Annotated in this window: 50 protein-coding genes, 2 tRNA genes and 2 riboswitches (2 of these 54 cut by a window edge); of the genes, 27 read left to right on the top strand and 25 right to left on the bottom strand. The window is 42.1% G+C overall.

Annotated features, from left to right (window positions below; all coding sequences use genetic code 11):
• Positions 1-575: the 3' portion of a LytR/AlgR family response regulator transcription factor gene (locus ACYVBM_RS16135; protein WP_460686719.1), read on the top strand. 178 nt of this gene lie to the left of the window's left edge; 575 of the gene's 753 nt are visible here — the last part of the coding sequence; its start codon lies beyond the left edge, outside the window; its stop codon occupies positions 573-575.
• 59 nt (positions 576-634) lie between these two features.
• Here ACYVBM_RS16135 and tig read toward each other — a convergent pair whose 3' ends face one another.
• The gene (tig, locus tag ACYVBM_RS16130) at positions 635-2,035 is read right to left on the bottom strand and encodes a trigger factor (protein ID WP_460686718.1); all 1,401 of its coding nucleotides are present in this window, start codon (positions 2,033-2,035) and stop codon (positions 635-637) included.
• Between the two features lie 104 nt (positions 2,036-2,139).
• A tRNA-Leu gene (locus tag ACYVBM_RS16125) sits at positions 2,140-2,221 on the bottom strand.
• A gap of 205 nt (positions 2,222-2,426) precedes the next feature.
• Between ACYVBM_RS16125 and ACYVBM_RS16120 the strand changes: the two genes are divergently transcribed.
• The 4 genes from ACYVBM_RS16120 to ACYVBM_RS16105 all read left to right on the top strand — a co-directional run bounded on the left by ACYVBM_RS16120 (position 2,427) and on the right by ACYVBM_RS16105 (position 7,794).
• Positions 2,427-4,679, top strand: coding sequence for a RelA/SpoT family protein (locus ACYVBM_RS16120; protein ID WP_460686717.1), 2,253 nt, complete (start codon positions 2,427-2,429; stop codon positions 4,677-4,679).
• A 151-nt stretch (positions 4,680-4,830) separates the two neighbouring features.
• Entirely contained in the window at positions 4,831-6,093 is a 1,263-nt protein-coding gene (locus tag ACYVBM_RS16115) for an adenylosuccinate synthase (protein WP_460686716.1), read from the top strand.
• An 81-nt stretch (positions 6,094-6,174) separates the two neighbouring features.
• Complete coding sequence (locus tag ACYVBM_RS16110; RefSeq protein WP_460686715.1) at positions 6,175-6,507, top strand: hypothetical protein; 333 nt, start codon at positions 6,175-6,177, stop codon at positions 6,505-6,507.
• A gap of 69 nt (positions 6,508-6,576) precedes the next feature.
• Positions 6,577-7,794 carry an anthranilate synthase component I family protein gene (locus ACYVBM_RS16105; protein WP_460686764.1) on the top strand — a complete coding sequence of 406 codons (1,218 nt, stop codon included), beginning with the start codon at positions 6,577-6,579 and terminating at the stop codon, positions 7,792-7,794.
• Positions 7,795-7,890: 96 nt separating this feature from the next.
• Here ACYVBM_RS16105 and ACYVBM_RS16100 read toward each other — a convergent pair whose 3' ends face one another.
• Entirely contained in the window at positions 7,891-8,670 is a 780-nt protein-coding gene (locus tag ACYVBM_RS16100) for a class I SAM-dependent methyltransferase (protein WP_460686714.1), read from the bottom strand.
• A 157-nt stretch (positions 8,671-8,827) separates the two neighbouring features.
• On the opposite strand from ACYVBM_RS16100, the gene ACYVBM_RS16095 reads away from it, so the two are divergent.
• A complete protein-coding gene (locus tag ACYVBM_RS16095) occupies positions 8,828-9,559 on the top strand; it encodes an esterase family protein (protein WP_460686713.1) in 732 nt (243 codons plus the stop codon).
• Positions 9,560-9,680: 121 nt separating this feature from the next.
• On the opposite strand, the gene aat is transcribed toward ACYVBM_RS16095, so the two are convergent.
• Together aat and ACYVBM_RS16085 are read right to left on the bottom strand one after the other, a co-directional pair.
• Positions 9,681-10,325 (bottom strand): leucyl/phenylalanyl-tRNA--protein transferase, encoded by a 645-nt coding sequence (aat, locus tag ACYVBM_RS16090; protein ID WP_460686712.1) that lies wholly within the window; start codon positions 10,323-10,325, stop codon positions 9,681-9,683.
• 48 nt (positions 10,326-10,373) lie between these two features.
• Positions 10,374-10,667: an ATP-dependent Clp protease adaptor ClpS gene (locus ACYVBM_RS16085; protein ID WP_460686711.1), complete on the bottom strand. Its 294-nt coding sequence runs from the start codon at positions 10,665-10,667 to the stop codon at positions 10,374-10,376.
• Between the two features lie 302 nt (positions 10,668-10,969).
• On the opposite strand from ACYVBM_RS16085, the gene ACYVBM_RS16080 reads away from it, so the two are divergent.
• From ACYVBM_RS16080 to ACYVBM_RS16070, 3 genes are all read left to right on the top strand, one after another.
• The gene (locus tag ACYVBM_RS16080) at positions 10,970-11,392 is read left to right on the top strand and encodes a hypothetical protein (RefSeq protein WP_460686710.1); all 423 of its coding nucleotides are present in this window, start codon (positions 10,970-10,972) and stop codon (positions 11,390-11,392) included.
• A gap of 193 nt (positions 11,393-11,585) precedes the next feature.
• The gene (locus tag ACYVBM_RS16075; RefSeq protein ID WP_460686709.1) at positions 11,586-13,265 is read left to right on the top strand and encodes a GMC oxidoreductase; all 1,680 of its coding nucleotides are present in this window, start codon (positions 11,586-11,588) and stop codon (positions 13,263-13,265) included.
• Positions 13,266-13,445: 180 nt separating this feature from the next.
• Positions 13,446-14,114 carry a gluconate 2-dehydrogenase subunit 3 family protein gene (locus ACYVBM_RS16070; protein WP_460686708.1) on the top strand — a complete coding sequence of 223 codons (669 nt, stop codon included), beginning with the start codon at positions 13,446-13,448 and terminating at the stop codon, positions 14,112-14,114.
• Positions 14,115-14,238: 124 nt separating this feature from the next.
• Here ACYVBM_RS16070 and ACYVBM_RS16065 read toward each other — a convergent pair whose 3' ends face one another.
• The 5 genes from ACYVBM_RS16065 to metG all read right to left on the bottom strand — a co-directional run bounded on the left by ACYVBM_RS16065 (position 14,239) and on the right by metG (position 25,641).
• Positions 14,239-17,565: a vitamin B12-dependent ribonucleotide reductase gene (locus ACYVBM_RS16065; protein ID WP_460686707.1), complete on the bottom strand. Its 3,327-nt coding sequence runs from the start codon at positions 17,563-17,565 to the stop codon at positions 14,239-14,241.
• A gap of 169 nt (positions 17,566-17,734) precedes the next feature.
• A complete protein-coding gene (locus ACYVBM_RS16060) occupies positions 17,735-18,862 on the bottom strand; it encodes a cysteine desulfurase family protein (protein ID WP_460686706.1) in 1,128 nt (375 codons plus the stop codon).
• Positions 18,863-19,024: 162 nt separating this feature from the next.
• Positions 19,025-19,477: a GNAT family N-acetyltransferase gene (locus ACYVBM_RS16055; RefSeq protein ID WP_460686705.1), complete on the bottom strand. Its 453-nt coding sequence runs from the start codon at positions 19,475-19,477 to the stop codon at positions 19,025-19,027.
• A 41-nt stretch (positions 19,478-19,518) separates the two neighbouring features.
• Complete coding sequence (locus ACYVBM_RS16050; protein WP_460686704.1) at positions 19,519-23,445, bottom strand: AsmA family protein; 3,927 nt, start codon at positions 23,443-23,445, stop codon at positions 19,519-19,521.
• A 105-nt stretch (positions 23,446-23,550) separates the two neighbouring features.
• Positions 23,551-25,641: a methionine--tRNA ligase gene (gene metG / locus ACYVBM_RS16045; protein ID WP_460686703.1), complete on the bottom strand. Its 2,091-nt coding sequence runs from the start codon at positions 25,639-25,641 to the stop codon at positions 23,551-23,553.
• A 191-nt stretch (positions 25,642-25,832) separates the two neighbouring features.
• Here metG and glmM point away from each other — a divergent pair, with 191 nt between their 5' ends.
• Entirely contained in the window at positions 25,833-27,224 is a 1,392-nt protein-coding gene (glmM, locus tag ACYVBM_RS16040) for a phosphoglucosamine mutase (protein WP_460686702.1), read from the top strand.
• Between the two features lie 66 nt (positions 27,225-27,290).
• Positions 27,291-28,802, top strand: a complete 1,512-nt coding sequence (locus ACYVBM_RS16035) for a lipopolysaccharide biosynthesis protein (protein WP_460686701.1) — start codon at positions 27,291-27,293, stop codon at positions 28,800-28,802.
• Between the two features lie 188 nt (positions 28,803-28,990).
• Here ACYVBM_RS16035 and ACYVBM_RS16030 read toward each other — a convergent pair whose 3' ends face one another.
• The 6 genes from ACYVBM_RS16030 to ACYVBM_RS16005 form a co-directional block, all read right to left on the bottom strand.
• Positions 28,991-29,644, bottom strand: coding sequence for a DUF6089 family protein (locus ACYVBM_RS16030; RefSeq protein WP_460686700.1), 654 nt, complete (start codon positions 29,642-29,644; stop codon positions 28,991-28,993).
• A gap of 35 nt (positions 29,645-29,679) precedes the next feature.
• Positions 29,680-30,717 carry a type IX secretion system ring subunit PorN/GldN gene (porN, locus tag ACYVBM_RS16025; protein ID WP_460686699.1) on the bottom strand — a complete coding sequence of 346 codons (1,038 nt, stop codon included), beginning with the start codon at positions 30,715-30,717 and terminating at the stop codon, positions 29,680-29,682.
• Between the two features lie 162 nt (positions 30,718-30,879).
• On the bottom strand, positions 30,880-32,391 hold the full coding sequence (gene porM / locus ACYVBM_RS16020) for a type IX secretion system motor protein PorM/GldM (protein WP_460686698.1): 1,512 nt from the start codon (positions 32,389-32,391) through the stop codon (positions 30,880-30,882).
• A 192-nt stretch (positions 32,392-32,583) separates the two neighbouring features.
• A complete protein-coding gene (locus ACYVBM_RS16015; RefSeq protein WP_460686697.1) occupies positions 32,584-33,213 on the bottom strand; it encodes a GldL-related protein in 630 nt (209 codons plus the stop codon).
• Positions 33,214-33,244: 31 nt separating this feature from the next.
• Complete coding sequence (gene porK / locus ACYVBM_RS16010; protein WP_460686696.1) at positions 33,245-34,456, bottom strand: T9SS ring complex lipoprotein PorK/GldK; 1,212 nt, start codon at positions 34,454-34,456, stop codon at positions 33,245-33,247.
• Between the two features lie 186 nt (positions 34,457-34,642).
• Positions 34,643-35,824 carry a trans-sulfuration enzyme family protein gene (locus ACYVBM_RS16005; protein WP_460686695.1) on the bottom strand — a complete coding sequence of 394 codons (1,182 nt, stop codon included), beginning with the start codon at positions 35,822-35,824 and terminating at the stop codon, positions 34,643-34,645.
• Between the two features lie 229 nt (positions 35,825-36,053).
• Between ACYVBM_RS16005 and ACYVBM_RS16000 the strand changes: the two genes are divergently transcribed.
• Complete coding sequence (locus ACYVBM_RS16000; protein WP_460686694.1) at positions 36,054-36,389, top strand: hypothetical protein; 336 nt, start codon at positions 36,054-36,056, stop codon at positions 36,387-36,389.
• A 32-nt stretch (positions 36,390-36,421) separates the two neighbouring features.
• On the opposite strand, the gene ACYVBM_RS15995 is transcribed toward ACYVBM_RS16000, so the two are convergent.
• Positions 36,422-37,762, bottom strand: coding sequence for an APC family permease (locus ACYVBM_RS15995; RefSeq protein ID WP_460686693.1), 1,341 nt, complete (start codon positions 37,760-37,762; stop codon positions 36,422-36,424).
• Between the two features lie 129 nt (positions 37,763-37,891).
• On the opposite strand from ACYVBM_RS15995, the gene ACYVBM_RS15990 reads away from it, so the two are divergent.
• The 7 genes from ACYVBM_RS15990 (at position 37,892) to ACYVBM_RS15960 (ending at position 43,815) form a co-directional block, all read left to right on the top strand.
• Positions 37,892-38,527 carry a Crp/Fnr family transcriptional regulator gene (locus ACYVBM_RS15990; protein WP_460686692.1) on the top strand — a complete coding sequence of 212 codons (636 nt, stop codon included), beginning with the start codon at positions 37,892-37,894 and terminating at the stop codon, positions 38,525-38,527.
• Between the two features lie 49 nt (positions 38,528-38,576).
• The gene (locus ACYVBM_RS15985; protein WP_460686691.1) at positions 38,577-39,374 is read left to right on the top strand and encodes a sulfite exporter TauE/SafE family protein; all 798 of its coding nucleotides are present in this window, start codon (positions 38,577-38,579) and stop codon (positions 39,372-39,374) included.
• 49 nt (positions 39,375-39,423) lie between these two features.
• A complete protein-coding gene (locus tag ACYVBM_RS15980) occupies positions 39,424-39,975 on the top strand; it encodes a YeeE/YedE family protein (RefSeq protein ID WP_460686690.1) in 552 nt (183 codons plus the stop codon).
• Positions 39,976-39,982: 7 nt separating this feature from the next.
• Entirely contained in the window at positions 39,983-40,480 is a 498-nt protein-coding gene (locus ACYVBM_RS15975) for a YeeE/YedE family protein (protein ID WP_460686689.1), read from the top strand.
• An 82-nt stretch (positions 40,481-40,562) separates the two neighbouring features.
• Positions 40,563-40,814: riboswitch (cobalamin riboswitch) on the top strand.
• Positions 40,815-40,907: 93 nt separating this feature from the next.
• Entirely contained in the window at positions 40,908-42,875 is a 1,968-nt protein-coding gene (locus ACYVBM_RS15970) for a TonB-dependent receptor plug domain-containing protein (protein ID WP_460686688.1), read from the top strand.
• Between the two features lie 52 nt (positions 42,876-42,927).
• Positions 42,928-43,113 carry a cysteine-rich CWC family protein gene (locus tag ACYVBM_RS15965; protein ID WP_460686687.1) on the top strand — a complete coding sequence of 62 codons (186 nt, stop codon included), beginning with the start codon at positions 42,928-42,930 and terminating at the stop codon, positions 43,111-43,113.
• 120 nt (positions 43,114-43,233) lie between these two features.
• Positions 43,234-43,815: a MarC family protein gene (locus ACYVBM_RS15960; protein ID WP_460686686.1), complete on the top strand. Its 582-nt coding sequence runs from the start codon at positions 43,234-43,236 to the stop codon at positions 43,813-43,815.
• On the opposite strand, the gene ACYVBM_RS15955 is transcribed toward ACYVBM_RS15960, so the two are convergent.
• Entirely contained in the window at positions 43,812-44,111 is a 300-nt protein-coding gene (locus ACYVBM_RS15955) for a hypothetical protein (RefSeq protein ID WP_460686685.1), read from the bottom strand. The two genes, ACYVBM_RS15960 and ACYVBM_RS15955, sit on opposite strands and share 4 nt — an antisense overlap.
• 84 nt (positions 44,112-44,195) lie before the next feature.
• Positions 44,196-44,267, top strand: a riboswitch (Fluoride riboswitch).
• A 28-nt stretch (positions 44,268-44,295) separates the two neighbouring features.
• On the opposite strand from ACYVBM_RS15955, the gene ACYVBM_RS15950 reads away from it, so the two are divergent.
• The gene (locus tag ACYVBM_RS15950) at positions 44,296-45,600 is read left to right on the top strand and encodes a voltage-gated chloride channel family protein (protein WP_460686684.1); all 1,305 of its coding nucleotides are present in this window, start codon (positions 44,296-44,298) and stop codon (positions 45,598-45,600) included.
• Between the two features lie 122 nt (positions 45,601-45,722).
• On the opposite strand, the gene ACYVBM_RS15945 is transcribed toward ACYVBM_RS15950, so the two are convergent.
• Positions 45,723-46,388 carry a DUF6496 domain-containing protein gene (locus tag ACYVBM_RS15945; protein ID WP_460686683.1) on the bottom strand — a complete coding sequence of 222 codons (666 nt, stop codon included), beginning with the start codon at positions 46,386-46,388 and terminating at the stop codon, positions 45,723-45,725.
• Positions 46,389-46,548: 160 nt separating this feature from the next.
• On the opposite strand from ACYVBM_RS15945, the gene ACYVBM_RS15940 reads away from it, so the two are divergent.
• Positions 46,549-46,620 (top strand) — tRNA-Arg (locus tag ACYVBM_RS15940).
• 58 nt (positions 46,621-46,678) lie between these two features.
• Here ACYVBM_RS15940 and tpx read toward each other — a convergent pair.
• On the bottom strand, positions 46,679-47,176 hold the full coding sequence (gene tpx, locus ACYVBM_RS15935) for a thiol peroxidase (protein WP_460686682.1): 498 nt from the start codon (positions 47,174-47,176) through the stop codon (positions 46,679-46,681).
• 331 nt (positions 47,177-47,507) lie between these two features.
• Here tpx and ACYVBM_RS15930 point away from each other — a divergent pair, with 331 nt between their 5' ends.
• The 4 genes from ACYVBM_RS15930 (at position 47,508) to ACYVBM_RS15915 (ending at position 50,691) form a co-directional block, all read left to right on the top strand.
• Positions 47,508-48,365 (top strand): MotA/TolQ/ExbB proton channel family protein, encoded by an 858-nt coding sequence (locus tag ACYVBM_RS15930; protein ID WP_460686681.1) that lies wholly within the window; start codon positions 47,508-47,510, stop codon positions 48,363-48,365.
• A 71-nt stretch (positions 48,366-48,436) separates the two neighbouring features.
• Positions 48,437-49,102 carry an ExbD/TolR family protein gene (locus ACYVBM_RS15925; protein WP_460686680.1) on the top strand — a complete coding sequence of 222 codons (666 nt, stop codon included), beginning with the start codon at positions 48,437-48,439 and terminating at the stop codon, positions 49,100-49,102.
• Positions 49,103-49,142: 40 nt separating this feature from the next.
• On the top strand, positions 49,143-49,784 hold the full coding sequence (locus ACYVBM_RS15920) for an ExbD/TolR family protein (protein WP_460686679.1): 642 nt from the start codon (positions 49,143-49,145) through the stop codon (positions 49,782-49,784).
• A 67-nt stretch (positions 49,785-49,851) separates the two neighbouring features.
• The gene (locus tag ACYVBM_RS15915; protein ID WP_460686678.1) at positions 49,852-50,691 is read left to right on the top strand and encodes an energy transducer TonB; all 840 of its coding nucleotides are present in this window, start codon (positions 49,852-49,854) and stop codon (positions 50,689-50,691) included.
• A 497-nt stretch (positions 50,692-51,188) separates the two neighbouring features.
• Here ACYVBM_RS15915 and ACYVBM_RS15910 read toward each other — a convergent pair whose 3' ends face one another.
• The 5 genes from ACYVBM_RS15910 to ACYVBM_RS15890 all read right to left on the bottom strand — a co-directional run bounded on the left by ACYVBM_RS15910 (position 51,189) and on the right by ACYVBM_RS15890 (position 55,898).
• On the bottom strand, positions 51,189-52,241 hold the full coding sequence (locus ACYVBM_RS15910) for a lytic transglycosylase domain-containing protein (protein WP_460686677.1): 1,053 nt from the start codon (positions 52,239-52,241) through the stop codon (positions 51,189-51,191).
• Positions 52,242-52,320: 79 nt separating this feature from the next.
• Positions 52,321-53,742 (bottom strand): Asp-tRNA(Asn)/Glu-tRNA(Gln) amidotransferase subunit GatA, encoded by a 1,422-nt coding sequence (gene gatA, locus ACYVBM_RS15905; RefSeq protein ID WP_460686676.1) that lies wholly within the window; start codon positions 53,740-53,742, stop codon positions 52,321-52,323.
• A 44-nt stretch (positions 53,743-53,786) separates the two neighbouring features.
• Positions 53,787-54,002 carry a Sec-independent protein translocase subunit TatA/TatB gene (locus tag ACYVBM_RS15900; RefSeq protein WP_460686675.1) on the bottom strand — a complete coding sequence of 72 codons (216 nt, stop codon included), beginning with the start codon at positions 54,000-54,002 and terminating at the stop codon, positions 53,787-53,789.
• Positions 54,003-54,156: 154 nt separating this feature from the next.
• A complete protein-coding gene (gene rplS / locus ACYVBM_RS15895; RefSeq protein ID WP_460686674.1) occupies positions 54,157-54,540 on the bottom strand; it encodes a 50S ribosomal protein L19 in 384 nt (127 codons plus the stop codon).
• A 116-nt stretch (positions 54,541-54,656) separates the two neighbouring features.
• Positions 54,657-55,898 carry a multidrug effflux MFS transporter gene (locus ACYVBM_RS15890; protein ID WP_460686673.1) on the bottom strand — a complete coding sequence of 414 codons (1,242 nt, stop codon included), beginning with the start codon at positions 55,896-55,898 and terminating at the stop codon, positions 54,657-54,659.
• Positions 55,899-56,407: 509 nt separating this feature from the next.
• Between ACYVBM_RS15890 and ACYVBM_RS15885 the strand changes: the two genes are divergently transcribed.
• A complete protein-coding gene (locus tag ACYVBM_RS15885; protein ID WP_460686672.1) occupies positions 56,408-57,571 on the top strand; it encodes a hypothetical protein in 1,164 nt (387 codons plus the stop codon).
• Positions 57,572-57,651: 80 nt separating this feature from the next.
• On the top strand, positions 57,652-57,671 hold the beginning of the coding sequence (locus ACYVBM_RS15880) for an START-like domain-containing protein (protein WP_460686671.1). 358 nt of this gene lie beyond the right edge of the window; the window shows 20 of its 378 coding nt (coding positions 1-20); its start codon is at positions 57,652-57,654; the stop codon falls past the right edge of the window.

Below are 57,671 nucleotides of genomic sequence, written 5' to 3'. Positions count from 1 at the left end.
GAAAGGATGGCTTTGAAATGTTGCGGGAATTTGAAAAGATCGATTTTGAAATCATTTTTGTAACAGCGTATAGTGAATATGGCATACAGGCAATTAAATTTTCAGCAATTGATTACCTGCTCAAACCAATTGATATTAATGAACTGAAAAGTGCTGTAAATAAAGCTATAGAAAGAATAAAACAAAAATCAGAAAACCAAAACCTCCAGAACCTGCTTCATTATTTGAAATTCAGTGATAAAGCCGATCACCGGATTGCCATCACCTCTCTTAAAGAGATGCGCTTAGTGCGTGTAACTGATATTGTACGTTGTGAGAGCGAGAACTCGTACACTTTCTTTTACCTGGAAAATGAAGAAAGGATCTTATCTACTTCTCCTATTCTCTATTACGAAGAATTACTGTCCGGCTACGGTTTTCTGCGTTGCCATCAGTCGCACCTGGTGAATAAGAAATATGTAAAGAGCTTTATTAAAAATGATGGCTACTTCCTGCTGACGAACGATGATATTATGATACCCGTATCACGTCAGAAAAAAAATACGATCCGTTCGGCACTGCTCAGTATAGGATAGAACATAAAAAAGACGCTATTTTTAAGATAGCGCCTTTGAAATATGATTTTACGAATCTGTTAATGATGATGTTCATGCTGATGCTTATTCACCATTTTGGTAAAATCATCAGCGCTTATTTGTTTGGCTTTAGGCTTGATCTGTGTTTCTGCCCACTCAAACACTTTTTGAGACTGAATACGGTTATAGGCATCTTCTACATATTTGCGGTCTTTCATCATCCTGTCAATGTAGTCTTTTATCCAGGGCTGCTCCTCATCATTGGGCATCATTCCACCCATATAGCTAAACAGCTGTGCCTGCGCAAAAGCCCTCAGTTCGTCGGGTGTCACTTCAATTTTCTGGTCTTTTACGATCTTTTCTGATATCAAAGTCCATTTTAACTGGTTCAGGAAGGTGGGCATTTCGCTGTCGATCTGTTCTTCGGTTTTTGCAGGCTGACCGGCTTCGGGATTTGCATTTTGGGTTACCAGCCATTTGCGAAGGAAAGCTTCAGGGAAGTCGATAGTTGTATGCTCTACTAACTGGTGGAAAATCTGGTCCTGTACCTGGTTGCGGCTTTGAGAAGCCCAGTAATTAAAGATCTGATCTTTGATCCTGGCAAGGAACTCCTCTTCTGTTTTTACATTGCCTTCGGGGAAAACCTGCGCGAAAAACTCTTCGTTCAGCTCGCGTTTCTCCAGTTCAGAAACCTTAGTGATCTCTAATTTAAAAGCTCTTTTTTTATCTGCTTCGCTGTCTTTGCTTAATCCGAGGTCTGACGCGATAAATTCCAGCTCCTTATCTTCAAAAGCATCGCCTAAGGTAATGTTGATGCTGTCGCCGGCTTTTTTACCGTTCAGTTCTTTTTGAACCGGTTCGCTAAAGTAACTGAACAATAACGAGGTGTCTTTTTTGATACCGCCTTCCAGCTCATTACCCGCCTCATCTAATTCAATAAAAGTTATATTAATTACATTGTTACCGCCATCCACAGCTTCTTTATCGTTCATATTACCATAGCGGTTCTGAAGTCTTTCCACTTCTTCATTAATCATAGCATCGGTAATATCAATATTGTAACCGGTAATATCGGCCTTTTCCAGGTCTGCTAAAGGAAATTCGGGTTTTAAGCCGATCTCAAAATCGAAGCTGTAGTCTCCGGGATGGTTTACGTCCAGGTTTGCCAGGTCGGTTTCCAGGGGAAGCGGTTGTGCAAAGATTTCTGTTTTTTCAGTTTGCAGGTAGTGGATCAGCTCTTTATCTACCGATTTCAGCACCTCATCTGTAAACAAGGAAGGGCCATACATTTTCTTTATGAGTCCGGCAGGCACTTTGCCGGGCCTGAAGCCCTGTATGCTTGCTTTCTTACTGTATTCTTTCAAAGATTTTTCGAACGAAGGGAAATAATCGGCCTTATCGATCTTTATACTGATCTTTTCGTGTAACTGGCCTATGGATTCTTTAGTAATTGTAGCCATGTAAAAGTTTAAAAAATTTAAAAAGTTTAAAGTTTAAAAGCTCATCTCAAACCTGTCTGCCTGCAGGCAGGTGTTAAACTTCAAAACCTTAAACTTTAGAACAGTCCGGATGAAGGGACTCGAACCCCCACACCTTGCGGCATCAGATCCTAAGTCTGACGTGTCTACCAATTTCACCACATCCGGATAAGAACTTAAATTGGGCTGCAAAAGTAAGACTTTTGTTTAATATTGCAAGGCTAAAAAAATTTCCTGACAGCCGGTGGCAGGTTGAGGCTAACCGGCGTTTCACAATTTTTTATTGCAGATTCACAACAAATTTTTTATATTTCAGTTAGAAAGTGGCAGATTACCGGAATCTCTTAATTACAATAGACGAAGAAAGCTGATAATGAAGACTATAGAGCAAAAACCCAAGTATAATTTAAATGAAGAGGAAGAAAAAAAGCTAATTGTAAGAGAGTACCGCTCTCTCATGAGGCTTTTGAAGGATAAGTTAAAACCCGGAGATAAGGATTTAATACGTGCTGCTTTTGAAATGGCTGCTGAAGCCCATAGCAGCATGAGGCGTAAAAGTGGCGAACCTTATATCTTACATCCTATTGCCGTTGCTAAAATTTGCGTGGAAGAAATTGGTATGGGAGTACGCTCTACTATTTGTTCCCTGCTGCATGATACAGTGGAGGACACTGATGTTACACTGCAGGATATAGAAAGGGAGTTTGGACCGGAGATTTCAAAGATCGTAGATGGGTTGACGAAGATTTCCAATGTAATTGATACGACTGCCTCCCAGCAGGCAGAAAACTTCAAAAAGATACTGCTTACGCTTACAGATGATCCTAAAGTTATTTTGATAAAAATGGCTGACCGCTTGAATAATATGCGTACGCTGGATAGCATGAAGCGGGAAAAGCAGCTGAAGATCTCTTCCGAAACGATGTACATATTTGTGCCCCTGGCGCACCGTATGGGTTTGTATACTATAAAAACCGAGTTTGAGGATCTGGCAATGAAGTACCTGGAGCCGGATATTTATAAAGATATTGCCCGACGCCTGGCCGAGTCAAAAAGGGAAAGAACACGCTACATCAACGAGTTTATCAAGCCTATACGTGAAAAGCTGGAAAAAAATCACTTCAACTTCGAAATATACGGGCGACCTAAAAATATTCATTCCATCTGGAATAAAATGAAAAAAAAGCACGTGGCATTTGAAGAAGTGTACGATCTTTTTGCAATCAGGATCATTTTAGACAGTCCGCCTGAAAAAGAAAAAGAAGAGTGCTGGAAAGTGTACTCTTTAATTACCGATGAATATACCCCGTCTATCGAGCGTCTGCGCGACTGGGTCAGTAATCCTAAAGCCAATGGATATGAGGCGTTGCATACTACTGTAATGGGGCCGCGCGGCAAGTGGGTAGAAGTGCAGATACGTACCAGGCGGATGAACGAGATTGCAGAAAAAGGGCTGGCCGCACACTGGAAATACAAGGAAGGTACTGCTACTGAGAACCGCTTTGATAAGTGGTTCCAGCAAATACGCGAAGCGCTTAATAATGATGATCCGGATAGTGTAAACTTTTTGCAGGACTTTAAAACCAGTTTTTTAACCGAGGAAATCTATGTGTATACTCCTAAGGGAGATATTAAGATGTTACCTGCTGGCAGCAGCGCGCTGGATTTTGCTTTTGCTATTCACTCGGCCATTGGTGCTAAAACCATCGGCGCCAAAGTAAACCATAAGCTGGTACCGCTTAGCCATAAACTAAGCAGCGGGGACCAGATAGAAATTATTACCAGCAATAAACAAACCCCATCGGAAGACTGGCTCAAATTTGTTATTACGCCTAAAGCTAAAAACAAGGTTAAAGACGCCCTTAAGGAAGAAAAGAAAAAAGTAGCGGATGAGGGCAAGTATACGCTGAGGCGTAAGCTGGAAGGCATGGGCGTAAGCATGTACCAGGGCAATATAGAGGCAATAGCACAGTTCTATAAGCTCAATTCCAATCTTGACCTGTTCTACCAGATCGCTATTAAAAATATAGATCTCAAAGAACTGAAGGAATTCAAGGTTTTTGGAGAGCGGCTGGAAGCCCCTTCTCCCGTAAAAACTACAGAACCGAAATCTGAAATTATTACTGCCCCTGCGCACCATCATATACCTGCTAAAGATGCCGAGCTGATTATTTTTGGGGAGAGCAGCGATAAAATAATGTATCACCTGGCACATTGCTGCAAGCCTATTCCCGGCGATGATGTGTTTGGGTTTATAACTACCGGTAAAGGGCTTACCATACATCGTACTAATTGCCCTAACGCTGCTAAGCTGATGGCTAATTACGGGCACAGGATCGTAAAAACCAAATGGGCCAAAAATAAAGAGATCTCCTTCCTGACCGGGATTAAGATTTTGGGAATTGATGATGTAGGAATGGTGAACCGGATCACCAGTCTTATTTCAGGCGAACTCAAAATAAATATTGCAGCGCTTACCATAGAGGCCACCGAAGGAGTGTTTGAAGGCAACATTAAGGTTTTTGTACATGACAAAGAAGAACTGGACGAACTGGTAGAGCGTGTTTTAAAATTAGATGGGGTGGAAACCGTTGAAAGATATGATACGGAAGATCTGCCGAAATAAGTAAGCGTACCTGTTTCGTATTGAAGAAGAAGCATGAGGTGTTTTCAAAAAAAGTTATACACGGTTGCTCCCCGGCTCAATTTACATCGTACAACGTACATGAAAAAGCCCCTATTTTTGCACTTCATTTTTTTAACCAAAATTTTAATAGATGGTAGATGTTATTTTAGGGCTTCAGTGGGGTGATGAAGGCAAGGGTAAAATTGTTGACTATTTTGCCAAAGATTATGATGTAATCGCCCGATTTCAGGGAGGGCCCAATGCCGGTCATACACTTTATAAAGACGGCAAAAAACTGGTATTGCACCAAATACCATCTGGCATATTTCACGAAGGAAAGGTCAATATCATTGGTAACGGGGTAGTGCTTGATCCGATCACCCTGAAAAAAGAATGCGAAAAAGTTGCCGAATTTGGCATAGATCTTAAGAAAAACCTCTTTATTTCTGAGCGTACCAATATCATTGTACCCACTCACCGCGCCCTGGATAAAGCTTCGGAACAGGCAAAGGGGAAGGGCAAAATCGGTTCTACGTTAAAGGGTATTGGCCCCGCCTACATGGACAAAACAGGCAGAAATGCCCTTCGGGTGGGCGATTTGCTGCTGGATAATTTTAAAGACCTTTACGAGCAGCTAAAGCAGAAGCACCAGGTAATCCTTAGCACGTATCATTTTACCGACGATATAACGGCTGATGAAAAAGAATTTTTTGAGGCAGTAGCTTTTTTAAAAGAGCTGAACATTGTTAATGGGGAGTATTTTATTAATAAGTTGATTAAAGAAGGTAAAAAGGTACTGGCCGAAGGCGCCCAGGGAAGCATGCTGGATGTTGACTTTGGTACTTTCCCGTTTGTAACATCTTCCAATACAATATCTGCCGGTGTTTGCAGCGGATTGGGTATTGCTCCCCAGCATATAAAAGAGGTAATCGGTATTACCAAGGCATACTGTACACGCGTAGGTAGCGGACCCTTTCCTACAGAGCTTGAAAATGCAGACGGACAAAAGCTTCGTGATGTAGGGAACGAGTACGGCGCTACCACGGGCCGCCCGCGCCGCTGCGGATGGATTGACCTGGTAGCTTTGGATTTTGCCTGCCTGATAAATGGTGTTACCAAGATCGTAATGACCAAGGCGGATGTGTTGGACAGTTTTGAAGAGTTGAATGTTTGTATTGCCTACAGTAAAGGGGGCCAGGAGCTTAAAGAGATCCCGTTACGCCTGGACCTGGATCATTATGTGCCTGTTTATCAGAAATTTGAAGGGTGGAATGCGGATATAACCCAGATAACATCTTTTGAGGCATTACCTGACAAAGCAAAATCATACATTGATTTTATTAATAGCTATTTAGGTGTAAATGTGGATTTTATCTCTAACGGGCCTGAAAGAGAACAGTTAATTGTGGCGTAATTTCTTTCAGGAAAAAATTTATTTTTAAAAATTTGGCGGTTTAAAAAGTTCGGCTAAAATTTACAGTATAATTTATTAGATATGGCAAAATCAAATAAATCCAAATCAAGTGAAAAAGAGGCTTTCGATGATGAAAAGCCGGTAAAAAAAGTGTCTAAATCAAAAAAAGAGGAGGCTGCCGACGAGGAGGAGGATGATATCGAAGAAGTAGAGGATGACTGGGAAAAAGCGGAGGAAGAAGAAGACTGGGATAAAGACTTTGAAGAGTTCGATCTGCCCAAGTCGAAAAGTAAATCCGGAGGCCGCAAAAAATCTTACGATGATGACGATGATGATTTTAAAGTAGACGATGAGTTTAAAGACCTGTTTGGAGGTGGCAAAGATGATTTTGATGACGACGACGATGATTTTTAATCCCATTTATTTGAGTATCTCTTGCAGCGCAAATTTGCATTAAGCGATATAAATGTTTTTAAACAGAAAGTGTTGAATTGGCTAAAACAGTTCAGCACTTTTTGCTTTTTAGACAGCAACCAGTATAACAATGATAATGAAATGTTGATTGGGGCAGGATCCTTGCGTGTGTACACTTCTTCTTCAAAAGATGCTTTAAATGATTTTCAAAAATTCATAGATGAAAAAAGATCCTGGCTGTTCGGCCATATGGGATATGAGCTGGCTACTTCGGAAAATACCAGCCATGCAGCAAAAGAAGACCTCCTGCTTTTCCCCGATCTGTTTTTCTTTGAGCCGGAAATAGTGTTCAATGTTAAGAGGGGTATCCTGGAAATTATAGCGGATGATCCGGACGCCGTGTTTCAAGCTGTGCAGCAACAGAAATCAGGACAAAGTAAAACAGCAACCCGTGCTGTTACCGTTGAAAACAAGATGGGCCGTGATGAGTATGTATCCATTATTAACCGGCTTAAAAGCCATATACAGCGGGGTGATTGTTACGAGGTTAATTTCTGCCAGGAATTTTTTGCGAGGCATGTTGAGGTGGACCCGTTCCTGCTGTTTGAAAAACTGAATCATATTTCTCCTAACCCGTTCTCGGGTTTGTACAGGGTAGCAGATAAGTGGCTGCTGTGCGCCAGCCCCGAGCGCTTTATTAAAAAGCAAGGCCGTACTATTGTCAGCCAGCCTATTAAAGGTACGCTCAAGCGTGATTTGCTTCATGATGGCGATATAACTCACGAGCGGTCTCGTCTTTTACAAAGCGAAAAAGATAAAGCCGAAAATGTAATGATCGTTGACCTGGTACGCAACGACCTTTCACGCATCTGCACAGAAGGCAGTGTGAAAGTAGATGAGCTGTTTGGCATTTACAGCTTTCCGCAGGTGCACCAGATGATCTCTACTGTTAGCGGAATATTAAAGAGCAACACCGGTTTTGCTGCCATTATTGATGCTGCATTTCCTATGGGCTCTATGACCGGGGCGCCAAAGCTAAGCGCCATGAACCTGATTGACCGTTACGAAAAAAGCAGGCGGGGCATATTTTCCGGCACGCTGGGTTATATGGATCCTGATGGTGATTTTGACTTTAATGTGGTGATCAGGAGCCTTATGTACAACCAGTCTACAAAATACCTGTCTTTCCAGGCGGGGGGTGGTATTACTATCTACAGCGATGCAGAAAAAGAATGGGAAGAATGCATGCTGAAAGCAAAAGCAATTAAGGAGATATTAGAATGCTGATGGCTCCGTTTTATTTTCAGTCACTCTGCTATTACATCAAAAGCCGCTTCTGCGGTGAAATTGTAATGGTGAAATGGTAAGCATTATCTCAAATCTTTACTTTTCTGCCACGTAAAACAGGTCCAGGCAGTCATTACCTGCTTCTGCCAGGAAATAGTCTGTCATTTTTATTTTTGACACCATTTCGTTATCGCTGTTCAGCATTTTTTTCCGGTTCCAGCGGTTCATAATATCATAAGGTATTTGCAGGCACCAGCGCGGCAGGTTGTATTGCAGGTTCAGGATGTCGAAACGGGTTATTCTTTCTACCGCTTTTTTGTTAGCCCAATAGTATTCCATTACGGTGTCATCTCCATAAACCCCTAAGGTTTTCACTTCGTCAAAGCTTTTCAGCAAAAGTGTTTTAAGCTCCGGTACCAGGTATTCGCGAATATGCCAGGGATTGCGGGTAAGCGACATTTTTTTGTTAGGGGTGGTAACAATCAGTTTCCCTCCTTTTTTTAATACGCGATGAATTTCCTGTACAAACAGTTTATCGTTTTTAATATGTTCAATTACCTGGAAGGTGATGACAAAATCAAAGCTGTTATCGGCAATACCTGTAAGCGGCGGGATGCTCATCTTTAAAAACCTGATATGGTTGTTGGCATTTATAAGACCGGGAATATTATCGTTTTCAAATTTATCTATGGTTACGAACTGCTCTGCCTTCGAAGCGATCATTTCAATGCCGTATCCACTCCCTGTACCTATTTCCAGCACGTTGCCGTGTACCCGCTTAGCCGCTTCGGCATAGGCAAATAAGGAACGCTGAAATACATAGTTGTCTGACGCATCTATGTGAGATACCCTTTCTGCTGTTTGAATCAGTGCCATATTGATTTTTATGTTGAACAGGCAAAAATAGCTACATCTTAGCAACTGCATAAATGCGTGGGTATAATTATGGCGGAAAAAATTCAGCCGTGCATAATTATCAGGCAAAGTATTTCATTAGTACCATATAAATTTTTAAATTACAGAAACTTTTCGCATGAACAGAGAAATTTCAGGCTGGTACAGCCCATCGCTGCATAAGGATATGCCTATCGTATCTTATGGTCATTATGGCTTTGCATTATTACTGGTGCCTACTGCCGGGGCAGACTACCTGGAGTACGAGCGGTTTCAGATGATCGATTCCCTGGCACCTTTTATTGATGAGGGAAAACTCAGGGTATTTTCGGTGGACAGCGTTAACAACGAAAGCTGGATGAATAAAAATATGGCCCCGTGGGACCAGGCAAACCGGCATATACAGTGGAATAACTACATTTACAACGAGGTCATTCCTCATATCAAGAATGTGACCAGCGGGGAAACGCCGATCTTTATCAGCGGCGCCTCATTTGGCGCATTGCACAGCATGAACCTGTTCTTACAACGTCCCGATCTGCTGAATGGCGTTATAGCTATGAGCGGCGTGTATGATCTTACTTATTACAGCGACGGGTACATGGACGACAATGTTTATTTCAACAGCCCGGTGCATTATATGCCCAATCTCACGGATCATGCTATCCTCGAAACCATAAGGCGCAGTCATCATATTCATATTTTAACCGGGAGCGGAGCGTATGAAGACCCGCGTGCAGGTGGAGAATTTGCACAGATCCTTTTCAATAAGGCTATCCACTACGATTTTCAGAACTGGGGCCAGGATTACAAGCATGACTGGCCCACATGGAGAGATATGCTGCCTCATGTGTTAGCTACAAAGTTTTAATTATTCAGCCGGCTTGAGAATATATATCAACAGCCTTGCGTCGCACACTTCATTTGTGGTATATATCTCATCCTATATATGATTCGCGGCCAACGCATTACAATCTTGTAAGACCGGGTAGTCAGGCCAGGTTTCTCAGCATATTATCAAACGTTTTGCCGTCAATCATGCATGCGCCAAAACTTTCTAAATATTCAGTATATACCTGGCAGTCTATCAGCTGTACTCCCTCAGTGATAAGATGTTGTACATATTTAACAAAAGCATATTTAGAAGCGTTGCTTACCAGGCTGAACATGCTTTCACCGAAGAAAACCTTACCCAGCCTGATGCCATATAAGCCACCAGCCAGTTCACCATTTTGCCAAACCTCTGCGCTATGGGCATAGCCCAGCTCGTGCAGCCTGGTATAGGCCGCAATGATCTCGTGGCTGATCCATGTGCCGTCCTGCCCGGCCCTTGACACATTTTTGCAATGTGTTATAACACGGCTGAAATCTTTATTTACTGTAAACTCAAAGGCATTCCTGTTCAGCAAAGGTTTCAGGCTTTTAGCGATCTTCATTTCGTGCGGAAACAATACAAAGCGGGGATTGGGACACCACCAGAGAACAGGCGGCTCATTATACCAGGGGAATATGCCGGAGCGATACGCAAGTAATAATCTTTCTACAGATAAATCGCCGCCTATTGCCAATAACCCGTCTGGTTCTGCCAGGTGCACAGGAGGAAAAGTAACCGATTCATCAAGGGCAAAAATTGCCATTAGCTAACTGAAGATTGTATTTTGAGTATGAGTATTTTTTCAGAGAGTTTATGAAACCACTTCTTCAACAGTAGCGTTAATACCTCTGTCAAGAATGGCATCGCACATGGGTTTAAGGTCATCGTATTTACCTTCTTTTACAGCATATTTTCCTTTAAAATGAATAATGTATGAACATTGTTCGGCCTGTTCAAAGCTATGGTCGCACACTTCCATCAGGGTTTCGATCACCCATTCAAAAGTATTCACTTCATCATTCCAAACAATCAGCTGGCACAATGATGCGGTAGCTGTAAGTACTGCTTCATCTTCTAAAAACTTTGTATAGGTGCTGCTTTGCATGGTGCAAAGATAAATTTTTCTTCAAATTTTGTTTTGAGGTATTTTAAAACAGGTATATAAGATTTTGCTTTCAGTGATAAGGTATCACAGCAGCAAAGCAGCTTGAAATGTTCTGTATTTTAAACAGATCTTGATATCTGTTATTCAGACAAAAGGTTCAGCGCTTCCAGATCCAGGTTGGCAGTGAATAAAGCTATGCAGGCCCGTTCTTTGCATTGAACAAACCAATATGGAGTTTTCGTTTGGCACATTCCTTGTTTGAACACAGGTGCCTTTTTTCTTTTAATCTAAATCCATACTTTATGAAACAGTTTTTGTCATCCATTTTATTGATTTTCATTGTCTTATTTGGTTTTTCGTCATGTAGTAAAACGCGTGACGGGCTTGGACTTGATACCATTAATAATTCGGCAAGAGTAGGTAAATGGGAAAATATTACCTACCAGGTTTATATAGGCACTTCAAGCGAACCAATATCTTCTGCCAACCTTACAGAGGGTGCTGCATATGCAAAGTTCCAATCGGATAATAAAGTGCATTTTTATAATAAAGATGGAGTAGACAATCCGGCGGAAGCCAAAACATATTCGTTTATTGATACCAAATCAATTATATATGATGGTAATGAATATGATATACAGGAAAATCTTGTTGGGTCTTTTACTAAAATGACCCTACAGCGTACTACAACTACAGGTAGGGAAGTGTATATCTTCGAAAGATAGCTGGAAATGATTATTACCTGCTGAATCAGGTTTTGGCCCGCATATCATGCCGGGCCTTGTTTCATTTTACACCTGTCTACAACGTTTTTTTTAAGTCTTCAGTTAACTTTCGATCTTTTTAAATATCTTAACCGCTTGTAAAATATAGCTTGTTATATTAATTCGAAAACTACAAAAAGGGAGAACTTTTTTTATGGCAGATAACGTATATGATGCGATTGTTATTGGCAGCGGTATAGCCGGTGGCTGGGCCGCAAAAGAACTTACAGAAAAGGGCCTGAAAACAATAATGCTTGAACGAGGGCGCGATATCAAGCATGTGCAGGATTATACCAGTGCCAATAAAAACCCCTGGGATTTTCCCCACCGGGGCAGCAGAACTCAGGAAATGATCAAAGACTATCCTGTGTTAAAAAGAGATTATCCGCTAAACGAAACCAATCTCGATTTTTGGGTAAACGAAAAGGATTGCCCTTACGTAGAAACCAAGCGCTTTGACTGGTACAGAGGGTATCATGTAGGGGGCAGATCGCTGATGTGGGGACGCCAAAGTTACCGCCATAGTGATATAGATTTTGAAGCTAACGCTAAAGAAGGGATAGCGGTAGACTGGCCTGTGCGCTATAAAGACCTTGCTGCCTGGTACAGCTATGCTGAAAAGTTTGCAGGGATTAACGGGAGCAATGAAGATTTTCCCGGTTATCCGGATGGTGATCTTATGCCTGCGATGCCGCTTAACTGTGTTGAAAAAGATGTGGCCGGCAGGATCAGGAAATATTACAATGGCTCACGCATTATGACCAATGCGCGCGTGGCTAATATTACGAAGCCGCTAGAAGGCCGCACTGCCTGTCAGTACAGGAATAAATGTTGGCTCGGGTGCCCGTTTGGTGCCTATTTCAGCACGCAGTCATCGACCTTGCCCGCAGCTATGAAAACAGGCCATCTTACCTTGAGGCCGTTTTCTATTGTTACCCGGATCATTTACGATAAAGACACGCAAAAAGCTAAAGGGGTGGAAGTGTTAGACGCTGAAACCAACAAAACCTACGAATACTTCGCTAAAATAGTTTTTGTATGTGCTTCTGCTTTAAATTCTACCTGGGTGCTGATGAACTCGGCTACCGACATCTGGCCGGGAGGGTTGGGCAGCAGCAGCGGTGAGTTAGGCCATAACCTTATGGATCATCATTTCCGCTGTGGCGCATCGGGCAGGGTAGAAGGTTATGAAGATAAATACTACTTTGGACGAAAGCCAAGCGGTATCTATATTCCACGCTTCCGGAATATTGGTAATGATAAAAGGGATTACCTGCGTGGCTTTGGCTACCAGGGCGGGGCCAGCAGGCAGAACTGGCAACGCCAGATAGCTGAGCTTAGCATTGGTGCACCGCTTAAAGATGCGCTTTGTGAACCTGGATCCTGGACCATGGGTCTTGGTGCTTTTGGTGAGACACTTCCCTATCATGATAATAAAATAACCCTTGATAAAAATGTGAAGGACAAATGGGGGCTTCCTGTTCTGAACATAGACGCAGAAATAAAAGAGAACGAAAAAAAGATGCGTATCGATATGATGAATGACGGCGCCGAAATGCTGGAGGCCGCAGGATTGAAAGATGTACATACTTATGACAGTGAATATGGTTTTGGGCAGGGCATTCATGAAATGGGAACTGCACGTATGGGCCGCGATCCTAAAACGTCAGTACTCAATGGCAACAACCAGGTGTGGGATTGTAAGAATGTGTTTGTAACCGATGGTGCATGTATGACCAGTGCCGCCTGTGTGAATCCATCGCTTACTTATATGGCGCTTACTGCAAGAGCAGCGGACTTTGCTGTAAATGAACTGAAAAAAGGAAACTTATAAGTTGTGGCGGCCGAATGACAGTTGACGGTAAATACAGGGAAAGGCTGGCAGCAATATTATTTGTGCTACTACATCTTTACAAATAAAGCGCAGATCAATGATAATGCAGAATAGTTTTTATTTAAAGGGTTTACCGGTTATCTATCAATTATTCCCTGTCATACTATAAAATCAATAAATATGAACAGAAGACAAGCAGTACAAAAAGTTGCGCTACTGATGGGCGGCGCTGTTTTGGGAGGAGAATTGTTCATTCAAACGGGCTGTAGGCCTTCTGCAAAGGAAGGTGGCGGGGCAGGCACCGGCTTCTTTAACCAAGAGAAAATAGCTTTCCTTGATGAGATCGCCGAAACCATTATACCGCGTACTGAAACACCCGGCGCCAAAGATGCCGGTGTAGGTGAATTTATGAATGTGATGGTACGGGACTGTTATACGCCAGACGATCAGGAAATTTTCAGGAAGGGATTAGATACCATAGAAGCGATGAGTAAAGAGCAATACGGTAATGGCTTTATGCAACTAACACCGGAGCAGCGTACCCTATTATTAACGGCCTTGGATAAAGAGGCAAACGAGTACACTCAAACATCGGAATACAAAAGTAAAAGAGATGAACTCGCTGCCCGGGAAGCAATAAAAGACTCTGTTGAGAAGCGCAAAGGTAATTTTAGCTATGTAAAAGCGGTGATGCCCAAGCATTATTTCAGTATGATGAAAGAGCTTACTTTACTGGGCTTCTTCACCTCCGAGCCAGGTGCCACCAAAGCGCTCCGCTATGCAGCTGTTCCTGGTAAATATGATCCCTGTATGCCTTATACAAAAGGGGATAAGGGGTGGGCTACCTAAAAACGGGTATTATGCGTGCATGATTTTATGCAGGATAATGACCCTTTGAACCGCAACATATCGAAGGCCTACCTGGGCATCTTCTGTATAATTTTATGCGATGATAGTATATGTTTTCTATCACTCAGCTGCAACCTAAACTATTTCCACAATTCAGGCATTTATAGCAGGTGCCGCTTCTGATAGTAATATGGCCGCAAACATTACATGCCGGGGCATCGCTCTGCATACTTTTCACTGCTGCATTTACTGCATCAAGCCCTGATGCATCAGTGGTTTTTTTGGGGAGGCTACCGACAACACGCATATCACTTACTTCATGTACCCGCTCGCCAATAGTAGGGGTATTTTCATCCCAGTTTTCATCATCCCCGTCATTATCTGGGTTGTCTGCTTTATCCAGCACATGCACCAGGTCAGTACGGCCCAGGTAATCGTAAGCCAGTGCACGGAAAATGAAATCAATAATAGAAGTAGTCGATTTTATATTCGGGTGCTGCACCATACCCGAAGGCTCAAAGCGGGTAAATGCAAACTTTTCTACAAACTCTTCCAGCGGTACACCATACTGCAGGCCAATGGAAACCGCAATCGCAAAACAATTGAGCATACTGCGCATGGTAGCTCCTTCCTTCGCCATATCAATAAATATTTCGCCTAAGGTTCCGTCGTTATACTCTCCGGTCCGTAAGAAAAGTGTTTGCCCGCTTATTTTGGCTTTTTGTGTAAAACCCCTGCGTTTGGCGGGTAAAGTACGGCGCTCAACAATCATAGCCAACTGGCGCTTTAAGCGGGTATCGGCGCTGTTCTGCACCCGTTTATTTACTTCTTCTAATAATTCTTCAATAGTAAGCCTGCCCAGGTCAACAATATGAGTGCCGGCAACCGGTGATTCGGTTTCAGCTGCTGCTGCATCCGCTTTCTTTTTCTTATTGACCGTATTACTTAATGGCTGGCTGAGCTTAGAGCCATCACGATATAAGGCACAGGCCTTCAGCCCCAGTTCCCAGCTCAGCTTATAGGCATCGGCAATTTCTTCAACAGCCGCTTCGTTGGGCAGGTTAATAGTTTTGCTGATGGCACCACTTAAAAAAGGCTGTGCTGCGGCCATCATGCGGATGTGCCCATGTGCATGAATGTAGCGTTTGCCGGCAGGGCCGCACTTATTAGCGCAATCAAAAACAGCCAGATGCGCTTCTTTCAAATGAGGTGCGCCTTCAACGGTCATAGTTCCACACACATACGTGTTCGCTGCCTCAATCTGCTCCCCGGTAAAGCCTAAGGCCTCCAGCAGGCTCCAGCTGAAATCATTATAGTCTTCCGGTGTAAAGCCCAGGCGTTGCAAGCAGGCTTCTCCCAGGGTGAATACATTAAATGCAAAGCTGATCTCGAAAGCAGTGGCCATAGCTGCATTGAGCTTTTCTATTTCATCTGTTGTAAACCCTTTAGCAATAAGACGTTCCTCATTTATATAAGGTGCATTTTTTAATGTGGCATGCCCCCTTGCATAATTTACAATACCTTCAATCTGCCGGTCGCTATACTTCAAAGTACGCAATGCCTGTGGCACGCTTTGATTGATGATTTTAAAATAACCGCCACCGCTCAGTTTTTTAAACTTTACCAGTGCAAAATCGGGTTCTACGCCGGTGGTGTCACAGTCCATCAGCAAACCAATGGTGCCGGTTGGGGCAATAACTGTGGTTTGCGCATTACGATAGCCGTATTGCTCACCCAACTGAACGGCTTTATCCCATGCACGTGTGGCCGCTTTTAAGAGGTAGTCGGGGCAATGAGCCGCATCAATACCCATTGGTTTTATTTGCAGGCCTTCATAGGCCTCGCCTGCATCATAGGCTGCTGCACGATGATTGCGCATCACGCGCATCATGTGTTGTTTATTTGCTTCAAAGCGTGGGAAGGCTCCCAGATACGAGGCCATTTCTGCCGATGTAGCGTAAGCCACGCCTGTCATGATCGCTGTAACAGCACCGGCAATGCCACGTGCCGCATCACTGTCGTAAGGAATACCACTTACCATCAGCATACTGCCCAGGTTAGCATACCCCAATCCAAGTGTACGGTAATCATAGCTTAGCTGTGCTACTTCTTTGGAGGGGAACTGTGCCATCAGTACCGAGATCTCCAGAACGGTTGTCCATAAGCGGCAGGTATATTCAAAACCGTCAACATCAAAAAGATTTTCTTTTTCGTTGAAAAACTTACGGAGGTTTACACTGGCCAGGTTACAGGCTGTATTATCTAAGAACATATACTCGCTGCAGGGATTGCTGGCGCGTATAGATCCGCCTTCAGGGCAGGTATGCCATTCATTAATAGTGGTGTCATATTGTGTTCCGGGATCGGCACAACGCCACGCCGCATAATTGATCTGGTTCCAGAGGTCCTGCGCTTTGATGGTCTTCATCACCTTCCCATTGCTCCTTGCTTTCAATTCCCAGTTGCCATCTGCTGCCAGCGCTTTAAAAAATGAATTGGGAATGCGGACAGAATTGTTGCTGTTTTGACCGCTTACTGTCCGGTATGCCTCACCTTCATAATCGCTTGAATAACCTGCTGCTATTAAAGCCGCTACTTTATCTTCTTCTTTTACTTTCCAGTTCACAAATGCTTCAATTTCGGGGTGGTCTAAATCGAGGCAGACCATTTTCGCGGCACGCCGCGTGGTTCCCCCGCTTTTAATGGCGCCTGCAGCCCGGTCGCCTATTTTCAAAAAGCTCATTAAGCCGCTGGAAGTGCCGCCACCACTAAGCTTTTCCCCTTCGCCACGTATATTGCTGAAGTTAGTGCCCACGCCACTCCCGTATTTAAAAATACGGGCTTCACGCACCCATAGGTCCATGATACCACCCTCATTTACCAGGTCATCATCTACGCTTAGAATAAAGCAAGCATGAGGCTGTGGCCTCTCATAGGCGCTGGTAGATTTTTTTAATTCGCCGTCTTTAGGATCAACATAGTAATGCCCCTGGGGCTTGCCGGTAATACCATATACTTCATACAAACCGGTGTTAAACCATTGCGGACTGTTGGGCGCGCAGGACTGGCTGAGCAGAGAATAAACCAGCTCGTCATAAAATACCTGTGCATCCTGCCGGCCTGCAAAGTAGCCATACCGTTCGCCCCACATGCGCCAGCAATGCGCCAGCCGGTGAGCTACCTGCTTCACGCTGGTTTCCCTGCCTGTAGTGCCGTCAGGCCGGGGAACGCCTGCTTTTCTGAAATATTTTTGTGCCAGGATATCTGTTGCTATCTGGCTCCATTGCTTAGGTACTTCCACATCATCTAACCCGAATACTATTTCGCCCGTTGGGTTTTTGATCAACGAGGTACGATAGTCATATTCAAACATATCATAAGGACTGATATCGTCTTTTGTAAATTTCCTGGAGAATACAAGACCTGTCTGTGTGGATTGTTTACCTGCCATCTTAGATTTGTTTAAAGGTGAAAAGGGGTGAAACAGCAGGTCTAAATTATTCTATGTTACAGAAGATTCCGAGAAACAAATATGCACAAATGTGGAAAACGGGAATCCAGATTACCTAAAACAAAGCCAGCAGCTAGGTAGTTGAAAAAATGTAATTTATTATATTGATCTATATCAATTCTTTGACTTTAGCAATCACCCTGTCTATTTCTTCTTTGGTATTATGCCTGCTGAAAGAAAAGCGGATGGCCATTTTACCGGGATCGCCGGTGATCGCATTAATTACATGCGAACCCTGGCTGGCGCCACTGCTGCAGGCGCTTCCGCCTGATACACAGATGTTATTGATATCAAGATTGAACAATAACATGTCAGATTTGTCGGTGATCGGGAAAGATACGTTAAGAACAGTGTACAGGGAGCTCCCGTTATAATCTCCATTAAAGCTGATACCGGGAATATGGGCCTGTAGCTGCCCGGCCATATATTCTTTAAGGTCCCGTATATAGGCTGAATCTTTTTCATAGTTGGTCATTGCCAGCTCCAGGGCTTTGGCAAAGCCTACGATGCCGTATACATTTTCGGTACCTGCACGCATATTGCGTTCCTGTCCCCCGCCGTGTATCATTGGCCGGGCCTGTATATCGCGGCTTATATATAAAATACCTGTTCCTTTAGGTCCATGAAATTTATGACCCGTAGCGGCAATAAAATCTACCTGTATGCGACTGAGATCAATAGGATAATGGCCAACAGTTTGCACACAGTCAGAATGAAAAACAGCATTATACTTTTTACATAATGTACTTATTGCGTTTATACTCAGCAAATTGCCTATTTCATTATTGGCATGCATCAGGCTAACCAGGCATTTTTTGCCTGCTATGGCCAGTTGTTCTTCCAGGCTGTTTAGATCTATATGCCCGTCCGGCAACAATTTTACAAACCCTGAAGTGACATCTTCTCCGCAGGTATAATGGCGCACCGTATGCAATACAGCATGGTGTTCAATGGGAGATGTAATGATATGTTTGCACCCCAGATCGCGGATAGCAGATAGGATGGCTGTGTTATTGCTTTCTGTTCCACCGCTGGTGAAAAATATTTCGCCGGGATGGGCACCCAGTAATTTAGCCACGGTTTTGCGTGCATTTTCAACAGCAAGGCGGGTTTCGCGGCCGTAGGAGTATATAGAAGAGGGATTGCCAAAATAAGTAGTCATATAAGGCAGCATGGCCTCTAATACTTCTTTATCAAGCGCTGTTGTTGCAGCATTATCTAAATATATTCTGTCCATAACAGGGAGTGAGCTAAAAATATAAGGAGCAAAGTTAAGAAACAAAAAGATCGGTGTTCTATGATTTTGGTCATTATTGCGTATCTATAAAACTGTAAATTTTTAAAAGGAGGTGCCGGAAAAGAAAAGAGTTTTTTTATGATTGTACAGCTATAGGACCATTTAGTAACTAACCCCCTTTTTCCCCATTATTCTTTCAGGATTGGAAAGTGGCTCAAAGCCATACTGTGCATAAAGTCCATGCGCGTCCTGTGTGGCAAGCATCAATCTCCGTACTTCAAAACTTTCTGCCAGGTTGCAAAAAGCCTGTACCATTGTTTTAGATAATCCTTTTCCCCGGTGAGGTTTCAGTATAAAAATATCGGCCAGGTAAGCAAATACAGCCTGGTCAGTTATCATACGTCCGAAACCGATTTGCGCTCCCTGGCTATCATATATGCCTAAACATATGGCGTTTTGAATCGAACGCTCTACTATAGCGAGCGGAATACGCTGCGCCCAGTAACTTTCTTCACTCAGGTATTTATAAACTACAGCTATTTGAATTTTTGATTTATCGAAAGAGAACAAATAGTTGTTTTCATAAAAATCATCAGGTAATGTATTGAAGAGCATTTTATAATATAAATTGAATGAGCTATATTGAATCTGGTTGGTTACAGGGATTGTTTTTCCGGCTGGCGTATGATCTTTTTATGATACCTGCGCAGCTTCTTTTTAGCGCCGGGCAGGCCTATGCTTGATTTAATACCCTCAAGCGTGGTTTTGATAATATAGTTGATAGCCGATTTTTCCTGCCAGCGCTCAAAGAAAACCAATGATTCTTTTCCCCTGTTATTTTTGCGCACAATAAATATCATAGCCAGCCTGCTCACCAACCTGTTTATAAAGGTTTGATTAGGCAGATCGTTCTTGTTAAGGAGGCCTACATTCAGGCCTCTGTAATTCATGTATGCAGTGCCAATAGCAGCATCGTTATTGCCAATGGCATTTACACTAAGGCTTTTTAAGCGGCCATCAAAAACTTTAGCACCCACCAGCGGCACTAATACTGTATTGAATTTTGTAAGATCCATAGGTCCTGTAGTAAGGTTCATACGCATATAACCCGTGGTGTCTGCGTAAGACTGTGCTACATCAAGCGTTGTATGCAGACTGCCCAGCACATCTGCGGTAGCAAGTATATAAATACTATCCTCAGGTTTTATATCATAGTTTTTAATATGGGTCATCAGCACGTTCAGGTTATCTACAGGAATAACACCTAAGGTATCTGTATTAGGATTGATTTCCCAGTAAGTAACGTGCATGTTATGGATGCGTACACTATCTATATCAAGACTGCCTTTGAGCTTTCGTAGCATTTCAGCAGGAAGTGGTTTATATTTGATCACGGTGTCCGGCTGTGTTTTGTCTTTGAAAGTAAACAGGTTTACATCATTCAGTTCTATACTGCCAATGCTCAAAATGCTGTCGTGGCTGTATTTTTCCAGATCAATAGGCCCGCCGGTAATTTTTCCGGTGTGTATTTTTAAATAATCTTCATTAAAGGCCTTGGCGATCCTGTATGCTTCAACAGGTTGTTTGGGCTCCAAACTCAATGAATCCATGCCTAATACCCTGTCTTTTACTGTAAATCCGTACCACTGCAAGGTATTTTTTCCCGTGGCAAATTTTCCGTTAGTGCCGTTTATATGCAGCTTATTGCTGTTAATAAGGATATCAACAGGGCTTTGAATGTATTTCGAGCTTAATGCAATATTACGCACATCGCCTTTATCCAGCTCCAGTACCGAATTGTTTTTCCCCAGGCTGTCAAAAGCCATCTTATCTAAAGAAAGAATGTTCATACTGGTTTGCCAGTCCAATTTGCCCTGGTCGTTTTTTTTCACCAGCACATCGTTGAATTCAAGATTCAGTTTATTATCGTTGGTGGCGGTTCTTTTACCTTTTGAGCTGATAAACTCAAAATTGGTAAGAAACATTTTTACCTGGTCTGCTTTAACAGGTATCTCCGGAACAGATGCTAAATTAGTAACCTTAAGATAACTGTTTAGCTGAACCCCATCCCAGTTTATATAGCTTGCTGAATCATTTTTATTAATAAGTGTAAGCTTTATGTCGGGCCTTTCAAAAAGCGCAGCACCAATATTTATTGCTGTTCCTTTTTTCTTTGCATCCTGTGCTGTCTTTTCTTTTTTCCCGAGCCTTGCAGTAACTACAGGGTCTGTAAGAACGATGCCCTGTAAGGTGAGGCTACCTGCCACTATTTCTGCAATATTAGGGATGATTGTAAGCCTGGGAACAGCGGCGATGATAGAATCGATCTGGTTTATTTTTTCAAAATGAATATTTTTCAGCACACTGTTATTCTTATCTGTAATGTCCATTTCTGCAACAGATGCCCGCATATCAGGGCCTGAAAAAAACAGGTCTCTTCCATCAAGGCTCAGCCCTTTTATGTCGGGCTTACCTGCTGCATTGTTTGCAAATTCATTTACAAGAATACTATTGAAATAGCCGGTCAGCTTATTTTGCTTAATTGTGAGGTCAATATCAGTATGATTCCCCTTTATATTTCTTAGGAGCAGCAATGTTTTTGCTTTGCGCGGCTTAGCTGTTTTATGCTGCCTGGTTTCGTTTGTCTTATCCAGTATAATGTTTGCCCTGTTCCAGCTCACGCCGTTAACTATTAAACTCTGGCGGGTGCTGTCTAATACTATGTCTCCCAGGTGTATATTGCTGGCATTGGCTTTAATATCGTTGGATCGCAGCGACATATTTGCGGCTTTTAATCCGCTTTTATTTTCTGAAAGCTCCACTTTATTAAGATGAGCTATAAGATCATCTTTTTTGAATACGCCTTTATCGAAGTTCAGCACGTTTACAGAACGCTGCACACTCTTGATTTTATTGGCGCTGGTGAGATCATTGGCCCGCAGGTCAAGATTGGTATTGAACAGGCTAAGAGAAGCGCCATTGCTAAACCGGAATACAATATCGCCCTCATGTATCAAAAGGTTTTTCAGATCCATCACATCATCAATGTTATTAAGCGTTTCAAAAAGATTTTTTGAACGCTTTTTTTTCTTTTTCCCATTGGTAGTATAATCTACTACAGGACTGAAGAACTCTGCGCTCCTGGCCGAAAAAATGTTATCATATAAAAGCGATTCCCACGAAAGTCCGCGTACCCTGAAGCTCGGCATAGCCAGGATCTTAACTGTGCGGCCCCGATCATACTCTTTAAAGGAAAATTTATTCAGGTTGATCACATCATCTTCAAATCCGATACTGTCAAAAGCAATCCTGTAGCGCCCGTCGTTTAATACATTCTCAAAGTTGTGCAGGGTCATGATGAACTTGTCCAGGTGAACCGGCCTTTCCTCATTCTGGCGTACTGCCAATCCATATATTTCAAAATTATTATTACGTGATGAAAAAGTGCTGGCCTTAGCTTTCTTTATAGTGCTTACGTCAATCTCTGCATTTTTAACCCCTACATAATTAAGCACCATATCACCCAGCAATTGTTGTATAACGGCATCCACACGTTCAACACCTACTTTTCTTTTCCCTGTATTTTTTTGTTTTTTATTTGTTTTCTGATCACTGTCTATATCCAGGAAAATTTTCGGGCGGCTGCAGAATACCGAATCGGCAATGATCGTTTCATTACTGTACAAAGAATCAAAATTGATATTGGTAAGCTGCAGTTTGTCAAAGAATATCCTGAAAGAGGTTCTCGAGCTGTCTCCTTTTAAAGCACGCACCGTACAGCTGTCAAATTCTACCCGCTGGTTCGCGAGGTTTACCCTGAAATCTTTAAAAGCGATAAAATGCCTGCCGCCGGGAAATACCAGGTGCTGATCAAATGTTCTTATAGCAATATTATCTGTAAACGTGATCTTTTCTTTTCCCTTTTTTCCAGACTGTGTTGAATCAAACTGTAAATTATCCAGCTGTATATAAATATTGTTTACAGCGAAAGGCGTTTCATTTTTTTGAGTGTTGTCAATAAGCGAGAAGCTCCCGTCATCCAACCTGAATTTGTCGATCTGTAAAACATTGATCGCATCTGTGATAGACTTTGATATACGGCCCATTTCCTCTGCTACTGAAAAATTACTGTTCGAAGTATCTTTACCTGCTTTATTCTTAACACGGGGAATATTCCTGGTAAATACCACAGCCGGCGATTGAAGCCTGATGGAATCTATCAGGATTTCCCTGTTAAAAAGCAAAGGCAGAAAGCCCCTGGCTTTAATAAGGATCCGTTTGGTGTTAACAGCATAGCTCGTGGCTATAGTAGAATCATTTGAAATAATAGAAGCTTTCTGAAGCTCTATTTTGTTTTTGATCCAGTTGAACCTGAACCTGCCTACTTTTAGTTTCAGCTTTCCTTTTGACTGTGTATAAACTATTTGCTCCAGCGCTTCTTCGGCATGATCTATAAACCAGAAGTTAAATGCAAGTATAGCGGTAGCTATGATGCCGAATAGTATAAGGCCCGTACGATAGGTAAACCTTTTAAAGCGCAAACGCCTCAGCTTCAGCTCCCGTAAATTGATCTTTTTTTTCAAGCGACGGATATTGTTTACAGACAGTCAAAAATGTATATGCCGATTAAAAATACATAAAAGGCCGGATAAAAAATACCGGCCTTTCAAACATGAACTTTTATCTTTTTAACTTACCTGGCTGCCGTCTGCCGTTGCCGCATCGCTGCTTACAAATTTTAACTTACCGTCTGTATCTTCTGCCATCAGTATCATTCCGTTACTTTCAATGCCCCGCATTTTCCTCGGGGCAAGATTGGCCACCACCACTACTTTTTTCCCGACAATGTTTTCGGGCTGAAAATGGAGGGCAATACCCGAAACAATCGTTCTTTTTTCGAAACCCAGATCAATGACCAGCTTTAATAACTTATCTGCCTTTTCCACTTTTTCGGCAGATAATATCGTACCGGTACGAAGGTCAATTTTAGCAAAATCATCAAATTGTATTGCAGGCTTAACGCTTAACGCAGAAGGCTGAAGGTTTGCTGCTTCCTGCATTTTACTTTCAGCCTCAGGCTTTATACTTCCTGCTTTCAGCTTTTGTATCTGCGCTTCTATTTCCATATCCTCAATTTTCCTGAATAAAATTTCCGGTGCGCGCAGGCTGTAGCCTACGCTCAAAAGATTGATTTTGCCGGCATTATCCCATTCCAGCATTTTATCGACCACTTTCATCATGTGCAGCATTTTTTTAGCGGTAGCCGGAAGGAATGGGTTGATCAGAATAGCGAGGTTGGCGGTTAGCTGTAAGCATAAATGCAGGCAGTTGTCAATATTTTTTTGAGCTTCAGGATCTTCGGCCAGTTTTTTAGCTACTATCCAGGGCTCTTTCTCCTGCATGTATTTATTACCCTTACGGCTCAGGTCAATCACCTCATACAGCGCATCTCTAAAGCGGTAATGCTCCAGCGCAGTCTGTACTTTTGCTTTTGATGCTTCAATATCTGCAATGATCAGCTGGTCTTTTTCGTCCAAAACGTCTGTATGCAGCTTAGGAACTTTACCGCTACATAATTTGTGCATCAGTACAAAAGTGCGGTTTACGAAGTTCCCGAAAATAGACGCCAGCTCATTATTATTCCTGTCCTGGAAGTCCTTCCAGGTAAAATCATTATCCTTATTTTCGGGGGCGTTGGCACATAGCACATAGCGCAATACATCCTCACAGCCCGGGAAATCTTTTATATACTCATGTACCCATACTGCCCAGTTGCGGCTGGTAGAAACCTTGTCTCCCTCAATATTTAAGAACTCATTGGCCGGCACGTTATCAGGCAATACAAATCCACCGTGCGCTTTCAGCATGGCAGGAAAAATGATACAGTGAAAAACGATATTGTCCTTACCAATGAAATGCACCAGCTTGGTATCTTCTTTACACCAGTAATCAGCCCATTTATCTGTCAGTTCTTTGGTGGCAGAAATATACCCGATTGGCGCATCAAACCATACATACAGCACTTTCCCTTCTGCACCGGGCAAAGGCACTTTGATACCCCAATTACTGTCGCGCGTCATAGCACGGCTTTGCAGGCCGTTATCGAGCCAGCTTTTGCACTGTCCAAAAACATTATTTTTCCATTCCGTATGTTCTTCCAGTATCCATTTTTTCAAAAATCCCTCATAGTTCTGTAAAGGGAAATACCAGTGTTTGGTTTTCTTTTTTACCGGTATCGCATCGCTCAGCGTACTCCGGGGATGGATCAGTTGCTCCGGCGATAAAGAGCTGCCGCATTTTTCGCATTGGTCGCCATATGCATTGGGATTATGACATACCGGGCATTCGCCGGTGATATAACGGTCGGCCAAAAACATATGGGCCTTTTCATCGTAGTACTGCTCACTCTCTCTTTCCTCAAACAAGCCCTCATCATATAATTTTTTGAAAAAATCGGAGGCTGTTTGATGATGTACAGGACTTGTAGTTCTGGAATAGATATCAAAAGAGATACCCATTTGCTCCATGCTATGCTTTATTTGCTCGTGGTATTTATCTACTACCTGTTGCGGTGTTACCCCCTCGTTCATGGCACGAATAGTAATAGGCACACCATGTTCATCACTGCCCCCTACAAATTTCACATCCCTTTTTTGTGCACGTTGGTAACGCACATAAATATCTGCCGGTATATAGCAACCTGCCAAATGCCCGATATGTATAGGTCCGTTTGCATAAGGCAACGCTGCTGTAACCAAAACCCTGTTAAACTCGCTCATAACCTGTAAAAATGCTTTTATTTAGCCTGCAAAAGTAGTTAATTATAGGGCAATTAGCTAATGGTTCATAGTATATAGTTCATGGTTCATGGAACTTTCAGGCTTTCTGTCTTCCGGACTTTCTTTTCCACAAAAGCAATAAATAGGGAATTGCCCCGTAAATTTGCTGCCCAAATTAGACTTAAGAATATATGCCTCTTATTAAAAGTATATCCGGGATCCGTGGAACTATAGGTGGAAAAACCGGCGCAACACTTTCGCCTGTTGATGTGGTGAAGTTTACTGCTGCCTATGGTGCTATACTTAAAAAAAACACCGGCAGGGACAAAAAAATTAAAGTAGTGATAGGCCGCGATGGCCGGATCAGCGGTGCCATGATCAGTAGCCTGGTTCAGTCTACCCTTTCTGCAATGGGAATAGAAGTAGTTGACCTGTGCTTAAGTACCACTCCTACAGTAGAAATTGCCGTTCCTATGGAGAAGGCAGATGGGGGTATCATTCTTACAGCCAGTCATAACCCTAAAGAATGGAATGCACTGAAGCTGCTAAATGAAAAAGGAGAATTTATTGATGCCGAAACCGGCCAGGAACTGTTAAAAATTGCCGAAGCAGAAGATTTTGATTTTGTCGCGGTAGACAGGCTGGGGAAAGTAACTACAGATGATTCCTACATGCAAAAACATATTGATGCCATTCTTAAATATCCTTTGGTAAATAAAAAAGCTATTGCTGCAAAAGGGTTTAAGGTAGTAGTGGATGCGATCAATTCTACCGGCGCCACTTTTGTGCCTGCGCTGTTACATGCGCTTGGCGTAGAAAAAGTGACCGTACTGAACAAAGAGATTACCGGGAATTTTGCTCACAACCCTGAGCCCTTACCCCATCATCTTACTGAATTGAGCAATGCTGTTGTTAAAGAAAAGGCGGATCTGGGTATTGCGGTAGATCCTGATGTGGACAGGCTCTGCTTTGTATGTGAAGATGGTAGTATGTTTGGCGAAGAATACACGCTGGTTGCAGTTGCAGATTATATACTTTCTCAACGTGGGGGCAATACTGTAAGTAATATGAGCAGCACCAAAGCGCTTAAGGAAATTACGGTTAAAAGAGGCGGTGAATATTTCCCTTCGGCTGTAGGCGAGGTAAATGTAGTTGCCAAAATGAAAGTTCATAATGCAGTGATCGGCGGGGAAGGTAATGGGGGTATTATTGTACCGGACTTTCATTATGGCAGGGATGCGCTGATCGGTATTGCTTTATTCCTTTCACAACTGGCTAATCAAAAAGGCAGCATCAAATCTTTACGCCGCCAGTACCCGGATTACTTTATCAGCAAGAATAAAATTGAACTGGACAGCAGCATTGATGTAAAATCTGTTTTTAAGAATATTAAAAAGAAATATGCCAGGAACCCGATCAATGAAGAGGACGGGTTAAAAATAGAATTTGATAATGACTGGGTACATCTCCGCACTTCCAATACAGAGCCTATTATCCGTATTTACTCGGAGAGTGATTTTGAAAGTAAGGCCAATAATATAGCCCACAGGCTCATGGAGGATATAAAGGAAGAAATTAAATAGCCAAAATTGTTCTATGTTTGAGTATGGTTTGTTGCGTAGTATAAACAACAGGCCGTAAACACTATAATGAGCTCAAAAATCAGGCGGCAAAGTATTATTTCTTCCCTTATTATATATAGCGGATTCCTGATCGGGTTCGTTAACGTTTATTTCTTTACAAGAAACGGTGCTTTTTCTACAGACCAATATGGTTTGTATAATATGATTATTGCTGCAGGCTCTTTCTTATCCTCTGTGGGCAGCCTGGCCATGCCGGGTTATATACATAAATTTTTTCCTTATTACCATGACAGGTTACCGGCCGAAAAAAACGACCAGATCAGCTGGGCTTTGGTGATCAGTTTTCTGGGCTGTGTACTGGTAGCTGTTGGTGGCTGGGTATTTAAGGGACTGGTTATACAAAAGTTCGGCTCCAACTCAGCTCTTTTTGTGCAGTATTATACCTGGCTGTTCCCTTTTGTGTTTGGTCTTATTTTATACAATGTGCTGGAAGCCTATGGATGGGTGTTGCAGAAATCTGTTCTCACTACATTTATAAAAGAAGTAGAATGGCGGTGTATTATTACTATTCTTGTTGTTTTATTTTCTTTCGGCATTATTAAAAGCTTCGACACTTTTGTGATGCTTTTCTCACTCTCTTATTTTGCACTTTTTATTACGTTGCTTATTTATTTAGTAACAACTAAAAAAATACATCTCACGCTTAAAGCAAGTGTGGTAACCAAAAAATTCCTGAAAAAAATTACTGCTTTTTGTGGATTTGTATTTGGCGCCGGTATTGTTTTTAACCTGTCAGCAATATTCGACACCATAGTAATAGCCTCTGTACTGCCTAACGGCCTGGAAAAAGCCGCTGTTTTTTCCCTGGCACAATTAATGACGGGCATTATTCAGGCACCACAACGAAGTGTGGTTGCCGCCGCCGTACCGCATTTGTCATTTGCATGGAAAAACAAGCAAATCCAAACGATCCAAACTATTTATCAAAGGTCTTCTATTAATTTACTCATAATTGCCTGTGTTTTATTTGTACTGATTGTATTAAATTATAAAGATGCGGTCATCACTTTTAATATCAACCGTGATTATTTGCTGGGCTTCCTGCCATTTGTTTTTTTGGGCCTTACCAGGGTGATTGATTTGGGTACCGGCGTTAATGCACAAATTATCGGCACTTCTAATTTCTGGCGGTTTGAACTATACAGCGGCCTGGTATTAATGGGGTGTATGTTGCCGCTTAGCTACTTACTCGCCAAGCAATTTGATATATTGGGGCCTACCATCGCCGGACTGATATCTGCTATTATTTATAATGCCTTTCGTATTGTTTTTTTATGGAAAAAATACCAGCTGTTTCCTTTTACTCCTAAGTCTGTTTATGTGCTTAATATTGCCCTCGCTGTATATATGATTACCTGGTTATTATTTGAGGGCTGGAGCGGGTTAACCGGTTTATTTACCCGCAGTATTTTTGCTTTGCTGCTATTTATTGGCGGTATATTAATACTGAAGCCCTCGCCGGATATCAGGCCTGTTCTACAGGCGTTGCTGAACCGCAGCCCCTGGCGTGAAAAATAAAAGCAGGGCTGCTGATAAGGCTGGTGCTATAACTGGCGTATATACCTGGCAGGCAGCGCCCTGCTGGCCGGAATGTGTAAAAGATATCCGTAAAAGAACTGATGATTTTATCTATGTTGCAAAATCCCGGTACCGCTCAGCAGTATACATGCAGGCTCCGTAAATAAAATTTATAGGCTACGCTCTTATTACCAAAGTATATTGTAGGGGTCCAGTTCGTAAATCACACCGAAACCAAAGCTATAATATTTATTAGGGTTATTGATGTTCTCTCCTGTTCTGTTATCAAGATTTTTGGTAAAGAACCTTATGTTTCCCTCTGCGAGGAGCTTCACCCTGCTGTTGAGCCTGTATTTAACTCCTCCGCCTACAGGCATGGCAAATCCGGTTTTGTCTTTGCTTTCTTTTGGTCCTTCGCTGGAAGAATAATTAAACAGTGTATACGCCCCAGCACCAACATTTATAAACGGAGAAGCCTTGTGGGAGTAAAGATCGATAAAATCATATTCAGCCCTAACGGTTGCTTCGGCCATTTCTGTCTGAAACTCACCGTTGGGCTTTACTTTCTGGGATGCAACATCTGTATTCTTGCCTCTCATCCGGCCACCAAAAAGCTCTCCCCGTATATATAGGTTATCCCAAACTTTTCTCCTGTACACCAGCGACGCGTATAAAGAGCTATGACTGGCTAAGCCTGCATCAACAGCAAACCTGCCTGAATAGGAAAGCGCGCCGAAATTAAAACCAAGGCTGTTCTTTTGAGGAGTATACTTCTGCGCCTTTGCACTACCCGTACAAACTAAAAATGTAATAATTACAACTGTTATTAAAGATTTATTCATTTTCATGTAGGTAACGATAACGGTTAATTAAACTTTTATTTAGCCCAGCCGCGGGCACTCAGGTTGTTGAGCTGTTTTTGTATGATATCTGCCTGTTCCGCAGATAAAGGCGTATGATTAAAGCCATTCTCTGCATCCAGCGAGGATTTAAGGATGTTGCTTTCAAATAGCCTGTTCTCAAATACTTCCTCCCAGGTTACGTATCCGTTAATATTTAGCGGATTGGTAATTTTATTTCTTACCAGTGCCTTTCTAAGATCGGGATAATAGATCCAGAATACGGCATGCTCACTGTTTTCCATAGTATATCCGTCAGAAGTAGTATAGCTGGTTACAGGAGCGATCCCTAATATCCTCACATAAGTTTTTCCGTCGCGCTTATTGAACAGCCACTCTTCCTTAAGCCTGAATTTGTAAATTGAGTCGGGAGATACCGCCCGGTTCCTTACCTGATAACCGGCAATATTTCCTTCCATATCATACCTGGCAGATGTATCCAGGCCTCCGCCAAAGCCTGCCAGGGCTTCTTCAAAGGTGATAGGGGTTGTAAAACGATCGTCTATATTGCTGAATGCCTGTACGCTATCTTCTTTAATGGCTTTCAGCATAATGTTAATCAGCCTTTTACTATCTTCTCCTTCAATAGCTTTATTATAAAAATACCGGGCGTTTTGCTGGGTACGGGCATCGATGGTACGCCATACCCTTACCCGATACAAGGCGTCTGCCGCATATAAAGGGGTATAATCCAATGGAACGGCCGTGCTATCCGTATTGTCATCCTCCAGGATGTTATCTTTCCTTAAAGTAGCCCTTGAAGTGCCGTACAAGCCGCCGTCGCCCTGATCTTCTACTACTTCTACAGGCAGGTTCTGATGGGAAACAGGAGTATCATTTCCGCTTTCTCCGGATGGCTCCTGAGCCGGCCTGGTTTTAGGAGTTGTATTTTTCGACTCTTTGCCTGAAGAGCTGCTTTTTACCGGAGTATCATAAGCACTACGCCGCTGCGCTGCAACAGAACCGCTAACCAACAAAAGAAGGACTATAATATTACAGGTAATGCGAAATTTCATCTGTATATTTTTTATTTTTTTAATGATCAGATGCCCCGCCTGACCGGCAGGGAATTCTATCTTCAATTTTTTATTCACTATTCATGGTTTTTAAATACATCTTATTATTGGGCCGGTCTAATATTACATTTTAATTTCAAACATCAAACCAAACCGGCATATTTAGTACAGGTTAAAAGCGATCGGAGGCAAAGTTCTGGTGCCGCCGGGACCTGAAGCTCTTATTTCATCAATAGTAATGGTACTTCCCGGTTTGGCACGTTCTATAAGGCTGCGTACTGCATTAAACGAGTTGCCTGATACGGCTTTATGCATAAACTCAGGATACCCTGCTCCGGCAAAAGTCATGGTATACTCCACTATAGTAAACTTAACTCCTTCAAAAACAAAGTTTTCTAATTCTGCACGCACGCCAGCCTGGGCTTTAAAATCGTTAACACGAATACGTCCTCCTTTGCTTGCTCCCACCATAGCTGTTGGTGTTGGCACCGATTTTACACGGAAATCGAAGCTGGTGGTTTGTTTGCCATCGTTAACCGTAATTTTCGCTGTTCCCGGCGTTGTGACTTTTGCAATATATTTTCCATTGCTCCCGGAAATGGATCCCTGGCTTATAGATACCCGAAGGTTACTGGCGCTGGTACCGCTGCCTCCGCCTACGGAAACGGGGTTATCCAAGCCTACATATAATACCTTTACAGCATCGGCGCTTACAGTAAGGCCTGTGGGAGAAGCAACTACATAATTAATATCTTTGGTAAGCGTAGCGGTTGTACCATCGGGTTTTACAAAAGAGATATTTACCTTGCGTGTATAAGAACCCGGGCCTCCGGCTACTGTTTTGTATTCTGCCAAACCATTGGCATTCAATGGAACAGGTGTTCCATCAATGGTAACTGTTGGCCTGGCATTTTTGCTGAAAGCACCAACCCCTGCAGTAATGGTAAATTCGCTGCCAGGTAATAAAAACTGCGCATTGGCCGTGGCCAGGGCCTGGAATTCATCGTACACCACCTGTACTTCACCAATTTGGTTATGGCAGTATTCAACTACCTGCGATTCAGCGTTTTTTATATCGCTTTGAAATTTAGAAAGAACGGTAATAGCTGCTATAGCAGGCGTTCTCCGGAAATAAGCATCTTCCCAGGTTTTATTGCTTTTATTTTGCACCACAGGCATGCTTAAATCGAGCGGCAGGCTGTTTTTAAACTGATTGTTGACTTTTTCATCTATACCTAAAAGGCTTTTTTTATAATCGGTTAGTTTGTTAAACAATTCGTTTCCCTCTTTCCCATCTACTAAAATTTTAGTAGCGGCGTTAGTATTCTTTTCGTTAAAGTGGCCGCCGTTTGCTCCCCCTGCTTCGTTTTGTATTTGTGTTTTTATATTGTCGATGTAGCCTACCATTTCATCAGAAAGCTGTCTCGCCCTTTCAGCTTTTGGCTTCCAGATAGCAGCAAGGTCCCTGGTTTTGGGATCATTTATTTTATTTTCCAGAGAAGCAAAGATCGTTTGGGTTTTTTTATCGATAGTAGCGTTGGCATTGGAGAAGCTTTTATTCATGGTTCTGAAAGCATTCAATACCTCGCTTGATATATTTAATGCCAGCAATGCGGTAAGCACTAAATACATCACAGTAATCATTTTTTGCCGGGGCTCTTTAGGTAAAGCCATGTTGTGTGTATGATTTGAGATTTATGATTTGAAATTTGAGATTGGTTTAAAAGCCGGAAATTAATTTGCTTCATCTTCATCTTCATCTTTGACTTTACTAACCTCTCTGGACTGCAGACCTGTGTATGCCACAGCAGAATTGTGCAACGCAATTTTAACGCTCCGTGTTCTGCCGCCGGAAACATCATATAATTACGATCCTTTCATCTGCATAGCGGCAATCATGCTGCTGTACATTTGATTCAGCTTCGCAAGATTCTTGGACAGTTCCGACATTTCTTTTTGTGTGGCTTTTGCATCCTCTGCGCTGTTGATCAGGGCATGAGATGTTTCTGCCAGCTTGTTGTAATAAGTATTTACCCTATGAATAGAAAGGGTAGCTTCTTTTACCTGCTTGGCATATTCATCGGTTTCTACAACACCGTTTGTGGCATTGGCTATCCTGTTAATATTCGCCTCAAGCGACCTGAATCCTTCACTCAATTTGTCTAACGATTCCGGTGTAATATCTGCTGCCTGCAGCATCTCGTCCATAGACGCAAGAGCGCTTCCGGTACGTGATGTTAGCGCGGGCGCTGCCTCCACAACCGCAACGCTTGTAGTATCGTCCAGCGCTTCGGGTTTAAAAGCGTACATTAAAGCGTACACCAAAAAGACAAGGGCCTCTGTGTATAAACCAAATTTCAGCCAGGTATCAGGATCGCCGATAGGTGCTGTATTGGTTAATTTGAACAATGCTCCTAAAAGCACAGGAACGGCGCCAAGGGAGAAAAAAATGTTTAAATAGCGTTGTATGTTCGATTTTTGTTCTACTGCCGGCATATAGCTTGTTTTATTGTTTAAGATAAAGAATTTATTCAGGAAGATTTACTACAACGCGGAAGCCGATATAGGAATGCGTAGCATCCATGTCTTCGTAAGAACGGTTAGCGGTAGTAACCATAGAGGGTGAATCTTTCCAACTGCCGCCTCTTAAAACTTTTCTTCTTTGAAATTTAGACTGGGATTCGGGTGTGCCAAACTGAATATCAGGATTAAACCTGTTCTGGAAATTTTCTCCGCCTTCATAGTAGGAAGTTACCATCCATTCAGAAACATTATCGGCCATATTGTACAACCCTGCTTTCCCTTTTTTGCTGTCATTTACGTATACGGGAAATATTTTTCCCTGCGTAGTAACCGGCACTTCTTTATCTTCTTCGGAAGCCGTTTTTTTAGCATTCACATTGGCCTGGTTCAGGCTGGCAGCATAGGCCCATTCTGCTTCGGTGGGGAGCCTGCATTTACCACCTTCCGAGAGTTTATTTTTAGACTGATAGGTGTTGATCTTTTGTTTGGTCATCCAATCGCAGAAAGCATTGGCCTGGTTCCAGCTTACACCTACCACAGGGTAATTCTGATATTTGGGGCTGCTGAAATATCCTACGGCCATTTGCTCGTTATTGGAATACCCGAAATCCCTCATCCAACATAGCGTATCAGGGTAAATGGCTACAGCATATTTATAAATAAAATCGCTTGGAGGACGGTTTTTGTTCTCTTTTTTAGCAGCTTCGAGGTAATTAAATCCCTGTAAAAGATAAATAAGCTTTTGAGGGTCAATAGCGCGTTTGTTATTAATGGTTTTAGACGGATCAATTAACAGATCGCCAAGGCGACTGACAATTTCAGGGTCTGAATAATTGATTTTGGAGGCCAGCTTCCAGTTGACAGCAGTATCTCCGGATTCGATGACCACATATTCGCCGCCCAGGGTACGCGCGGCTATCGAATCTCTTACCCAGTATACAAATTCTTTATACTGGGCATTGGTGATCTCTGTCTGAGAAATATAAAATCCGCTGATAAGCACAGGCTTGGATAATTCTTTTTTTAAAACAGTGGTGGTATCGCTTTCATCACCCATTATAAATGTGCCTGTGGGGATTTCTACAACAGAAAGGGGCAGTGTAGAGGACAGATTCGATTTTTTGCCCACCAGCTTTTTTAATCGAAAGCTCTTTTGCGCGTCAGCATTATTGAAAGCAAATACAAATAAGCATATAAAAGCAATGAGTTTGTTCATATTTAAATAGCCTGAATTTTTAAGATGCGGTTAATATTCCCCAAAACCCAAATTTGGTGCAAAACATATACCAAAAATTTGAAATTGGTAGGCAAATATAAGCGCCCTAGGTTTTAAATCAGCAATAGTTGAATAATCTGATTATAATTTAATTAATAAAGGATGATTATATATTAATGAAATTTTTTATGTATCTGGCTTTTTATTCAGGAACTCCAACGCTTTTTCAAGATCTTTGATCAGGTAATCTGCATCTTCCAGTCCCAGGTAAAGCCTTATATGGTTATGAGATTCATTATCAGGGTTGTATAGCTCTTTTTTAATAAATACACACCGGGGGATGACCAGGCTTTCGTGGCCACCCCAGCTTACTGCCATCAAAAAATGCTGCAGGCTCTCACAGAATTTGATGATTGTTTCACGGCTTTTTTCTTTTAACACAATAGTTACCAGACCAAAAGCGGCCTTCATTTGTTTTTTTGCCAATTCGTACTGCTCAAATGAAGGATGAAAGGGAAATATGATCTTTTCAACTTTATGATGCGTGTCCAAAAACTCAATAACCTTTTGGGTGGTGTGGTGAATGCGTTCCAGGCGCATCGGCAGCGTTCTGAGACCGCGTAACAGCAGCCAGGCATTAAACGGCTGCAGGCCGCTGCCGATGGTCATAAATTCAGTATCAAAAATTTTTTTCATCAGCGCATTGCTGCCGCAAAGCACCCCCCCTAAAGTATCGCTATGGCCGCCGATATATTTGGTGGCGGTTTGCATGGCAATATCAATACCCAGCTCCATTACATTTTGATACAGCGGGGTGCAATAAGTATTGTCGATAAACGTAATGATGTTATTCTGTTTGGCAAAAGTGGCAATTTCCTGTAAAGGCTGTAATTCATAAGTCCAGCTATTAGGCGATTCAAGATAAAAAAGCACCGTGTTGGATAATGTAGCTGCTTTCCAATGTTCAAGCGTTTTGCCTTCTGTGTAAGTGACGGTAACATTAAAGCGCGGCAATATAGCGTCAAACATTTTTTTGGCAGAGCTGTAGGGGTTTTTAACGGATACGATATGGTCGCCGGCTTTTAGAAAAGAAAAGATACCTGCAAAAATAGCGGCTGCCCCGCTGTTAAATAACAGGCAATCTTCAGCACCTTCTAATGCCGCCAGTTTTTTGCTCAGGATATCGGTAGTAGGGTTGGCGCCGCGACTATACAGATAGCCGTTTTTTTCATCTTCAAAAGCATGAGCAAACTTTTCCGCTTCTTTAAAAGCAAAGTTGCTGGCCTGCCATATAGGAGGGGCCACTGCATTAAAATATTGCTCCCTGTTTTCTCCAAGTTCATTAATGATATATGATAGAGGGTTCATAAAAATTTATAATTGACAAATAAGCAAAGATAAAATACCGGATGCTGTTGTAAGAATTTTTACATTTAATTATAAGCATATTTTATGGATGTCTGCTTACCGGGCTATACAATTAACAATGATTTACAGTATATCTGAATTAGCGATTAATTAACTATTGCATGTAGCGATAACCCCTGAATTGCATGATAACTTTAGGGTAGTAAATAATAATTTAAATTTTTAAAAAATGAAAAAGTTACTAGCAATTATCGCTTTTTTATCGGCTACTGCATTTGTAAATGCCCAGACTGCAACCCCAACCCAACCCCGGCCTGCTGTAAAACCTGTTATGAAAATTAATGCCAAAAGCACCCCCGCGCCCGCTGTTGCTCCTCAGCCAGCAGCGAAGCCCGTTGCCAAAGCTACAGCTCCGGTACCTGCTTCAAAAAAAACTGCTGCATCAGCAGCCGGAACCGTTCATTTGAAAAAGGATGGTACGGTAGATAAGAGGTTTAAAAGCAGTGAACACCTGAAAAAAGACGGTACGCCAGATATGCGCTATAAAGAGAATAAAAAGAGCTGATATTTTTTTTAGCAAACTGTTATTAAGAGATCTCAATCGGGGATCTCTTTTTTATTACCCTTTCTGTAGAATAGAAAATATATGATCATGAAAAAAAGCAATACGGCGCATCCCGTTAAAGCGGCATAATTATTTTTTTCATAATCTAAAGCAATACTGATCGCCACGAAAATATAGGCAGTAATAAAAATAACAGGTAACAGGGGATAAAGCTTCATGGTGTAAATTCCGCTGCCATCCAGGTGCCTGGTTTTTTTCCTGAAATAAAAAATGCTTCCGGCAGAAAGGGCCATGCCGAAACAGTCAAGAAAAATAGAAAAGCTCAGGATCCTGTCAAACTCTTCTGCCCAAAAAACAACCAGGGCTGCAATCAAGGAAAAAACCGTAAGCGATGTAGTGAGTACGCCGTTGCGGCTGGTTTTAGAAAATAAGGAAGGCAGAACTTTGTCGCTGCTCATTGCGTACATCACCCGGGGGTTGCTTAACAGTGATCCGTTTATGTAACCTAATACCCCTATAAACAATAATACAGACAGCACTGTTTCGGCTCTGGAACCCAGTACTTTTGAAGCCATGATAGCCGCAATATTTTTACTATCCTTCAATTGTTCGAAACCAATTACCCTTATATAAGCATAGTTTACCAAAAGATAAAGAGAAACAATAATGAGCAGGCCGAGCAAGATGCTTCGGGGAATGGTGCGTGGCGGATTTTTAACCTCTTCACCGAAATTGATCGTTTGCTGATAGCCGCCATAGGTAAAGCTTACGGCTACCAGGCCAATCCCAAAAGCTTTTATATATTCCTTCATTGAAGGAGATACGGTGCTGCTTTGCTGTATGGCAGGCGCCGGAACAGCAAAAAATATAGAAAGTATAAGCAGGATAACCAGGCCTATTTTGATCAGCATTAAAACATTCTGGGCTTTCGAACTTAGTTTAAGCCCCAGCATATTTACGCCATAAAAAATAATGATGGCTATAATTGCAAATGCCACCTGGATAGTTTTAAGAGAAGCAGCTGAAGGGAACAGCACTCCCGAAATATATTCACTGCCTACCAGGGCTACCATCGCCAGCGAAGCGGCATTGCTGACCAGTATAATGCAGTTGATGGCAAACGCAATAGAAGGATGATAGGCGTAAGAAAATACTTTATAATAGCCGCCGGTAGATGGGCTGCGCGACCCTATTTCTGCGTAGGTGAGTGCTCCGCAAAAGGCGACTAACCCACCAGCCAGCCAGCAAAGAAAATAGGTAAATATATCAGGAACGGCTTTTGCCACATTTACCGGAGCTCTGAAAATACCCATCCCTATCACGAAGCTTATACAAATCATGGTAAGGTCGAAAAGTCCCAGCTGTTTTTTCATTTGCCCTGAAGATAAAGAAATATTTGCTGTATAGATTTTTGTGAGCTGAATGATGCCGTTCTTTTGCCGGTACTGTAAATGAGACTAAAAACTGCTAACTTCAAAAATTAATTGGATAAAGAGGCTATTATGACAATTGAAGTATTGAAAAATATATTTCCGGGACTTGAAGCTGAATTGTACGGGGAGCTTTTGCAGCAGGGAACGGTTAAAAAAGTACGTGCAGGCGATACCTTGCTGAAAACGGGGCAAACCATTCGCTCGGCCATGCTGGTAATGGATGGTATTGTGAAGCTGTATCGCGAAGATGAGGAGGGGCGGGAATATTTTATTTATAACCTGGCTGCCGGGCAGGCGTGTTCTCTTTCAATGATCTGTGCCATAAAACATGAAACCAGCGAGATTCTTGCAAAGGCTTTAACGGATGTTACTTTGCTCAGCATCCCTTTTAAAAGTATGGAGCTGTGGATGGGGCGGTATAAAAGCTGGTACCGGTTTGTGCTTACCAATTACAGGAGCCGTTTTGAAGAATTGCTGAGAACGATTGATGCCATTGCTTTTACAGGTATGGATGAACGCCTGGAAACGTATCTGCTAAAACAAAAAGAAACCCTGGGAAGTGACATGCGCATGACCCACCAGGAAATTGCCAACGACCTGAATTCATCCAGGGAGGTAATCAGCCGGCTTTTAAAAAAAATGGAAACCAGGGGCTGGGTCGTTATCGGCAGAAATACCATTAAATGGGTGAGGCAGGAAAAATAATGTGATCACAATCACTTTGTAAAAATAAAAGCATCTGCAAATTTGCAATATGTTGATAGCAGGATACATGGCGGCGTTATTGATAGGACTTTCGTTGGGCCTGATCGGTGGTGGCGGATCTATACTAACCGTGCCTATACTGGTATACCTGTTTGATGTTCCCCCTGTTTTGGCTACTTCTTACTCTTTATTTATAGTGGGTATTACCAGCCTTGTGGGTTCTGTCGCCAACCTGAGCAATAAAACGGTAGATATGAAGACCGTGCTTATTTTCGGCACCCTGTCTGTTATAACTGTTTTTTGTATCAGGCATTATATTATACCCTATCTGCCACAGTCTTTACATATCGGCTATTATTCCGTACCGGTTTCTTTGGTAACCATGCTGCTGTTTGCAGTTTTGATGATCGCCTCATCTTTTTCCATGATAAAAACAGGATCAAAACCCGTAATAAATGAAATGCCGCGCGCCGGGCTGCTTAAAATTTCAGTGTATGGTATAAGCATCGGCCTGGTAACCGGGTTGCTGGGAGCCGGCGGCGGATTTTTATTGATACCTGCCTTAATATTATTGTTGCGCCTTCCGGTTAAAACGGCTATTGGTACCTCTCTTGTTATTATTACAGTAAACAGTTTGGCAGGTTTTGCAGATGATGTTACGCATCATTCTATGGACTGGGATTTATTGCTGAAGGTAACAGGAATAGCTGTTGTTGGTGTTTTGGCAGGCGCAGCAATGGGAAAAAAGATAAAAGGGGGTATTTTGAAAAGAGCATTTGGCTGGTTTGTGCTGCTGATAGGAATTTATGTTGTTGTTCACGAACTGGTAATATATTTTACTCCCTGACGCTTTGGAATACCTGGTAAATAAATAAGTTTTATAAATGATAGAATGGATGAAACAACCCTGGCCCTGGTATGTTGCCGGGCCATTAATAGGATTAATAGTACCGGCCTTATTGTTATTGGGCAATAAGCATTTTGGCATATCTGCAAACCTGAGGCATATCTGTGCAGCCTGCTTACCGGCCCATATTCCTTTTTTTAAGTATAACTGGAAAAAGGAAGCCTGGAACCTGTTTTTTATAGCCGGTATTTTTATTGGTGGTTTTGTAGCTGCACAGCTCTTGGCAAACCCTGATGCCGTAAGGGTGGCACCGGCATTAGCCACGGAGTTACATCAGTATGATATTACAGACAACCAACATCTTTTGCCTGCAGAAATATTTAGCTGGCAGGGTTTGCTTACGGCAAGAGGGTTTGTTCTATTGGTAATTGGCGGCTTTTTGGTTGGTTTTGGAACAAGATATGCAGGGGGCTGCACCAGCGGTCATTCCATTATGGGATTGAGTACCCTGCAACTGCCTTCTCTTATAGCTACTATATGTTTTATGACCGGCGGATTTATTATGGCCAACCTGATCCTTCCTTTTATTCTTAAATTATAACTGATCAATGACTATGCAAAAAGATATTACAGATTACGAAGTGCGTTCGCTGGACACCATGTGTATCAACGAAACAGTACTAAATCACCCCTGGTGGTATAACTTTAAGTACCTGGCAGTGGGCATTATATTCGGTATTGTTTTTGTAAAGGCAGAAATTGTTTCATGGTTCCGTATACAGGAAATGTTCCGCCTGCAAAGTTTTCACATGTATGGCGTGATCGGATCAGCTGTAGTTATAGGGGCTGTTTCTGTATGGCTGATAAAAAGGTTCAATATAAAAACCATATATGGGGAAGCAGTAACTTTACATCCCAAAAAATTTAATAAGGGACAGGTTATCGGAGGATTGCTGTTTGGCCTGGGCTGGGCCATGACGGGGGCTTGCCCCGGGCCATTATTTGCACAGATAGGGAGCGGTTTTACTGTTGTGGTGGTGGTATTATTAAGTGCAATAGCCGGTACATGGGTATATGGTTATTTTCGTGAAAAGCTGCCCCATTAAAAGGTGAGCTGCCAGCAGCCCACGTGTGCAGGCATGTAAAGTTCCTTTCTGTTCATGCTTAAACAAACTTAATGCATTTCCTTACTTTTGCTGAGATTTTGGTTTCTTCCTGCCAAAGGTGGGGGAATTAAAAGGGAAGTCCGGTGTACTTGCCTGCCTCAGGCACGGAGTCCGGCGCTATCCCCGTAGCTGTAAAGAGCGGCCTGTTCAACCTTCCCGAAGAGAAGGCTTTATGAGGCTGATTGTTGAAGATATACCACTGTATGCTGCGGCCGACGGGAAGGTTTCAACAATATGCTCTAAGCCAGAAGACCTGCCAGATATCAATAGTTATCATTCAAGCTTTCGGGCGAAAGGCGGAAAATGTATTCGCAACAGCGTATATATTTCTATTATTCTACCGGAAGCAGTCAACTGAAATTTTAAAATGAAAAGGGAAATTTTAGTAGTGGCTGCTGTTATATTGTATGGCACACTACAGGCACAAAACCAAACAACTGACAAAGATCTGGATGAGGTAGTGGTGACTGCTTCAAGAAAAGAACAGAAACAGTCTCAAACCGGCAAAGTAGTTACAGTTATTGATCAAGCAACTTTACAAAACAATATAGGGAAATCCCTGACCGAAATTTTAAACCAGTATGCAGGCATCTTTACTGTTGGCGCTAATAATGCGCCCGGCTCCAACCAGGAACTGTACCTGAGAGGTGCTGCCACCGGTAATACACTTGTTTTAATAGATGGTATTCCCTTGCAGGACCCTTCCCATCTTACCAACACCTACGATCTTAATAATATCCGGCCGGACCAGGTAGAGCGCATAGAAATTTTAAAAGGCGCGCAAAGTACCTTGTGGGGAAGTAATGCTGTTGCAGGGGTTATAAATATCATTACAAAAAAGGGCGGTACAGGTAAAATAACGCCTGCTGTAACCGTTGCTTATGGCAGTTATAATACACTAAAGCTGGGCGCAGGTGTTAATGGCACCCTTGATAAATTTTCTTATAATTTATTTTATAACAGGATTACTACCGATGGTTTTTCTGCCGCTTACGATAGCCTTGGCAACCGAAATTTTGATAAAGATGGTTTAAAGCAAAACAGCTTCCAGGCTAACCTGGGTTACCGGTTTACAAATACCTTGTCTTTAAATTTTACCAGCAATTATGGGGATTATAAAGCGGATGCAGATGCCGATGCCTACATTGACGATTATGACAACATCATAAAAAATAAAAATTTTGTAAACAGCCTTGGTTTAAATTATAAAACTGAAAAGTCGGCCCTGCATTTAGTGCAGAACATAATACGGTCTGACAGGTATTATTTTGACGATAGTACAGATATTGGGGGATTGAGGGTTGCTCCTCAATCTTCCTATTATGCTATTTGGTCCGACGGAAATTATAAGGGCCGGTCTTATGTAACGGATTTGTATGGCAATCACAATTTTACGGATCGTTTATCTTTAGTGAGCGGCCTGCAATATGTTTATCAGCATACAGATCAATCTTATAAAAGTATTTCCAGTATTGGCCCATACAATGCTGTTCCGGTAAGCAGCGACTCTGCCAAATCTAATAACTTTTCTGTGTATGCCTCTTTTTTAGTAACCGATCTGAAAGGGTTTAACATAGAAGCAGGGGGAAGATATAACCATCACAGCGTTTATGGCGGTAACGGAACTTTTACTTTTAATCCATCGTATAATATAGATGAGCACACGCGGGTTTTCGTAAATATTTCCAGCGGATATAATACACCTTCTCTTTACCAGTTATATAGTGAATATGGGAACAGAGCGCTATCGCCCGAAAAAAGTGTTAATTACGAAGTAGGTGTGCAGGCACTTACCAATGATAACAGGAATTCTTTCAGAATTGTTGGGTTTAAAAGAGATATTAAGGACCTGGTTGTTTTTTATACGGATGCCTCAACCTTTACCAGTAAATATATCAACCGCGATGAGCAGCACGATCATGGTTTTGAGGTGGAAAGCAATATTGCGGTAGGTAATATTGGCCAATGGGTAAATAACCTTACTTACGTTAACGGAGCGGGCATGAATGATGGAAAAAAAACAAAGAACCTTTTCAGAAGGCCTGACTTTACACTTAACAGCACACTTACTTTACAGCCGGTAAAAGGGCTGACACTTGTGCCGGCGTTCAGATATATTGGTGAACGTATGCCTGTTCCTAATGTTGACTTAGGTGGTCCCGACCCGATGCCAGCCTATTACACTATTGATTTTTACGCGGCCTATAATATTATAAAAGGTAAAGCAAAACTGTTTACCGATTTCAGAAATATAACCAATCAAAAATATTTTGATGTATATGGCTATAACAGCCGTCAGGCTAATTTCATGATAGGTATCAGCGCTGCTTTATAGATGCAATAGCACAGAGGGCGGTTATTATTAATTTTTTAAAACTTTCGGGGCAATGCACGAGCCTAAAACCTGTCCGAGGTGTAAATCAGCCTTCGAATGTAAAGTGGGTTGCATTACCATCTGCCAATGCTATGGCATTTCATTTTCCGAAGAGGAAAAAAAGCTGATAAGCGATAGGTACAAAGGTTGTCTTTGCCGTTCTTGCCTGCTCAAATGGAAGAACCGCTATATTATATAAGAAAGCATGTTCTGCAGCAATAAAATCTGAACGGTATCAATAAAAAGAATAATATACATCCTGATTGGTTGGACGCATAAATATAGCAGGCTATGTATACCTTTGTCAAAACCAATACAAATGCCATTCAGTTATAAAGAAATACTTACCGTTTCGTTCACACTTTTTGCTATTATTGATATCATAGGTTCAGTCCCTATACTTATCTCCATAAAAAACAAAGCCGGTGGCATACGCGAGCTGCGCGTAACATTAATAGCGGGCGCTTTAATGCTCCTGTTCCTGTTTTTGGGAGGTCCTATTTTAAATGTGCTGGGACTGGATGTAAAATCCTTCGCGGTAGCGGGCTCTATCGTGATCTTTATTTTAGGATTAGAAATGGTTTTAGGGGTAGAGTTTTTTAAATCCGATGGAGATATAAAGGCGTCTACGCTGGTGCCGCTTGCCTTCCCCTTAATTGCCGGATCGGGAACGCTTACCACCATCATGTCTTTAAAAGCCAACTATGAGGTACAAACCATTCTTATTGCAATAATGCTCAACCTGGTCGTTATTTATATTGTGCTGAAATCTTTAAATGGTGTATCAAAACTGCTGGGGCCAAGCGGCTTGATCGCCGTAAGGAAGTTTTTTGGCGTTATACTGCTGGCCATTTCAGTAAAGATATTTGCTACCAATGCAGCGGGACTTATACATCATTAACTTTTTAAAAGCAACGCCACTGCTATTATAATAATGTGAACAAGTGATAACAGGAGTGCCATTTTACCCTGCCTGGTTTTATATATAAACAGGCTGCTCAGGGCTAAAGCTACAACAAGAGCGGGCATATAAGTAGTACTGAAATGAATGTAATTATTTAAAAAAGCCTTATCGCTATCCAGTATTACCATCAGTGTTAAAGCAGTGAGAAAAATGATATGAAAGAGCAGGAAAGCTATTGTAAAACGCGCCAGTCTTACAGCGGTACGCCGTTTGGTATGTAGTGTTTCACTCATGGTTAAATGCTATATCAGATATATATAAATAAAGGCAAAAATATATACATGTTTTGTAAAAATCATTTTTATCTGGTATTTTCGCAGTGAAAAGGAAATGGTGTTCTTCCTTACCCAACCGCCCGCCCCGGCGTGGCTGATGACGCCTGGTTAATTTAATAGTAAAATTTTAATCAGGAGTATTATGTCTATCCCAAAAGATGCATCTGCCAAAAAAACCGCCTCTTTTTTAAAACAGCTTTTTAGCAGGTATCCTGGTATCCCATTTATAGGTAAATGGTTATTTATAACAGCCGTTCTGGGAGCACTGGCAGGGTCTGCTTCTGCAGGTTTCCTGGTATCGCTGCAATGGGCTACCGGTTTCCGCGAAAAACATCAATGGATCATTCTTTTATTGCCCTTGGCCGGGTGGTTGATTGGGTGGATGTATTATCGCTATGGAAAAAATGTGGAAGCGGGTAATAATCTTATCATAAGCAATATTCATAAACCTGGTGAAAAAATACCGTTTAAAATGGGTGTTTTCGTTTATTCGGGAACGATCATTACCCATTTGTTTGGTGGCTCGGCCGGACGTGAAGGTACTGCCCTCCAGATAACAGCCTCCATCGCCGATCAGCTTACAAGGCCTTTCCGCTTGAATGATGAGGAACGGAAAATATGGCTGATCGCTGCTGTTGCTGCCGGATTTGGCTCGGTCTTCGGCACCCCGCTGGCCGGGGCTGTTTTTGGCCTCGAGGTTTTTTTGATAGGGCGTATCCGGTACAACGCTATTTTCCCTGCTTTTGCAGCCGCCATATTTGCCGATTGGGTTACCCGCTTATGGCAGGCAGGGCATACAAATTATCCATCTATTGCTGCTCCTGGTATATCAATTACCGGTATTTTGTATGCTATACTGGCCGGCGTGGTATTTGGGCTTTGCGCTGCCTCCTTTAGCCGGCTGATGCAATGGTTAAGTGCTGTGTTCAATTCATTGATCCGATATCCTCCTTTACGGCCTGTAGCAGGCGGCGCTATTATTGTAGCGGGAGTGTATATAATAGGTACAACTGATTATATAGGTCTGGGAATTCCCACTATTGTCTCATCTTTCAGCGCTCCGATGCTGCCACATGTTTTTCTACTAAAGATGGCTTTTACGATCATTACCCTTTCTGCAGGTTTTAAAGGAGGTGAAGTAACGCCATTGTTTTTTATCGGGGCCACATTAGGCAGTGCGCTGTCATTTGTGGTCCCTTTGCCGGTTAGCCTGTTAGCCGGGATGGGTTTTGTTGCTGTTTTTGCAGGAGCTACTAATACGCCTTTAGCCTGTATGCTGATGGGGATAGAGCTATTTGGCGCAGAATGCGGCATCTATATCGGGTTGGCCTGCATTATAGCTTACCTCATGTCAGGGCACAACAGTATCTACAAAGCACAGATCATTGGTGAGGCGAAGAATGAAAAATTTATGAACGATACAGGAAAGGCTCTGAAGGACCTGTAACGGGCAGAAAAATTAAAAGGCCGCTGAATTTTTATTCCGTGGCCTTAATACCGTATCCGGCTTTGATGATCTTTCTTTTTAAAAGGTCAAGCAGGACCCGATTGTATAATTCTTATAAAATATTATTTCCTGTTATCCCACAATGGTTTTTTCCCAGATGGCTTAAGCGTGGTTTTTGCTTTTGATGGATTGGTATTACCATGAAATGGATCCTGCGGTGTAGCATTTACGCCTTCCGGTATCCACTGCTGTTCAGGCTGGCTGCTGGTAAATACAGCGTTTTCAGCTTCCGGGGTTACTTCATTATTGATATCATTGTTGGTTATGGGTTCTGTGGCAACCTTTTCTCCGGCTTTTTCTGCAGAACTGGCGGTGTCAGCAGCTTCATCTGCTGGCTTATTTGCTTTTGCCTGTACTGATATTTTTTTTCCTGGAGCTTTGGAAGCTGCTGTTTTTTTCTTTTTTGCCGGCGATTTAACGGCCGCTGATTTTTTAGCTGCGGCTTTTTTAACGGGGGCTTTTTGAGATTTTTTTACCGCAGTTTTTGGGGCGGCGCTTTTTTTAGCTGCAGGAGCATTTTTCCTGGGTGCAGTTTTCTTTTTTCCCGGTGCTGCTTTTTTCGCCGGAACTTTAACTCCTTTTTCTCTCGCTTCTGATAAACCGATAGCAATAGCCTGCTTTTTACTGGTTACCTTTTTGCCTGATGTACCGGAAGTTAATTTGCCCTGCTTCATTTTGCGCATAGCGCCTTTTACAGATTTTGCTGCGGCTTTTGAATATTTTGCCATAGTGTTGAGGATTTAATGCATTAGAAGATGAATATACACTTCAGGATTTCAAAAAACGTACCACTACAGCAACGGTGGTATAACGAAATACTTTTTTTGTTTTGAACAATAAGTGGGGATGTTCATGCTTTTGGCTTAATTTTGCCACCCTGCGAAAAAAGGCCTCGTAGTACAATGGATAGTATAAGAGTTTCCGAAGCTCCAGATCCCAGTTCGATTCTGGGCGAGGCCACAAAAAAAGCCCCGGCACTATATAAATAATGCCGGGGCTCTTATTATGAAGTCTGTAATTATTTCAACGTTGCCAAAGCCGCATCATAGTTTGGTTCCTGCGCAATTTCGGGCACCTGTTCTGTATAAATCACTTCCCCGTTCTCATTAGCCACAATAACTGCGCGGCTGAGCAAACCCTTCATCCCCGAATCCGTCATTATTACGCCATAATCATTTCCAAAGCTGCCGCGGAAATCAGATAAGGTTTCCACGTTAGCAATGCCTTCGGCCGCACAAAAGCGTTTAAGCGCAAAAGGCAGGTCTTTTGAAATATTCAGTACTACTGTATTTTCCAGAGCGCCGGCCTGTTCGTTAAATTTTCTTACCGATGCTGCGCATATGCCGGTATCTACACTGGGAAAAATGTTCAGAACCAGTTTTTTACCTTTATAATCCTCCAGGGTTTTCTCCGAAAGATCATCTTTTACCAATGTGAAGTCTTTCAACGTGCTGCCCACTTCCGGCAGGTTGCCCGATGTAGTTACTTTATTACCTTTTAGTGTTATTTCTGCCATAATAATAATTTTTGTTTAATGCTGTTTATTGTATAGACAAATGTAACCGGTAAATTGTTTTTAATTGATATATATTTTTTAGAGACGCAGATGATAAGAAATGCTTATATTCATAGCCGATTTACAGTAACAACAGCGCTGAATAATTGTGTTTTTGTTAACGTTATATTTAGGGGGTAGTATCGTTACAAAACGGTAAATTGCCTTAAAACAATTACTTTATAAATCAGAAAAAAATAACTGAGAAAAATTTTGTTATAAATTTTTTTTTGTTAGAATTGTAGTCTATTTCACAAGCTTTAATATTTAAAAAACTAAAAAAACTAAGATCATGGCTGAAAATCAAGCTAGGCCGGCAGCGGCAGCAACAACATCTGTGCAACCTAAAAAGAGCAGTAACGCAATTTCCTGGATCGCACCAATTCTATGTATTATCGCAGGTTATTGCATTTGGAGATATGGAATGGGTAACCCCGCAGGTTTTGATTCTCCGGATGCGGCAGGAGGTTTTTGGCCCCACCATTTAGGTCCTAAAGATGCCTTCCACAGGATTTATGAAGGTGGTATCATCGTACCGCTTCTGATCGGTATGCTTTTAATGGTAATTGTATTTGCTATTGAAAGGTTTTTAACAATCAGCAAAGCTTTAGGTAAAGGAAATATCAGCAATTTTATCCGTAAAGTGCAGTATCACCTTGCTAATAAAAATGTAGATGCAGCTATTGCTGAGTGCGACAAACAAAAAGGTTCTGTAGGTAATGTAATGAAAGCAGGCTTACGCCGTTACAAAGAAATGATTACTGAGCCCGGTCTTGAAACCGAGCAAAAAGTAGCGGCTATTCAAAAAGAAGTAGAAGAAGCTACAGCTCTTGAGCTGCCCATGCTTCAGAAAAACCTGGTGTTCATCTCTACTATTGTATCGTGCGGTACCCTTATTGCGTTATTAGGTACGGTAATGGGTATGATCCGTTCTTTCGCTGCTTTGGGTGAGTCTGGTGGCGGCGGCGATTCCAGCGCTCTTGCAGTAGGTATCTCTGAGGCACTGTACAATACAGCATTAGGTATCGGTACATCGGCTTTGGCGCTGATTATTTATAACATGCTAACTACAAGGATCGATAGTATTACTTATGGCATTGACGAATCCGGATTTACTTTAACTCAATCTTTCGCTACTTTGTACAAATAGTGCAAAGACGATCTGTTGAATTTTATGGAAAATCCGAATTAAATCGTCACATATCAAAATAATAATTTAATATGCCTAAAGTTAATATAGCCAAGAAGTCGACTGAAACGGATATGACGCCCTTCGTGGACATCGCGTTCCTGATCCTGTCGTTCTTCATTATGGCTACGAAGTTTAAACCGGCAGAGGCAGTTCCCATTCAAACCCCTAATTCGGTGTCATCACAAAAATTACCGGAGAATGATGCGGTAATGATCAGCATTGATAAGGATGATAAGGTATACTTTTCTATCATGGCTAAAAATGACCCCCAAATTGCAAAGGACATTATCAAAAGCGCAGCACAGGCAAGAAATATACCTGTTACTGACGCGCAGGTAGCCGCGTATAATTCGGGCGACATGATAGGGGTTCCATTCAGCAAGCTGGGAGCATTCCTGGCGCTTCCCAACGATCAGAAAAAAGCGTATGTGCAGGAAGGCATCCCTGTAAAAGACTCGGCAAACAACGAGTTGTATTACTGGATAGCCGCTACCCGTACGCAATTTGCGGGTAAGCCCCTGAAGTACCTGATCAAAGGGGATAATGTAGCGAAATACCCGGCTTTTAAAGCGGTAGTTGACGCGCTGAAAAAGAATGATGAGCAGAAGTACAACCTGGTAACCATGCCTGAAGCGGCTCCCTCCGGGACTGAGCTATGGAAGGAAAGGAACAGCCAGCCGGGAGCAAAGCAATAAGATATAGAGTTTATAATTTTTTAAAACACATAATTAAGTTATGGCAAGTTTAGACACTGGTGATGGCGGTGGCGGCCACAAAAAAGGCCCCGGCGTAAAAAAGGCTAAAAAGCTGAGCACCCGGGTAGACATGACGCCAATGGTAGATCTGGGCTTCTTACTTATTACCTTCTTTATATTCACATCCACGATGAGCTCTCCAACAACAATGGATCTCAACATGCCAAAGGATACAGATAAAAAGGACGAGGAAACAAAAGTGAAGATGTCTGGTGCCCTTACCATTATGGTGGGTAAAGATAATAACCTCTTTTACTATGAAGGAGAATTGACCAATGAAAATGCCAGCTCGGCGTTCAAGTCAACCTCTTTTAAAGATATAAGAGATGTGATTATTAAGAAAAAGCAGGAAGTAGAATCGCGTTATGTAAAAGATGAGGCCTGCGAGGCTAAAGCAAAGGCAGAAGGAAAGAACCCCAATGATTGTCGTCAGAAGGACTTTTTTGTGCTGATCAAGCCAACCGAAGAGGCAAATTATAAAAACGTGATTGACCTTTTGGATGAAATGACTATTAATAAAGTAGCACGCTACGCGTTATTGGAGCCATTTGAAACAGAAAAGGAGCTTATTAGTGCAACAGAGGGCAGCGCGCCTGCCCCGGCAGCAACGCCTGCGCAATAAAAACCGGTGCTTTTGTGTATGGAATTTTTACACAGTCAGCATCTTATCATTAACAAATTAAAGAATAATGGAAGCCAATAAAATTTTAACTACAGACTTTTTGGATCTTCTGTTTGAGGGCCGCAATAAAAGTTATGGCGCTTACGAGCTTCGTAAAACCTATAACAAAAGAATGTGGATGGCCTTGATAGTTACAGCCATTGGTTTTGCAGTAATTGCAGGGGCGGTTTTTTTAAAGAGCCAGCTGAAGCCAAAGGATAATTCTGAAGCAGTGAAGATCAATGAAGTTACGATACAGCAAATAGAGCAGCAGGAGAAAAAGCCGGATGAGCCGCCACCGCCGCCGCCACCACCGCCACCCAAACAGGCACCACCTCCTAAAATTGAGATGAAGGCGTTTACACCTCCTAAAATTGTAAAAGATGAAGAGGTAAAGGAACCGCCACCTGCGGTAGAAGAACTCAAGGAAACCAAGATCGGTACTATTAACCAGGAGGGTATCAAAGATATAGGCATTGTAACACCACCGGCTGCAGCTGACGCAGGTAAAGGCCTGGTAGAAGTTACCAAACCTGTGGAAAAAGAGCCTGAAATATTTACCAAAGTTGAGGTAGATGCTCAATATCCCGGTAACTGGCGAAGCTTCCTGGAAAGGAACCTCGATGGACAGGTGGCTGTTGATAATGGTGCCGCACCGGGTAACTATACAGTAATTATTCAGTTTGTAGTGGATGTAGCAGGTAATGTTAGTGATATCAAAGCCTTGACCAACCACGGTTTTGGAATGGAGCAGGAAGCCATGAGGGTTATTAAGAAATCCAACAAATGGAAACCGGCTATTCAGAACGGAAGGGAAGTGAAAGCTTATAGAAAACAGCCTATTACCTTCCAGGTGACAGAACAATAAGATTCAACACATAGTAATTGTATAATCCCGCTTTTGGCGGGATTTTTTTTGCACGTCCTGCCGGCCTACGGTTGCCAGCGTCTTCCTGAAAATTCGAGGGAGTTCATTGTATATTTTTAATCCAGTTGTATTCATTCTACTTAACCCTCTTTTTCTATTACATTGTAAAGATCAAATGGGTTGTTGATTAGAAATCAATACTGCTTTCCAAAGGGGAGGGGAAAGCAGTATTTGTTACCATCGGAACCTCTTGAAACCTAATGCTGGCCCGCGTTTTATATTTTCAGGAGGACCCTAGCTGTAGCTGGTAATAAAAAATGTGTTTTTATATACACAATCAATTGTTTCATAAAAAGTTGGCGTAAATATTACCTATTGGTATTGCGGATTTTTTGGACCTAACAAAACTCGTGGGCTCATGTTGATCACAGATCGAACAGGCAATAAAAAAGGCCGCCGTTTTGTGGCCGCCTTTTAACTTTATGTTTAAGGAGATATTAATTTCTATATTCAGGGTTTATCAGCATCTGTATAGATTCGTTCAGCATTTCGTTTTTCTGTGAAAGAAAGGTTTCCATTTGTTTTACCGGCAATTTTAGCTGGTAAGTACTGTTTGATGCCAGTACCTTATCCATATTAGGATTGAGCTTACTGAAATCTTCCAGGCTCATTTCAAGATATTTTACAATGGCTTTTGAGTTATAACGGCCGCTAATGGTTTGTATTTTCAGGTCTTTATGAGTGATTTCATCTTTTACGGTAGCCATCATAGAAAGTGCCTGCTCCTTCGAAACTGTAGTCACGCCTCCTTCACCTTCCATTATATAATGCGTGGCAATGAATTTTTTAACATGATTCCTGCTTTCTGCAGGAAGATAGTATTGCAGTTTCCAAAAATCGCTGCTGCCTGCTTTTGCTATAGCTGAATTAACCCTGCCCGGGCCACAGTTATAAGCGGCTACCACCAAAAGCCAGTCTTCATATATATCATACAGGTAATTCAGGTATTTGCCGGCAGCTTTAGTACTTTTTAAATAATCCCTCCGCTCATCCAGTCCCCGGCCTACCCGCAGTCCTAATTGTGTGGCCGTTGCCGGCATAAACTGCCATGGACCTACTGCACCGGCCCAGGATACGGCAGATGCCTTTAAATTAGACTCGATAACGGCCAGGTATTTGAGCTGTTTAGGAATTTCAGCCTGCGTAAGCACGTCATCCATCATGTCAAAATAAGGCTTTCCCCAGGTTTGCAGTTCTTTTAAATGATCTGTATGTCTTTCTATATAATCCTGTACAAAGCTTATAGCCTGTGGATTTAAATGCTCAATGCTGATGCCCTTAAGCGCAATATTTTTTGTAGATGTACTGGCTGTATTATTTTCAAAAAGATTTTTAAAACCGGTTTTAGGGTCGGCTTTTTTTACAGCTTCGGTATTGCCGACAGATGAGGCAATGACTAATGGACTTATTTGGGAAAATGACAGGGAAGAAATCGAGGAAAACAAAATCGCCATTCCGTAATGCTTCACTGCCTGTTTTTTAATGATCATTCTTTAGTATAAATGTTTTAAAAAAAGCCAATTTAAAAGTTAGGGTATGGTTGAGTAGTTCCCGGATAATTAATAACGCTTAATTTTCTAAAATATTGTTACAAAAAGAAAGTAAAGATAACTCATTAAAATGGGACGACATCAGCTGCAGTCCAAATGGCATGTGGTGCTCCGGATGGGTAAACAAGGGCAGGGAAATACCCGGAATACCGGTTAAGTTAGCTATAACTGTATATATATCAGCAATATACATGGATACCGGGTCTTCCATTTTTTCACCGATCTTAAACGCTACAGAAGGAGAAGTAGGCAAACAAAGGAAATCGAAGTCTTTGAAGATCAATGATAATTTATTTGTTAAAATTCTTCTTACTTTTTGGGCCTGGGTAAAATAAGCATCATAATAGCCAGAGCTCAGCACAAAATTTCCCAGCATAATACGGCGCTTTACCTCCCATCCGAATCCTGCTGACCGGTTTTGTTTGTAAAATGCATCCAGATCGGCAGTAATATTTTCCGGCCGGTAGCCATATTTAACCCCATCGTAACGTGATAAATTAGAGGCTGCTTCGGCAGTAGTAAGAATATAATAGGCCGGCACAATATAATCCAGCAGGTCAAAATCAACTGCTGTTACGGTATGTCCCTGTTTTTTCCACTCGTTCAGTGTATTGCTGACCGCCTTTGAAATTTCGGGGTCCAGGCCCGGATGAGCAAGCGCTTCTGGAAAGTAAGCTATTTTATATTTTTTACCGGTTTCCAGCTCTTTTGAGTACGCAGGAACGGGTTGGTGTGATACGGTACTGTCAAAATCGTCGGGGCCGGCCATCACCTCTAAAAGCAATGCCGCATCGCTTATAGAGGAAGAAAAAATACCTATCTGGTCAAACGACGAGGCATATGCAATGAGCCCGTACCTGGAAATGCGGCCATAAGTGGGCTTTAGTCCAACAATACCACAAAAATCTGCAGGCTGTCTTACAGAGCCGCCCGTATCGCTTCCCAATGAAGCCATGCAAAGTCCGGCCTGCACTGCTACTGCAGAGCCGCCCGATGAGCCGCCCGAAATGCGGGTTTCGTCTGCCGCATTCAAAACCTTTCCGTAAGCAGAATTTTCGTTGGTGGATCCCATTGCAAACTCATCGCAATTCAAACGCCCAATGATAATAGCGCCCTCATCTGTAAGCCGCTCTACTGCTGTGGCCGAAAAAATGGAAGTAAAGCCTTGTAAAATATGGGAAGCAGCTGTTACTCCATGGTCTTTATGACATATAACGTCTTTAATGCCAATGATCACACCATGTAGCCGGCCTTTAGGTTCTTTACTGGCATCCAGCTTCTTTGCTCTTGCTATAGCTTCATCAGCATATACTTCTACAAATGCATTAAGATGCTGCTTTTTACTTATTTTTTCAAGATAATATTGAACAGTTGCCAAACAGGAGATGGTTCCTTGTTCTAACTCCTGGTGATATCGGGCAATAGAAGTAAAATCTGGCAAAAGGTTGGGCTTTTGTAAGTCAATTAAAAATATAAAGCAGATTTTTATTCAGCTCTTTTAGGCTCGCTGGTTATATTATTAGCGCTCTCTTCAATTTCCCTTTTTACATTGTCTTTGGCATCGTTAAATTCTCGTACGCCTTTACCCAGCCCTCTCATCAGTTCAGGAATTTTGCGGCCTCCAAATAAAAGCAGCACAATTACCATGATAATAATGATCTCATTGGTGCCTAAAGCGCCCAATAATTGAATTTGTGTCATAAATTTTAAAAATTAGTTATCAAAGATACGGTAAGAATACAAATACAAAAGACCAAGTGTTTAAAAACCGGTCTGATTTTATCAGTAAATTCTATATTTTAACAAAAAATCCTGCCTAACGGGCAGGATTCTTATAATAACATAAAATATTTGCTTATGCAGCTCCTTTCGCTTTTTTTGAAGCAACGGCCATACGCTTTTCCTTGATACGTGAGCTTTTACCAAATCTTTCTCTCTGGTAGAATAATTTAGCTCTGCGAACCTGGCCTACTTTATTTAATACGATAGAATCAATATTGGGAGAAGTAAACGGGAACAGCCTTTCAACACCCACCCCGTCAGAAATTTTCCTGACAGTGAAAGTAGCAGTAGCACCATTACCCTGCTTTTTTATCACATCACCTTTGAAGGACTGGATACGCTCTTTGTTGCCTTCAATAATTTTGTAATTTACAGTAATATTGTCACCTGCTTTAAAGGCCGGGAATTTCTTTGTCTGTGTCAATTGCTCGTGAACGAAAGCTATTGCGCTGCTCATAACTTAATTTTTTAAGGACTGCAAAGGTAAGGGGAATTTTCTAAAATTAAAACAATACAGCAAAGTTTTTCTACAGGCTACAAGAAAACTATTGCCTAATATAAACAGGTGTTCAGCTACACTTCGGACAGCATATCTACCGAGCTTTCCTCAACGCCTTCTTTCCGGGCACGGTATTTTACAATACCTTTTCCCGCAAGCAGGATGGTAAGGGCAGTAAAAGCGCAAAAAGCCATCACAAACCCCAAGGGTGCTGCGGTATGATCATGAAAAAGGCTTACCATAGCCGATGATAAGGTACCAATAGCCATTTGTATACAGCCGATCAGTGCTGAGGCGCTGCCTGCATTTTTATCGAACGGAGCCAAAGCAAGCGCCGAAGCGTTGGGAAAGGTAAAGCCCTGACATGCAAGAAAAATGCTGCAGAGTATAATGCTGCTTGCCATATTCCACCAGTCATTCATAAAACCCACTGCAAGCAGCAGGCCTGCACCGCATTGAATAATAATAGCACGGGGAATGATCTTTTCACTGCTGGTAAAGCGCAGTATTTGCGCGTTGATTTGCGTGGCAAGCACCAGGGAGCCTGCAACAATGGCAAATATCCAGCCATAGGTCTTTTCGCTGGCCTTGAAAATTTCCATAAAAACATGGGGAGAGCCGGCTACGTAAGCATATAAGCCAGCTGCAGTAAAAGCGCTGGTAAAAGTATATATAACAAACTGCGGCTGCTTAAAAACCTCTCCGAATTTTTGCAGTATGAATTTTGGAGCAAGCGAATATGCTTCTGCAGGCTTCTGGCTTTCGGGTAGCGTATAAATACACAGCAGGAGCATGGCCAGCACAATGAGCAGCAGGATAATAAAAACGTACCGCCAGTCTGTGGCCGTAGTAACATAACCGCCGATGGTAGGCGCCAGCAACGGAGACACGCCAATCACCAGCATAAGCAGTGAAAATACTTTAGCATTATCTTTTACTGCAAACATATCTCTGACCATAGCTCTCGAAGCCACCATACCTGCACACCCACCCAAAGCCTGGAAAAATCTGAAAGCAATGAGCATGGTAATGGATGTGGATAACGCGCATCCTAATGAGGCTGTAATATAGAGCGTAAGCCCAAAATATAAAGGTTTTTTGCGTCCGTATTTATCAAGCAAAGGGCCATATAGCAGCTGCCCTGCCGAAATACCGATAAAAAAGCTGGAGAGCGTTAACGAAACATTACTTACATCGGTATTCAGGTCCCTTGCCATATCAGGGAATCCCGGCAGGTACATATCTATCGAAAACGGACCGATAGCAGCAAGAAGACCTAAAATGAATATTTTGAAAAAATAATTATTGCCCTTCATTAATTTTTTGAGTTTAGGGCAAGCAAATATGAGGTCGCAAAGCTAATGCAAATTTTTATGAAACGGAACCTGCCCGCATTTTAGCAGCAGGACAGGCGCACAAATTTCATCCGGCGGTTTCATGTTTTTATAAGCTAAGTGGGGGCGGCCACAAGTTCCGGCGTTCGCGCGGCCGGATGGTTTTGGAATAAGCCGTTTAGTATACAAGCAAAGGATGCCACGAACGCACGAATCAATATTCCCTCAGCTTTCGGGTTGGTATCGGAATAACTATATTTTTATGTTGTACAGCATATCCGAAATGGGTACAGAAAATGGTTTTTAGTTAAAATAGCACCAGATAACTGCTCCTGGCACCTATTTACTTATGCCTTTATAGTTAAAATGGCGCAGGTTTATGTGTTCGCCCTGATGGTAACTGGCGTTCAAATATTTTAAGCAGCTGTTGGTTTTTATATGCCGCAAGGCATTGCCAGGAGGCCTAAATTTGCAGCTAACATAACAAGCGGGTGCGAAAATTATTTTTACTTATTTCATTTTTTTTGTATGGGCAAAATACTGTTTTTGCTCAAAACAGGTATGTAGATTCATTACTGGACCGGATAGCCAGATACCAGGTAGCGGATCCTGACCCTCATTATCAGCAGGGCATGTTCCCGTCTCAAAGGATATACCTTTCCAGAAAAAGGCCGGTTAGGGAAGACGATAATATATTTTTTACAGGACTGATTGTATGGACCCTGAAAACGATAAGGGAAGGACTATCTTCTGAAAACCGGCAAATGGTTGATGTTCTTTGTGAAAAGGCACAAAGCAATTATTTCAGGTACCGCAATAAAGATGGAGGACCTACCTATAATTTCTGGCAAACCCAACCGTCCAGGCATTTTCCTAACAGCACCTATTTTTCGTCCAGGAAGAAATATATTCTTCCTGATGACCTGGATGATACGTCCATCATTTATTTATCTGCTGATTTTCCCGATAGTTTGAAGGCTGCTGTAAAAAAGCTGATGGCTGAAAATGCCAATGGAGCTAAGCGAACGATACGGAACACCTATAAAAAATATAAAAAAATATCTGCTTATTCTACCTGGTTCGGGAAAAATATGCCTGTAGATTTTGATATATGTGTACAGGCCAACGGCCTGAGGTTTGTGCTTGACAATGGCTTCCGGTTGAACCGGTACGACAGCGCTACCATTCGCCTGATCAACCGTATGGTAGTTTCGGGCAGGTACCTGAAACGTACACCTTACAATGCGCCTCATTACCAGAAGGCCAGTATTATCCTGTATCACCTGGTGCGGTTGGTAGCGGCTCATCCGCAACATGCAGCGCTATATGAATTAAAACCGGTGCTGCTGAAAGATATCAGGCTTCAATTGCAAAAAGTAACCAATGGCATGGAGAAGGTATTGCTTCATACTTCTTTATTAAGGCTGGGAGAAAAAGATGCCGAGCGTATAGCGGTGTGCCGGCAGGATATGGAAGCGTTTTATTTTTTTGTGGCCAATATGACCTCTGTATTTCCTAATCCTGTGAAAGGCCTCTTTGCCGGCAGCCGGAGAACGAACTTTTTCTACCATTCCCAGGCATATTATCTGACATTGTTGCTGGAACATGAAATGTTACGGACAGCGAACGCAACAGTGCCGAAAAATGATCTTTAAACCGGATAAATAAAAATAAATTTTGTTTGTTTGATAAATTTTATATAATTGCGGCTTATTGAGTATTAATATTTGTGAAGATGAGTAAACAGAAGTTCAC

Source organism: Niabella aquatica, assembly GCF_054779315.1.
This window is presented reverse-complemented; position numbering and strand designations above follow the sequence as displayed.

Coding starts and splice junctions, on each gene's coding strand:
- ACYVBM_RS16070 (WP_460686708.1), top strand. CDS start 13,446: ATGAACAGAAGACAAGCAGTACAAAAAGTTGCGCTACTGATGGGCGGC.
- ACYVBM_RS15910 (WP_460686677.1), bottom strand. CDS start 52,241: ATGATCATTAAAAAACAGGCAGTGAAGCATTACGGAATGGCGATTTTG.
- ACYVBM_RS15980 (WP_460686690.1), top strand. CDS start 39,424: ATGAAACAACCCTGGCCCTGGTATGTTGCCGGGCCATTAATAGGATTA.
- ACYVBM_RS16110 (WP_460686715.1), top strand. CDS start 6,175: ATGGCAAAATCAAATAAATCCAAATCAAGTGAAAAAGAGGCTTTCGAT.
- ACYVBM_RS16065 (WP_460686707.1), bottom strand. CDS start 17,565: ATGGCAGGTAAACAATCCACACAGACAGGTCTTGTATTCTCCAGGAAA.
- glmM (WP_460686702.1), top strand. CDS start 25,833: ATGCCTCTTATTAAAAGTATATCCGGGATCCGTGGAACTATAGGTGGA.
- ACYVBM_RS15930 (WP_460686681.1), top strand. CDS start 47,508: ATGGCTGAAAATCAAGCTAGGCCGGCAGCGGCAGCAACAACATCTGTG.
- ACYVBM_RS15995 (WP_460686693.1), bottom strand. CDS start 37,762: ATGAAAAAACAGCTGGGACTTTTCGACCTTACCATGATTTGTATAAGC.
- ACYVBM_RS16055 (WP_460686705.1), bottom strand. CDS start 19,477: ATGCTCTTCAATACATTACCTGATGATTTTTATGAAAACAACTATTTG.
- ACYVBM_RS15925 (WP_460686680.1), top strand. CDS start 48,437: ATGCCTAAAGTTAATATAGCCAAGAAGTCGACTGAAACGGATATGACG.
- ACYVBM_RS16085 (WP_460686711.1), bottom strand. CDS start 10,667: ATGCAAAGCAGCACCTATACAAAGTTTTTAGAAGATGAAGCAGTACTT.
- ACYVBM_RS15945 (WP_460686683.1), bottom strand. CDS start 46,388: ATGGCAAAATATTCAAAAGCCGCAGCAAAATCTGTAAAAGGCGCTATG.
- ACYVBM_RS15890 (WP_460686673.1), bottom strand. CDS start 55,898: ATGAAGGGCAATAATTATTTTTTCAAAATATTCATTTTAGGTCTTCTT.
- ACYVBM_RS16005 (WP_460686695.1), bottom strand. CDS start 35,824: ATGAACCCTCTATCATATATCATTAATGAACTTGGAGAAAACAGGGAG.
- ACYVBM_RS16075 (WP_460686709.1), top strand. CDS start 11,586: ATGGCAGATAACGTATATGATGCGATTGTTATTGGCAGCGGTATAGCC.
- aat (WP_460686712.1), bottom strand. CDS start 10,325: ATGGCAATTTTTGCCCTTGATGAATCGGTTACTTTTCCTCCTGTGCAC.
- ACYVBM_RS15955 (WP_460686685.1), bottom strand. CDS start 44,111: ATGAGTGAAACACTACATACCAAACGGCGTACCGCTGTAAGACTGGCG.
- metG (WP_460686703.1), bottom strand. CDS start 25,641: ATGAGCGAGTTTAACAGGGTTTTGGTTACAGCAGCGTTGCCTTATGCA.
- ACYVBM_RS15965 (WP_460686687.1), top strand. CDS start 42,928: ATGCACGAGCCTAAAACCTGTCCGAGGTGTAAATCAGCCTTCGAATGT.
- porM (WP_460686698.1), bottom strand. CDS start 32,391: ATGGCTTTACCTAAAGAGCCCCGGCAAAAAATGATTACTGTGATGTAT.
- porN (WP_460686699.1), bottom strand. CDS start 30,717: ATGAAATTTCGCATTACCTGTAATATTATAGTCCTTCTTTTGTTGGTT.
- ACYVBM_RS15920 (WP_460686679.1), top strand. CDS start 49,143: ATGGCAAGTTTAGACACTGGTGATGGCGGTGGCGGCCACAAAAAAGGC.
- ACYVBM_RS16095 (WP_460686713.1), top strand. CDS start 8,828: ATGAACAGAGAAATTTCAGGCTGGTACAGCCCATCGCTGCATAAGGAT.
- ACYVBM_RS16030 (WP_460686700.1), bottom strand. CDS start 29,644: ATGAATAAATCTTTAATAACAGTTGTAATTATTACATTTTTAGTTTGT.
- ACYVBM_RS15990 (WP_460686692.1), top strand. CDS start 37,892: ATGACAATTGAAGTATTGAAAAATATATTTCCGGGACTTGAAGCTGAA.
- ACYVBM_RS15985 (WP_460686691.1), top strand. CDS start 38,577: ATGTTGATAGCAGGATACATGGCGGCGTTATTGATAGGACTTTCGTTG.
- tig (WP_460686718.1), bottom strand. CDS start 2,035: ATGGCTACAATTACTAAAGAATCCATAGGCCAGTTACACGAAAAGATC.
- rplS (WP_460686674.1), bottom strand. CDS start 54,540: ATGAGCAGCGCAATAGCTTTCGTTCACGAGCAATTGACACAGACAAAG.
- ACYVBM_RS16035 (WP_460686701.1), top strand. CDS start 27,291: ATGAGCTCAAAAATCAGGCGGCAAAGTATTATTTCTTCCCTTATTATA.
- ACYVBM_RS16115 (WP_460686716.1), top strand. CDS start 4,831: ATGGTAGATGTTATTTTAGGGCTTCAGTGGGGTGATGAAGGCAAGGGT.
- ACYVBM_RS16015 (WP_460686697.1), bottom strand. CDS start 33,213: ATGCCGGCAGTAGAACAAAAATCGAACATACAACGCTATTTAAACATT.
- ACYVBM_RS15950 (WP_460686684.1), top strand. CDS start 44,296: ATGTCTATCCCAAAAGATGCATCTGCCAAAAAAACCGCCTCTTTTTTA.
- ACYVBM_RS16060 (WP_460686706.1), bottom strand. CDS start 18,862: ATGGACAGAATATATTTAGATAATGCTGCAACAACAGCGCTTGATAAA.
- ACYVBM_RS15975 (WP_460686689.1), top strand. CDS start 39,983: ATGACTATGCAAAAAGATATTACAGATTACGAAGTGCGTTCGCTGGAC.
- ACYVBM_RS16120 (WP_460686717.1), top strand. CDS start 2,427: ATGAAGACTATAGAGCAAAAACCCAAGTATAATTTAAATGAAGAGGAA.
- ACYVBM_RS16080 (WP_460686710.1), top strand. CDS start 10,970: ATGAAACAGTTTTTGTCATCCATTTTATTGATTTTCATTGTCTTATTT.
- tpx (WP_460686682.1), bottom strand. CDS start 47,176: ATGGCAGAAATAACACTAAAAGGTAATAAAGTAACTACATCGGGCAAC.
- ACYVBM_RS15970 (WP_460686688.1), top strand. CDS start 40,908: ATGAAAAGGGAAATTTTAGTAGTGGCTGCTGTTATATTGTATGGCACA.
- ACYVBM_RS15915 (WP_460686678.1), top strand. CDS start 49,852: ATGGAAGCCAATAAAATTTTAACTACAGACTTTTTGGATCTTCTGTTT.
- porK (WP_460686696.1), bottom strand. CDS start 34,456: ATGAACAAACTCATTGCTTTTATATGCTTATTTGTATTTGCTTTCAAT.
- ACYVBM_RS16100 (WP_460686714.1), bottom strand. CDS start 8,670: ATGGCACTGATTCAAACAGCAGAAAGGGTATCTCACATAGATGCGTCA.
- ACYVBM_RS15900 (WP_460686675.1), bottom strand. CDS start 54,002: ATGACACAAATTCAATTATTGGGCGCTTTAGGCACCAATGAGATCATT.
- ACYVBM_RS16000 (WP_460686694.1), top strand. CDS start 36,054: ATGAAAAAGTTACTAGCAATTATCGCTTTTTTATCGGCTACTGCATTT.
- ACYVBM_RS15960 (WP_460686686.1), top strand. CDS start 43,234: ATGCCATTCAGTTATAAAGAAATACTTACCGTTTCGTTCACACTTTTT.